This is a genomic window from Paenibacillus sp. EB106-05-06-XG162, assembly GCF_058791655.1.
The window spans coordinates 228,993-286,663 of the sequence record NZ_JBYTDT010000003.1 but is presented as its reverse complement, the minus strand read 5'-3'; the positions used below and the strand labels follow the sequence as shown (position 1 = coordinate 286,663).

56 protein-coding genes and 1 other annotated feature (2 of these 57 cut by a window edge) are annotated in these 57,671 nt (G+C 47.1%); of the genes, 48 read left to right on the top strand and 8 right to left on the bottom strand.

Annotated features, from left to right (window positions below):
• From AC3WU2_RS10090 to AC3WU2_RS10060, 7 genes are all read left to right on the top strand, one after another.
• Positions 1-506, top strand: partial view of a precorrin-2 dehydrogenase/sirohydrochlorin ferrochelatase family protein gene (locus AC3WU2_RS10090; protein WP_492453723.1) — the 3' portion only. It extends 163 nt beyond the left edge of the window; only the last 506 of its 669 coding nucleotides appear in the window; its start codon lies beyond the left edge, outside the window; its stop codon occupies positions 504-506.
• Positions 507-558: 52 nt separating this feature from the next.
• Positions 559-1,500 (top strand): hydroxymethylbilane synthase, encoded by a 942-nt coding sequence (gene hemC / locus AC3WU2_RS10085; protein WP_018757012.1) that lies wholly within the window; start codon positions 559-561, stop codon positions 1,498-1,500.
• A gap of 13 nt (positions 1,501-1,513) precedes the next feature.
• Entirely contained in the window at positions 1,514-3,058 is a 1,545-nt protein-coding gene (gene cobA / locus AC3WU2_RS10080) for a uroporphyrinogen-III C-methyltransferase (protein WP_492453721.1), read from the top strand.
• A gap of 58 nt (positions 3,059-3,116) precedes the next feature.
• On the top strand, positions 3,117-4,112 hold the full coding sequence (gene hemB, locus AC3WU2_RS10075; RefSeq protein ID WP_492453719.1) for a porphobilinogen synthase: 996 nt from the start codon (positions 3,117-3,119) through the stop codon (positions 4,110-4,112).
• A 17-nt stretch (positions 4,113-4,129) separates the two neighbouring features.
• Complete coding sequence (gene hemL, locus AC3WU2_RS10070; RefSeq protein WP_492453717.1) at positions 4,130-5,428, top strand: glutamate-1-semialdehyde 2,1-aminomutase; 1,299 nt, start codon at positions 4,130-4,132, stop codon at positions 5,426-5,428.
• A 53-nt stretch (positions 5,429-5,481) separates the two neighbouring features.
• Complete coding sequence (locus AC3WU2_RS10065) at positions 5,482-6,303, top strand: RluA family pseudouridine synthase (RefSeq protein WP_492453715.1); 822 nt, start codon at positions 5,482-5,484, stop codon at positions 6,301-6,303.
• A gap of 399 nt (positions 6,304-6,702) precedes the next feature.
• Positions 6,703-8,025 carry a LysM peptidoglycan-binding domain-containing protein gene (locus tag AC3WU2_RS10060; protein ID WP_492453713.1) on the top strand — a complete coding sequence of 441 codons (1,323 nt, stop codon included), beginning with the start codon at positions 6,703-6,705 and terminating at the stop codon, positions 8,023-8,025.
• A gap of 391 nt (positions 8,026-8,416) precedes the next feature.
• Here the strand turns inward: AC3WU2_RS10060 and AC3WU2_RS10055 are convergent, their stop codons facing one another.
• Positions 8,417-8,581 (bottom strand): YszA family small membrane protein, encoded by a 165-nt coding sequence (locus tag AC3WU2_RS10055; protein WP_169445380.1) that lies wholly within the window; start codon positions 8,579-8,581, stop codon positions 8,417-8,419.
• Between the two features lie 133 nt (positions 8,582-8,714).
• Positions 8,715-8,989: a binding site (T-box leader), on the top strand.
• Between the two features lie 116 nt (positions 8,990-9,105).
• On the opposite strand from AC3WU2_RS10055, the gene AC3WU2_RS10050 reads away from it, so the two are divergent.
• Genes AC3WU2_RS10050 through murC form a run of 3 tightly spaced genes read left to right on the top strand, consistent with a single transcriptional unit; the run spans position 9,106 to position 14,559 of the window.
• Positions 9,106-11,775 carry a valine--tRNA ligase gene (locus tag AC3WU2_RS10050; RefSeq protein ID WP_492453711.1) on the top strand — a complete coding sequence of 890 codons (2,670 nt, stop codon included), beginning with the start codon at positions 9,106-9,108 and terminating at the stop codon, positions 11,773-11,775.
• A gap of 20 nt (positions 11,776-11,795) precedes the next feature.
• Positions 11,796-13,175, top strand: coding sequence for a bifunctional folylpolyglutamate synthase/dihydrofolate synthase (locus tag AC3WU2_RS10045; protein WP_492453709.1), 1,380 nt, complete (start codon positions 11,796-11,798; stop codon positions 13,173-13,175).
• Between the two features lie 7 nt (positions 13,176-13,182).
• A complete protein-coding gene (murC, locus tag AC3WU2_RS10040) occupies positions 13,183-14,559 on the top strand; it encodes a UDP-N-acetylmuramate--L-alanine ligase (protein WP_492453707.1) in 1,377 nt (458 codons plus the stop codon).
• Positions 14,560-14,651: 92 nt separating this feature from the next.
• Here the strand turns inward: murC and AC3WU2_RS10035 are convergent, their stop codons facing one another.
• From AC3WU2_RS10035 to AC3WU2_RS10020, 4 genes are read right to left on the bottom strand one after another with little or no spacing between them, the layout of a single operon-like run.
• Complete coding sequence (locus tag AC3WU2_RS10035) at positions 14,652-15,272, bottom strand: YitT family protein (protein ID WP_492453705.1); 621 nt, start codon at positions 15,270-15,272, stop codon at positions 14,652-14,654.
• 52 nt (positions 15,273-15,324) lie between these two features.
• Positions 15,325-16,344, bottom strand: a complete 1,020-nt coding sequence (spoVAD, locus tag AC3WU2_RS10030) for a stage V sporulation protein AD (RefSeq protein ID WP_018757024.1) — start codon at positions 16,342-16,344, stop codon at positions 15,325-15,327.
• Positions 16,344-16,841 carry a stage V sporulation protein AC gene (gene spoVAC / locus AC3WU2_RS10025; protein ID WP_492453703.1) on the bottom strand — a complete coding sequence of 166 codons (498 nt, stop codon included), beginning with the start codon at positions 16,839-16,841 and terminating at the stop codon, positions 16,344-16,346. The genes spoVAD and spoVAC overlap by 1 nt, the downstream gene beginning before the upstream one ends.
• Before the next feature lie 32 nt (positions 16,842-16,873).
• Complete coding sequence (locus AC3WU2_RS10020) at positions 16,874-17,734, bottom strand: DUF421 domain-containing protein (protein ID WP_492453701.1); 861 nt, start codon at positions 17,732-17,734, stop codon at positions 16,874-16,876.
• 142 nt (positions 17,735-17,876) lie between these two features.
• On the opposite strand from AC3WU2_RS10020, the gene AC3WU2_RS10015 reads away from it, so the two are divergent.
• The 32 genes from AC3WU2_RS10015 (at position 17,877) to yajC (ending at position 47,273) form a co-directional block, all read left to right on the top strand.
• Entirely contained in the window at positions 17,877-18,083 is a 207-nt protein-coding gene (locus tag AC3WU2_RS10015) for a DUF1657 domain-containing protein (RefSeq protein ID WP_018757027.1), read from the top strand.
• Positions 18,084-18,237: 154 nt separating this feature from the next.
• A complete protein-coding gene (locus AC3WU2_RS10010) occupies positions 18,238-19,491 on the top strand; it encodes an SPOR domain-containing protein (protein ID WP_492453699.1) in 1,254 nt (417 codons plus the stop codon).
• Between the two features lie 124 nt (positions 19,492-19,615).
• Entirely contained in the window at positions 19,616-20,215 is a 600-nt protein-coding gene (locus tag AC3WU2_RS10005) for a Maf family protein (protein WP_018757029.1), read from the top strand.
• A gap of 60 nt (positions 20,216-20,275) precedes the next feature.
• Positions 20,276-20,965, top strand: coding sequence for a RadC family protein (radC, locus tag AC3WU2_RS10000; protein ID WP_018757030.1), 690 nt, complete (start codon positions 20,276-20,278; stop codon positions 20,963-20,965).
• A 71-nt stretch (positions 20,966-21,036) separates the two neighbouring features.
• Positions 21,037-22,071, top strand: coding sequence for a rod shape-determining protein (locus tag AC3WU2_RS09995; RefSeq protein ID WP_018757031.1), 1,035 nt, complete (start codon positions 21,037-21,039; stop codon positions 22,069-22,071).
• Between the two features lie 39 nt (positions 22,072-22,110).
• Positions 22,111-22,938 carry a rod shape-determining protein MreC gene (mreC, locus tag AC3WU2_RS09990; RefSeq protein ID WP_492453695.1) on the top strand — a complete coding sequence of 276 codons (828 nt, stop codon included), beginning with the start codon at positions 22,111-22,113 and terminating at the stop codon, positions 22,936-22,938.
• An 18-nt stretch (positions 22,939-22,956) separates the two neighbouring features.
• Positions 22,957-23,475 (top strand): rod shape-determining protein MreD, encoded by a 519-nt coding sequence (gene mreD, locus AC3WU2_RS09985; protein WP_492453693.1) that lies wholly within the window; start codon positions 22,957-22,959, stop codon positions 23,473-23,475.
• A gap of 61 nt (positions 23,476-23,536) precedes the next feature.
• The gene (minC, locus tag AC3WU2_RS09980) at positions 23,537-24,202 is read left to right on the top strand and encodes a septum site-determining protein MinC (RefSeq protein WP_492453691.1); all 666 of its coding nucleotides are present in this window, start codon (positions 23,537-23,539) and stop codon (positions 24,200-24,202) included.
• 5 nt (positions 24,203-24,207) lie between these two features.
• A complete protein-coding gene (gene minD, locus AC3WU2_RS09975) occupies positions 24,208-25,002 on the top strand; it encodes a septum site-determining protein MinD (protein WP_492453689.1) in 795 nt (264 codons plus the stop codon).
• Between the two features lie 5 nt (positions 25,003-25,007).
• On the top strand, positions 25,008-26,156 hold the full coding sequence (locus AC3WU2_RS09970) for an FtsW/RodA/SpoVE family cell cycle protein (protein WP_492453687.1): 1,149 nt from the start codon (positions 25,008-25,010) through the stop codon (positions 26,154-26,156).
• A gap of 247 nt (positions 26,157-26,403) precedes the next feature.
• Entirely contained in the window at positions 26,404-27,309 is a 906-nt protein-coding gene (locus tag AC3WU2_RS09965) for a peptidoglycan DD-metalloendopeptidase family protein (RefSeq protein WP_492453685.1), read from the top strand.
• Entirely contained in the window at positions 27,302-28,156 is an 855-nt protein-coding gene (locus AC3WU2_RS09960; protein WP_492453683.1) for a M50 family metallopeptidase, read from the top strand. The genes AC3WU2_RS09965 and AC3WU2_RS09960 overlap by 8 nt, the downstream gene beginning before the upstream one ends.
• Before the next feature lie 34 nt (positions 28,157-28,190).
• Positions 28,191-29,429 carry an Rne/Rng family ribonuclease gene (locus AC3WU2_RS09955; protein ID WP_492453681.1) on the top strand — a complete coding sequence of 413 codons (1,239 nt, stop codon included), beginning with the start codon at positions 28,191-28,193 and terminating at the stop codon, positions 29,427-29,429.
• Positions 29,430-29,628: 199 nt separating this feature from the next.
• Complete coding sequence (rplU, locus tag AC3WU2_RS09950; RefSeq protein ID WP_018757040.1) at positions 29,629-29,940, top strand: 50S ribosomal protein L21; 312 nt, start codon at positions 29,629-29,631, stop codon at positions 29,938-29,940.
• 11 nt (positions 29,941-29,951) lie between these two features.
• Positions 29,952-30,284: a ribosomal-processing cysteine protease Prp gene (locus AC3WU2_RS09945; protein ID WP_492453678.1), complete on the top strand. Its 333-nt coding sequence runs from the start codon at positions 29,952-29,954 to the stop codon at positions 30,282-30,284.
• 22 nt (positions 30,285-30,306) lie between these two features.
• Positions 30,307-30,618, top strand: coding sequence for a 50S ribosomal protein L27 (rpmA, locus tag AC3WU2_RS09940; protein ID WP_018757042.1), 312 nt, complete (start codon positions 30,307-30,309; stop codon positions 30,616-30,618).
• 180 nt (positions 30,619-30,798) lie between these two features.
• On the top strand, positions 30,799-31,524 hold the full coding sequence (locus AC3WU2_RS09935; protein WP_492453676.1) for a Spo0B domain-containing protein: 726 nt from the start codon (positions 30,799-30,801) through the stop codon (positions 31,522-31,524).
• A 12-nt stretch (positions 31,525-31,536) separates the two neighbouring features.
• Positions 31,537-32,850 carry a GTPase ObgE gene (obgE, locus tag AC3WU2_RS09930; RefSeq protein WP_492453674.1) on the top strand — a complete coding sequence of 438 codons (1,314 nt, stop codon included), beginning with the start codon at positions 31,537-31,539 and terminating at the stop codon, positions 32,848-32,850.
• 198 nt (positions 32,851-33,048) lie between these two features.
• Positions 33,049-33,486 carry an ACT domain-containing protein gene (locus AC3WU2_RS09925; protein WP_492453672.1) on the top strand — a complete coding sequence of 146 codons (438 nt, stop codon included), beginning with the start codon at positions 33,049-33,051 and terminating at the stop codon, positions 33,484-33,486.
• Positions 33,487-33,513: 27 nt separating this feature from the next.
• The gene (locus tag AC3WU2_RS09920) at positions 33,514-34,800 is read left to right on the top strand and encodes a homoserine dehydrogenase (RefSeq protein WP_492453670.1); all 1,287 of its coding nucleotides are present in this window, start codon (positions 33,514-33,516) and stop codon (positions 34,798-34,800) included.
• Between the two features lie 36 nt (positions 34,801-34,836).
• A complete protein-coding gene (gene thrB, locus AC3WU2_RS09915) occupies positions 34,837-35,799 on the top strand; it encodes a homoserine kinase (RefSeq protein ID WP_492453668.1) in 963 nt (320 codons plus the stop codon).
• 2 nt (positions 35,800-35,801) lie between these two features.
• Entirely contained in the window at positions 35,802-36,683 is an 882-nt protein-coding gene (gene pheA, locus AC3WU2_RS09910; protein WP_492453666.1) for a prephenate dehydratase, read from the top strand.
• Positions 36,684-36,904: 221 nt separating this feature from the next.
• Entirely contained in the window at positions 36,905-38,236 is a 1,332-nt protein-coding gene (locus AC3WU2_RS09905; protein ID WP_492453664.1) for a LysM peptidoglycan-binding domain-containing protein, read from the top strand.
• A gap of 137 nt (positions 38,237-38,373) precedes the next feature.
• Positions 38,374-38,976, top strand: a complete 603-nt coding sequence (locus AC3WU2_RS09900; RefSeq protein WP_492454037.1) for a BofC C-terminal domain-containing protein — start codon at positions 38,374-38,376, stop codon at positions 38,974-38,976.
• Between the two features lie 110 nt (positions 38,977-39,086).
• Positions 39,087-40,229 carry a cation:proton antiporter gene (locus AC3WU2_RS09895; RefSeq protein WP_492453662.1) on the top strand — a complete coding sequence of 381 codons (1,143 nt, stop codon included), beginning with the start codon at positions 39,087-39,089 and terminating at the stop codon, positions 40,227-40,229.
• A gap of 118 nt (positions 40,230-40,347) precedes the next feature.
• On the top strand, positions 40,348-40,854 hold the full coding sequence (gene ruvC, locus AC3WU2_RS09890) for a crossover junction endodeoxyribonuclease RuvC (protein ID WP_379345744.1): 507 nt from the start codon (positions 40,348-40,350) through the stop codon (positions 40,852-40,854).
• A complete protein-coding gene (gene ruvA / locus AC3WU2_RS09885; protein WP_314587155.1) occupies positions 40,847-41,470 on the top strand; it encodes a Holliday junction branch migration protein RuvA in 624 nt (207 codons plus the stop codon). Before ruvC ends, ruvA begins: the two co-directional genes overlap by 8 nt.
• Positions 41,471-41,547: 77 nt before the next feature.
• Positions 41,548-42,558 carry a Holliday junction branch migration DNA helicase RuvB gene (gene ruvB / locus AC3WU2_RS09880; RefSeq protein WP_492453659.1) on the top strand — a complete coding sequence of 337 codons (1,011 nt, stop codon included), beginning with the start codon at positions 41,548-41,550 and terminating at the stop codon, positions 42,556-42,558.
• A gap of 18 nt (positions 42,559-42,576) precedes the next feature.
• Complete coding sequence (locus AC3WU2_RS09875; RefSeq protein ID WP_492453657.1) at positions 42,577-44,706, top strand: SpoIID/LytB domain-containing protein; 2,130 nt, start codon at positions 42,577-42,579, stop codon at positions 44,704-44,706.
• A gap of 10 nt (positions 44,707-44,716) precedes the next feature.
• Positions 44,717-45,745: a tRNA preQ1(34) S-adenosylmethionine ribosyltransferase-isomerase QueA gene (gene queA / locus AC3WU2_RS09870; RefSeq protein ID WP_492453655.1), complete on the top strand. Its 1,029-nt coding sequence runs from the start codon at positions 44,717-44,719 to the stop codon at positions 45,743-45,745.
• 22 nt (positions 45,746-45,767) lie between these two features.
• Positions 45,768-46,904: a tRNA guanosine(34) transglycosylase Tgt gene (gene tgt / locus AC3WU2_RS09865; protein WP_379345751.1), complete on the top strand. Its 1,137-nt coding sequence runs from the start codon at positions 45,768-45,770 to the stop codon at positions 46,902-46,904.
• Between the two features lie 48 nt (positions 46,905-46,952).
• Complete coding sequence (gene yajC, locus AC3WU2_RS09860; RefSeq protein WP_492453653.1) at positions 46,953-47,273, top strand: preprotein translocase subunit YajC; 321 nt, start codon at positions 46,953-46,955, stop codon at positions 47,271-47,273.
• Between the two features lie 89 nt (positions 47,274-47,362).
• Here yajC and AC3WU2_RS09855 read toward each other — a convergent pair whose 3' ends face one another.
• Positions 47,363-48,202, bottom strand: a complete 840-nt coding sequence (locus tag AC3WU2_RS09855) for a phosphatase PAP2 family protein (RefSeq protein ID WP_018757059.1) — start codon at positions 48,200-48,202, stop codon at positions 47,363-47,365.
• 74 nt (positions 48,203-48,276) lie between these two features.
• A complete protein-coding gene (locus AC3WU2_RS09850; RefSeq protein ID WP_018757060.1) occupies positions 48,277-48,669 on the bottom strand; it encodes a TIGR04086 family membrane protein in 393 nt (130 codons plus the stop codon).
• Positions 48,670-49,052: 383 nt separating this feature from the next.
• On the opposite strand from AC3WU2_RS09850, the gene AC3WU2_RS09845 reads away from it, so the two are divergent.
• Positions 49,053-49,781, top strand: coding sequence for a DUF421 domain-containing protein (locus AC3WU2_RS09845; protein ID WP_492453650.1), 729 nt, complete (start codon positions 49,053-49,055; stop codon positions 49,779-49,781).
• A gap of 8 nt (positions 49,782-49,789) precedes the next feature.
• On the opposite strand, the gene spoVB is transcribed toward AC3WU2_RS09845, so the two are convergent.
• Positions 49,790-51,418, bottom strand: coding sequence for a stage V sporulation protein B (gene spoVB, locus AC3WU2_RS09840; RefSeq protein ID WP_492453648.1), 1,629 nt, complete (start codon positions 51,416-51,418; stop codon positions 49,790-49,792).
• Between the two features lie 185 nt (positions 51,419-51,603).
• Between spoVB and AC3WU2_RS09835 the strand changes: the two genes are divergently transcribed.
• The 5 genes from AC3WU2_RS09835 to recJ all read left to right on the top strand — a co-directional run.
• Positions 51,604-51,861: a post-transcriptional regulator gene (locus AC3WU2_RS09835; RefSeq protein WP_018757063.1), complete on the top strand. Its 258-nt coding sequence runs from the start codon at positions 51,604-51,606 to the stop codon at positions 51,859-51,861.
• Positions 51,862-52,132: 271 nt separating this feature from the next.
• Positions 52,133-53,398 carry a protein translocase subunit SecD gene (secD, locus tag AC3WU2_RS09830; protein WP_492453646.1) on the top strand — a complete coding sequence of 422 codons (1,266 nt, stop codon included), beginning with the start codon at positions 52,133-52,135 and terminating at the stop codon, positions 53,396-53,398.
• On the top strand, positions 53,388-54,332 hold the full coding sequence (secF, locus tag AC3WU2_RS09825) for a protein translocase subunit SecF (RefSeq protein WP_492453644.1): 945 nt from the start codon (positions 53,388-53,390) through the stop codon (positions 54,330-54,332). Before secD ends, secF begins: the two co-directional genes overlap by 11 nt.
• A 94-nt stretch (positions 54,333-54,426) precedes the next feature.
• Positions 54,427-55,380: a cation diffusion facilitator family transporter gene (locus AC3WU2_RS09820; RefSeq protein WP_492453642.1), complete on the top strand. Its 954-nt coding sequence runs from the start codon at positions 54,427-54,429 to the stop codon at positions 55,378-55,380.
• Positions 55,381-55,418: 38 nt separating this feature from the next.
• Positions 55,419-57,671, top strand: the 5' portion of a protein-coding gene (recJ, locus tag AC3WU2_RS09815) for a single-stranded-DNA-specific exonuclease RecJ (RefSeq protein WP_492453640.1). Its footprint extends 177 nt past the window's final position; 2,253 of the gene's 2,430 nt are visible here — the first part of the coding sequence; the start codon lies at positions 55,419-55,421; the stop codon falls past the right edge of the window.

Sequence of the window (57,671 nt, the reverse complement as noted above, 5' to 3'; positions counted from 1 at the left end):
TCGACCAATGGATCGCAGAAGGGCGAATAACGGATAGGAATCGAACCTATCAACCTGGGGACCTCAAAGGGGCTCAAATCGTGTTCGCTGCGACCGATTCGGAGGTAGTGAATGAGCGTGTCTCAATCGATGCGCATGCTCTAGGCATTCTGGTTAATGTCGCGAGTTCCTCACGCAGCTCCAACTTTGTGAATGCGAGCACGATGCGGCGAGGGAAATTGATTATTTCGGTATCGACCTCCGGGGCGAGCCCAGAGGTTGCGAAGCGGATTGTGTCAGAGATTGATGCGCAGTATGGTGAGGCATATGAGGTATATTTGGATGTACTAGCTGATCTACGTCACATGATACAACGCAGCATTCCTGATGCTGGCGTTCGAAGACAATTGATGAAGCAGATGCTTGAGATGAACTGGTTAGAGCAGATCGAGCAAGGTGTCTTTCCTCCAGCGGATTCAGGGTGGATGGAGAAATGGATAAAGGAACAGATTGCTGTGATCGAATAAAAGCTAAATCTAATATTGCTATATTTGCAAGTCAGGACGAGGAGGCAACACGATGCGTAAGATAATCGTAGGAACAAGGCAGAGCGCACTTGCGTTGACACAAACAGGACAAGTCATAGCGCAGTTGGAACAAATCTGTAAGAAGCATGGACTGCCCTATCAATTCGAGATCCATAAAATTGTAACAAAGGGCGATAAGATTCTAGATGTTACCTTGTCAAAGGTCGGGGGCAAAGGGCTGTTCGTGAAGGAAATTGAACAGGCCCTTATCGATGGAGTGATTGATATGGCTGTTCACAGTATGAAGGATATGCCTTCAGAGCTGCCAGCAGGCCTCATGAATGGTGCTATACCGATGCGCGTAGACCCACGGGACTGCCTTATCTCTCGTGAAGGACTCAAGCTGTCGGAGCTTCCGCTTGGAGCCAAAGTAGGAACGAGCAGTCTGCGTCGTTCTTCGCAATTACAGCATGTACGACCTGACCTGAAATTGGAGTCGATTCGTGGAAATATTGATTCTCGACTGCGGAAGCTGGAGACAGAAGGCTTTGATGCGATTATGCTCGCAACAGCGGGGCTTGTTCGTATGGGATGGGAAGATCGGATAACAGAACATTTGTCACCGGATGTATGTCTGCCGGCGGTTGGACAAGGGGCGCTTGGGATTGAGTGTCGGGAGAATGATCCTGAGGTTCGCGAATTGCTGCAGCTATTCAATGATCACTCGACTGCGTTGACGGTTCGAGCTGAACGTCGTTTCCTTGGACGGTTGAACGGCGGATGCCAGGTGCCGATTGGCGCATTTGCGACGCTCGTGTCGGATGATGAACAGCATCCTGTGATTGAATTGACAGGGATGGTCGGCACAACCGATGGACGTGTTATACTGAAAGAAACGCTTCGCGGGAATAACCCTGAACAGCTAGGGGAACAGGTGGCTAATCAACTTATTGCACAGGGAGCAGACCGAATTTTGGCGGAATTGAATCAGTAGGGAGATGGACGGATTGGGGAAAGGAATCGTTTATCTTGTCGGCGCAGGGCCGGGAGATGCCAAGCTCATTACATTAAAAGGTCTGGAGTGCATTCAGCGGTCAGACGTCATCGTCTATGACCGTCTTGCTTCTCCAAGGTTGCTCAAATATATGAAACCAGGCGCGACGAAGGTCTATGTCGGCAAACTCCCGGATCGGCACACAATGAAGCAAGAAGACATCAATCAATTGCTTGTTGATCTTGCCTTGGAGGGTAAGGTGGTTACACGTCTTAAGGGCGGAGATCCAACGGTATTCGGACGTGTCGGGGAAGAAGCCGAATTGTTACGGCAGCATGATATTGGTTATGAGATCGTGCCGGGCATTACCTCTGCGATTGCGGTCCCAGCATATGCGGGAATCCCAGTTACACATCGTGATCTTGCCTCTTCGTTCTCCGTCATCACAGGGCATGAAAGTCCAGATAAGCTGGATAAATCTATTTATTGGGACAAGGTAACGAATGCGACAGGTACACTTGTATTTCTGATGGGTGTAGCGAAGATCGATTACATAAGTGAGCAATTGATGAAGCACGGCAGGTCGCCGGAGACACCCGTTGCCCTCATTCGTTGGGGGACACGGCCCGAGCAAGAGACGCTCGTCGGAACACTTGCAACGATTGCGGAGCAAGTCAGAGTCACGAATTTCCAATCTCCCGCGGTTATCGTGGTCGGCGATGTGGTCTTGCAGCGTGAGAAATTAAAATGGGTGGAGCATCAGCCTCTGTTCGGAAGACGGGTGCTCGTAACACGCGCCAGATCGCAAGCAAGTGACCTTGTGCAGCACATCGATGACCTTGGCGGGGAACCAGTCGAATTTCCTGTCATTGAGACAAGGCGTACCTCATCGCCGGATCAGCTTGCTGTTATCCGTGAGACGATGCAGCAGCTGGAGTCGTATGACTGGGCTATTTTTACGAGTGTGAATGGGGTAGAGTGTTTCTTCGAACATCTGCGTGAGAATCGGATGGATATCCGGCGGTTAACGCGAGCACGTGTGGTAGCGGTGGGTCCGAAGACGGCAGAAGCTCTTGAATCTCGTGGGATCATGACAGAATGCTTGCCGGAAGAGTATCGGGCAGAGGGTATTCTGGAAGCAATTCGTACGGAGTTGAATCCAGGGCAGCGCGTGCTGCTTCCTCGAGGAGATCTTGCACGCAAATGGTTGCCAGAGCAGCTTTATAGCCTGGGTCTTGACGTTACGGACCTAAAGGTATACGAGACAGTTCCAGTGAACGATGATGAAGAAGGACGAGAGTTGCTGGAACAGCTTGAGGCCCGTGACATTCATATGATTACATTTACGAGCTCCTCGACGGTTACGAATTTCATTCGAGCATTTCAACGACTAGGCGTTACCAATTTAGCTGACATGCTAAGTGGTGTTGAGATCGCTTGTATTGGGCCGCTTACAGCGGAGACCGCCGTAGCAGCAGGGCTGACCGTGTCAGCCATTTCGGAAGAAGCAACGATTGAATCGCTTGTACATGCGCTTTGCGTTTTAGCGAAAAGATAAACATGTTTGTGTTCTCATTTCAACGATATATTGATTTCACTTCTAGGAGGGTACCTTAATGAGTTTTCCAATCGTGAGACATCGCCGTCTGCGCCGTACGGCAGGCATTCGCAACATGGTGCGTGAGACGGTACTAACGGTAAATGATTTGATTGCGCCGATTTTTGTTACATACGGAACGAATGTCCGTGAAGAGATTCCTTCGATGCCTGGTGTGTATCATTTGTCTATGGATCAATTGGATGCAGAGATCGATGAGATCGTCAGCTTGAACATTCCTTCGGTACTGCTGTTCGGCGTACCTGAGACCAAGGACGCTGTAGGGTCATCTGCTTATGCGGAGGACGGTATTGTTCAGCAAGCGACGCGGTATATTAAGAAAAGATATCCAGATCTTGTCGTTGTGGCAGATACTTGCTTATGTCAGTTCACTGATCATGGACATTGCGGCATGGTGCATGTGGAAGATCGCTGCGGCGAGCTGCATGGTGAAGTGGATAATGATGCTTCGCTCGAACTGCTCGTGAAAACGGCTGTATCACAAGCTGAGGCAGGTGCGGATATTATTGCGCCATCGAATATGATGGATGGATTCGTGCAAGCGATTCGTACGGGATTGGATGAAGCGGGTTACGCTCATATTGCGATCATGTCTTATTCGGTCAAATACGCATCGGCTTTCTACGGACCGTTCCGTGAAGCTGCACATTCGGCGCCGCAATTCGGGGATCGTAAGACGTACCAAATGGACCCTGCCAATGCACAAGAAGCGCTTCGTGAAGCAGAATCCGACGTGCTCGAAGGTGCGGATATGCTGATGGTGAAGCCTGCGCTTGCCTATATGGATATTATTCGTACGCTCAAAGATCAGTTTGATCTTCCGCTCGTCGCTTATAACGTAAGTGGGGAATATTCGATGGTCAAAGCGGCTGCACAGAATGGATGGATCGATGAGAAGGCCATTGTGCTAGAGACGTTGATCGGTATGAAGCGTGCGGGTGCTGATTTAATCATTACGTATTTTGCCAAAGATGCGGCAAGATGGCTGAAGTAAAGGAGATAGGAATCGAAATGGACAATCTTCAAACACGTAAAGATGACCGTGCTAGAGAAGCTTTTGCAGAGGCAAAAAAATATATTCCGGGTGGCGTAAACAGCCCTGTTCGTGCATTTAAATCGGTAGGTTTAACACCGTTATATATTGATCATGCGGCGGGTTCGCGGATTTATGATATTGATGGCAACAGCTTCATCGATTATATCTGTTCCTGGGGACCGCTCATTATGGGGCATGCCCATCCAGAAGTGATTGAAGCGATTCAGAAGACTGCTGCCAAAGGAACAAGCTTCGGTGCTCCGACTGAAATAGAGACGTTAATGGCGAAGCTTGTGTGCGAACGTGTACCTTCGGTGGATATTGTGCGGATGGTAAATTCGGGGACAGAAGCGACGATGAGTGCGATCCGTCTGGCTCGGGGTTACACGGGACGCAGCAAGGTACTGAAATTTGAAGGATCTTATCACGGCCATGCCGATAGTCTCTTGATCAAAGCGGGTTCTGGTGTTGCGACACTCGGACTTCCAGATAGCCCTGGCGTACCTGAGGGTGTAGCTTCGAATACCATTACGGTGCCCTATAACGATTTGGAGTCGGTGCGTGTTGCTTTTGAACGCTACGGTGAAGAGCTTGCTTGCGTGATCGTTGAGCCGATTGCAGGAAATATGGGTGTGGTTCCGCCATTGCCTGGGTTCTTGCAAGGACTGCGTGATATCACCACACAATACGGTAGCTTGTTGATCTTCGATGAGGTCATGACAGGATTCCGGGTACATATTAACTGTGCACAAGGATTGTATGACATTAAGCCTGACTTGACTTGTATGGGTAAAGTGATCGGTGGCGGTCTGCCTGTAGGCGCATATGGCGGTAAACGTGAGATTATGGAACAGATGGCTCCATCCGGTCCGATCTATCAAGCAGGAACGCTGAGCGGTAATCCTCTGGCGATGATTGCAGGGTATACGACCTTGAAGCTTCTAACGAAAGATGTGTATGAGCAGCTTGAACGGCAAGCGGTGAAATTGCATCTTGGATTTGAGAAGAATGCAAAAGAACTGGGTATTCCAGTGACGATAAACCGCGTGGGATCGATGGTCTGTCCGTTCTTTACAGATCAGTTCGTGATTAACTATGATACGGCGAAGACAGCGAATTTGGATCATTTCCGTCGCTACTTCGGCAATATGCTGAATGCGGGTGTAAGTATCGCTCCATCGCAATTCGAGGGTATGTTCGTCTCTGCGGCGCATAGCGATGCAGATATCGATGCGACGATCGAAGCGAACTACATTGCGCTCAAGCAGCTATGATTCCGGAACGTTATCTATCCCCGGAACAATGGATACGCAAAGGAGAATGGCTCGTGACGACTGCATCGCAGTCGTCTCTTCATTTACCGGAGAAGTTTGCATCGAAGCTGGCTCATAGGGGTGACCTCGTGAAGGCGGGAGATCGCCTGCGGGTCCGATTGTTCCCAGAAGAGACGGATCCGATCCCGGCTTATTGGACAGAACTTGAGGTTCTGTATGAAGATGATTTCTGTATGGTGGTGAACAAGCCAGCGGGGATGCTCGTACATCCCACGGTGCCGGATCAAGTGGAGACGCTTGCGAACGCCGTAGCCAGCTATTATGCATGTTCGGGACAGCAGCATCGCGTCCGGCATATTCATCGGCTGGATGAATATACGACAGGCCCGGTCCTGTACGCGAAAAATGAGTTCAGCCAAATTCGACTGGATGAAGCAATGCGTGAGAAAGCGATTGAACGGGTTTATGTCGCCTTCGTGCAGGGGATCGTTGATCCTAAGCTGCGCAAGATTGATGCACCGATCGGTAAAGATCGTCATCATAAGCAGCGGCGCCGTGTCTCGCCAACAGGAGATCATGCAGTGACCCATGTTGAGCTAATCGAGACATTCCCACATGCAGGAGTGAGCCTAGTACGTCTTCAGCTTGAGACAGGAAGAACCCATCAGATTCGCGTCCATATGAGTCATGCGGGCCATCCACTGCTCGGAGATACCCTCTATGGCGGCAGCGATGAGAATGCAGCGTACCAGGCGTTACATGGCGAATTGCTGCGCTTCCAGCATCCGATGTACGGGGAATGGATGGAAGTCGAAGCTCCATGGACCGTGATGTTCAAGGAGCTGTATGCGAAGTTTAGCGGTTCGAATGCATAAACGTGTTGGATCTGACGATCTAAAAAAAGTAGAAGAGAGCACAAAGTAGAACAAATAGGAAGGGGGTACGGGGTGGAGAAGCGATAGCGTCCGCCTTTGAAATTCGTGTTATAACCGCTAAACTTCATTCAATGAACACGAATTTCAACAGCGTGTGGAACCCCGTACCCCCTCCTTTCACGTGCTCGAACGTAGCAGTTTCATGAAGGACCTGGCCAACGGCCAGGTTCTTTTTTGCTAAGATAGCAAATTTCCACAAAGTTCATAAACTTTGTCCCACTTTTCAAAAATATATGGCATGCTCTTTCCTTCTAGGCATATAGATAAATGTAAGTAGTCATGATATCCATCTGACAATGATGGTCATTTAGGTTTATATGCAGAAGGGAGGACCTCGTTTTGTTTGATCAATCCTATGGTTTGCGATTTGACATTTACGAGCGGGTTCACTTATCAGATGAAGTAGTTGGGATACAAGAATTAGAAGAGATTGAGCTTGTTCCGAATGTTCAAGTCGTTCCGCATGGAGACCACGCAACGCTGCGCGGCAATCTGCTGCTGTCTGGCGTATATAAAGGCGATGATGAGCAGCGTTCAACGCTTACCCTCGCGCACTTTATTCCTGTGGAAATTACATTGCCAATGAATCGAGTACAAAGTCTGGACGATATTTCAGTCGAGATTGAGAATTTCGATGTGGATCTGCTATCGACGCGAACGATTAACATTAATGGCGTACTGTCGCTCAAAGGGATTGAACTTACACAGCCGGAGCAATCGCCTTGGATGGCCGAGCAATTTACCGTTGTTCACCAGACCGAGCCGGTAAAAGTTCAGGCAGCTGCACCGAAGGATTTCCGTTCCCAATCGGAAGAAGACGTACCGGAAGAGGCGTTCCAGGCCTCGAAGAATAATAATGTTGGCGATATTCTCGAATCCGTCAGCTTGTACGAGCGTGAGCAACAGATTGAGCACGAGATTGAGCAGCAGCAGCATCAAGGTATAACGTTTCATCCCGAATTTATTACCATTCAGGCCGAGGGAGCGGATAGTCAGAATCAGATTGAGCAAGAAGATCGTGAATCGACGGAACGCATTGCCGAGGTAACGCTCAGCGATCAGCCACAACAGATTGATTCACTGGAGACGGACAAGGAACCTCATCTGGAATTCACACCTCAAGAACCGATTGAGCAAGAAAAAGAAAGAGTGTTTATTTCAAATTCGGAGCATCCGATCGAAGAGTCGCAGCAGGCCCCTTTCTATGATTACGGGTTAGTAGAGGAGAACACGATCTCCGAAGCGGAGGAACTTTCTCTTGAAGAGCGGATCGAGGAAGAGAAGAAAGCGCTCAAGGTTGCTTTTAACAGTAAGAAAGAGCCAGAACCTGAGAATGCTAATAATATGGGTCTTAGCGCGCTGCTCTATTCGAGTAAGAATATCAAGGAAATTGAGACGCGTCATGCCGTAGAAGAACTGGAGAAGCAAGCGAAGAAGCTGCGTTCTAGTTCGAATGGTGAAGAAGTCGAATGGAAGAGTCTATTCTTGAATCATGAAGATGAGAAGAGAGCCTTCCGCAAGTTAAAGATGTGTATAGTTCAGCGGGAAGAAACCTTGGATATGATCGCCGATCGCTATAACATGAATCCACGTGAACTGCTGTTATATAATCGATTGAATGATCATACGATAGCGGAAGGTCAAGTTTTGTATATCCCATAATTGAATTGAGTGGAGCAAAATGACATTCGATGATCATGATGTTCAGCGTGGATCGGATGAGCGAGCCCCGTAACCAGAGCCACTTCGAGAGAATCTCGACCGGGTCAGGTGAGGGGTTTTTTGCTGTTCTGCGAGTGCCTTGCCTGATATATGTTAAAGAGGCCTTACAGACAGTCGTCTGCAAAGCCTCCCAGGCATGATGTATGCTAATAGAGGTTGTTCAAAAAGTCATCATTTGATCACGAAGTCATTCAAGAAGCATAACCGACATCGAATCTTGCGTTCACCTTCGAAGTCCGGTACTCATTTAGGTTTCGCCTAAACTCCGTTCCTACTTCTTCAGGTTCTCGCAACCTTCTCGGTGCTGAAATGCCGACTTTTTGAACATGAGCTAATAGACGTTAAATATAAATCCTAAGTAGATTAAGAACAGTGCAAAAAGGACGAAGACACCAAAACCCGTAGGCAATATGAGGGTATGGACAAATTGGATGCAGATTAAAGGGAAAATGACGCCTTTGACGGTATAGCGGTTTTTGTACCACCATCGTTCCACGTTGGACCACCACCTTATCGTATTCTATGAGGATTGACGAGCTGGTATGACTAGGAAGCCTAGCTTCTGTACATCTGCTTGCAATGATTGACGATGAGGGATTTAAATGATAAAATATTGGATATTCTATATAGGAAAGACATTGAAAGGGAATAGTAGGCACCGAACCCTTCAGAGAGTGGAGCTGACTGACGCTGTGAGGCTCCGCAGGATGTAGTTGCTGAAGTCGCCCTGGAGTTGTTTGTTCGAATCCTTCTAGATGCAGATGTATCTGCGATGAATGGAAGAGCTAGTGCAAACCGGTAGCAGCCGTTATCTGTTGAGTGTCGCATGCTATAGGTAGATGATGTTTGTTAGCGGTATGCGAAACAAAGGTGGTACCACGGAAGATAACCTTTCGTCCTTTGAGACGAAGGGTTTTTTTATTTGTTCAACTCCCAAGTTTATTGGTTTTACCTATAGACTTATACATGGATTGAACGTGTAGGTGTAGACTCTGAATGTAAATAAATGGAGGGTTTATCATGTCAGAAGCACAGGATAATAAGAACCAGACGTCAATGCCAACGACGTATGATCCAAAAGCGGCCGAGCAGAAGTGGTACGATTTCTGGATGAAAAATGAATTTTTCAAAGCAGGACAACGTCCGGATGCGCCGAAGTATTCCATCGTGATCCCACCGCCGAACGTAACAGGAATGCTTCATATTGGGCATGCGCTCGATTTTACATTGCAAGATATTCTTGTGCGTACGAAGCGGATGCAGGGTTATGATGCGTTGTGGCTGCCAGGTTCTGACCATGCAGGGATTGCGACACAGACGAAGGTTGAGCAGAAGCTGCGTGAAGGCGGCGTAACGCGCCATGATCTGGGACGTGAGAAATTTCTAGAGCAAATATGGGATTGGAAAGAAACTTACGCGAACACGATACGTGAGCAATGGGCGAAAATGGGGTTGTCACTCGACTATTCCCGTGAGCGGTTTACACTCGATGAGGGTCTGTCCAAAGCGGTTCGTGAAGTCTTCGTGAAGCTCTATGAAAAAGGCTTGATCTATCGCGGCAAATATATCATTAACTGGGATCCAGCAGCACGCACAGCATTGTCGGATATTGAAGTAGAGTATAAGGAAATACAAGGCCATTTGTATCATTTGAAATACCCACTTGCAGATGGCAGCGGTTCGATCACAGTGGCAACGACGCGTCCGGAGACGATGCTCGGTGATACAGCGGTTGCAGTTCATCCAAAAGATGAACGTTACAAAGATATGATTGGCAAGATGCTTATCCTTCCAATTGTTGGGCGTGAAATTCCGGTGATTGCGGATGATTATGTTGAGAAAGACTTCGGAAGCGGCGCGGTGAAAATTACGCCAGCACATGATCCGAATGACTTTGAAATGGGTCTTCGTCATGATCTTCCACAAATCACAGTGATGGATGAGTCCGGCGTCATGAACGAGCTTGCTGGTAAGTACCAAGGAATTGATCGTGCGGATTGCCGGAAGCAAATTGTAAATGACTTGAAAGAACTAGGTGTATTGATCAAGATTGAAGATCATGTTCATCAAGTAGGACATAGTGAGCGCAGCGGAGCTGTGGTTGAACCTTATCTCTCCACACAATGGTTCGTACGAATGAAACCATTAGCTGAACGTGCGATTGAAGCGCAGAAGTCAGGCAAAGGCGTTAACTTTGTACCGGATCGGTTCGAGAAAACATACTTGAACTGGATTGAGAATGTTCGGGACTGGTGTATTTCCAGACAGCTCTGGTGGGGACACCGTATTCCAGCTTGGTATTGTAATGATTGCGGTGAGCTTCATGTGGCGCATGAAGATGTAACGGCTTGCTGCAAATGTGGAAGCGCGAACCTAAAACAAGACGAGGATGTACTGGATACGTGGTTTAGTTCAGCACTATGGCCTTTCTCAACACTTGGGTGGCCAGAAGATACAGAAGATTTGAAACGCTACTATCCGGTTGATGTGCTCGTAACAGGTTACGACATCATTTATTTCTGGGTTGCTCGCATGATCTTCACGGCGTTGGAATTCACTGATGAAATTCCGTTCAAAGATGTATTAATGCATGGTCTTGTTCGTGATTCCGAAGGACGCAAAATGTCCAAATCCCTCGGCAATGGTGTTGACCCACTAGAAGTCATTGACCAATATGGTACTGACGCTATGCGCTACATGATCTCCACGAGCAGCACGCCAGGGCAAGACCTGCGTTTCCGCTGGGAGCGGGTTGAACAGGCACGTAACTTTGCCAATAAAATTTGGAATGCCTCCCGTTTTGCCTTGATGAATCTTGAAGGCTTCACGGTTGATCAGATCGATATCAGCGGCAATCTCTCAACGGCGGATCGCTGGATACTACACCGTTTGAACGAAACGGCACGCGATATTACACGTCTGATGGATTCTTACGAATTTGGTGAGACAGGACGCCTCTTGTATAACTTTATCTGGGATGATCTGTGCGACTGGTACATCGAGTTCGCGAAGCTTAGCCTCTATGGTGAGGATGCGGAAGCGAAACGTACGACCCAATCCGTATTGTCCTACGTGCTTGACCGTACACAGCGGATGATCCATCCATTCATGCCTTATATTTCCGAGGAAATATGGCAGCATTTGCCGCATGAAGGCGAGACGATTACACTTGCTGCTTGGCCGACATACGATGAGAAATTGGAAGCTCCGGATGCCGTGAAAGAAATGAACTTGCTGATGGACATTATCCGCGCTGTTCGTAACGTACGTGCAGAAGTGAACGTTCCGATGAGCAAGAAAATCGAACTTGTCATTAAATCGGCTGATGCGCAGAGCGATGCGATTATCCGTAACAATGAAGGCTACATCAAACGTTTCTGTAACACTTCGCAGTTCGAAGCTTCTACAGACATTGTTGTGCCAGAAAAAGCGATGACAGCCATCGTGACGGGCGCCGAGCTGTATCTCCCGCTTGCAGGGTTGATCGATATTGCGCAGGAAATTGAGCGTCTTGAAAAAGAAGTGAAGAATTTAAGAAGCGAAGTTGAACGTGTCGATAAGAAGCTTGCCAATGAAGGTTTTGTTGCCAAAGCACCTGCTAAAGTCATCGAAGAAGAGCGCGCGAAACAGCAGGATTATTCCGATAAGCTTGACAAAGTGCTTGCACGCATTCAAGAGCTGCAAAGCTAAGAGTGAAGGGTGAGATCACCATGGCGGACAATCGCGGGGCTGTAACGACAGCCCCTTTCGACCAATACCAACAAGCAGTAGATTGGATTAACGGACTCATTCCATTCGGGATTCGTCCTGGTATGCAGCGTATTGAGTTGATGATGGAGCGGCTCGGGCATCCGGAGCGCACATTGAAATTCATTCATGTCGCGGGGACGAACGGTAAAGGATCGACGTGCGCGTTTCTTACCTCTGTGCTTCGTCAATCGGGTTATGATGTCGGAACGTTCACATCACCGTATATTACGAAGTTTACAGATCGCTTCCAGTATAATGGCACGAACATTCCTGAAGAGACTTTGCTGGCGATCACGAATACTTTAAGGCCTCTCGTTGAAGAGATAGCCGCGTCTGAAATGGGATCACCAACGATGTTCGAGGTCTCGACGACGATTGCGATTATCTATTATGCGAAGGTTGTGTTCCCTGACTTTGTCGTCTGGGAGACAGGCCTTGGCGGACGTATGGATGTGACCAACATCGTAACACCGATCATCTCGATTATTACGAATGTCGGCCACGATCATATGGATATTCTCGGCGATTCGCTCGAAGCGATTGCCCGGGAAAAGGCAGGGATTATCAAACCAGGCGTGCCGATCGTTAGCTCCGTGGAGCAGCCTGAAGTGATTGAAGTGATTCGTAATACGGCGCAGCACCAGAAGTCAACTTTGTACTTAATGAATGATCAATATCGTCTCACGACGTTATCAAGTGAAGAGAATCAACAAGTTTTTAAGTTCCAAGGACCGTTCCGTACGTTGGATCAGTTAACGATTCAATTGAATGGTGCGCATCAGATTAAGAATGCTGGTGTAACAGTGATGGCGCTGGAAGTACTGAAACAATATTATGCATTGCTGATTGATGATGAAGATTTGCTGGAAGGATTGCGAGCAGCTGCATGGGCTGGACGGCTCGAGATGATCTCAGAGCAGCCGCGCCTATTAGTTGACGGGGCCCATAATCCTGAAGGTGCAGCAACCCTCGCACAAGCACTACGCGAGACGTATACGTACGAGCGTGTACATTTGATGATGGGAATGTTATCAACGAAGAATCATACAGACTATTTACGGCATATACTACCAATAGTGGATACGCTCATTTTGACCGAGCCTGATTTCCGTAAAAAAATGAATGCGGAGGATCTCTACGCCATCGTGCAAAACGTATTGGCAGAGTCGCCGCGTCCTGATCTTCAGATCATCATCGAACCGAACTGGAAGGCGGCGCTTGCGAAGCTAGCGTCTATGGCAGCTCCTGCAGATTTAACCGTTGTCTCCGGTACTTTGTATTTAATCGCAGATGTACGATCTTATATTTTGTATCAAACCGATTCTGAAAAAGGTTGGTGAGGATTTCTTGAATACAACAGAACATGTTCATTTTATCGGTATTGGCGGCTACGGAATGAGCGCGATTGCTCGCGTAATGCTAGAGATGGGTTACACCGTAACGGGCTCAGACGTCGCTGCGCAAGAGTTAACAGAGAAGCTCGCGAAGAAAGGCGCCAAAATATATATTGGCCATACGGCGGATAATGTTGAAGGGGCTGACCTCGTCGTCTATTCAACAGCTTTGTCCAAAGATAATGTGGAACGCGTAAGGGCAGAAACGCTCAATATCCCGGTTCTGCATCGTGCACAGATGTTGGCACGGTTAATGAATACCCGTAAAGGCGTTGCTGTAGCGGGTGCGCATGGCAAGACAACGACCTCGTCGATGATCGCGCTCGTCATGGAGCAATGCGGTACGGACCCGACCTATATCATCGGTGGCGAGATTATGAATATGGGGACCAACGCGAAGGCGGGAAAAGGGGACTATGTTGTCGCGGAAGCCGATGAGAGCGATGGCTCCTTCTTGCAGTATCATCCGCAGCTGGCGATTGTAACGAATATTGAAGCTGATCATCTGGAGAATTATGACGGGGATTATGCGAAGTTGAAACAAGCTTACGTACGTTTCCTCAATCAAGTGAAGCCTGGGGGCAAAGCGATCGTGAGTGCAGATGATGAGATTCTGCAAGCTATGATTCCGAATCTCCAATGTGATGTGCTTACATACGGCATCGGTTCGACTGGAGATTATCGGGCGACAGATATCGTACTTGGCGATCGCAAGAGCTCGTTCACCTTTACCTATCAAGATGTTCCACTCGGGACTATTGAGCTGTCAGTACCTGGACGACACAACATCTCGAATGCGATGGCAACGATTATTACGTGCATGCAAGCGGACATTCCATTCTATGCCATTGCAGAGTCGATTAAGGAATTCCGTGGTGCGAAACGTCGGTTCCAAGTGCTCGGTGAAGTAAATGATATTCTCGTCATTGATGACTATGCGCATCATCCGACAGAAATTCAAGCAACGATCCAAGCGGCGAAGTCCACGGGTAAACGTATTATCGCAGTGTTCCAGCCGCAGCGCTATACACGGACATATTTCCTGCTGGAACAGTTCAGTCAAGCTTTTGGTGACGCTGATGAGGTTATTATTACAGATATCTATTCGCCTGCAGGCGAGAAGCAGATCGAAGGGATTACTTCGTCCAGACTTGTTGATATGATCATTCAGAACAGCAATCCGAACACGAAGTATATTCCAACGAAGGAAGAAGTGTTATCGAAGTTAAGCGAGGATGTGAAACCTGGCGATCTAGTCATTACGATGGGTGCAGGTGATATTTGGAAGGCGGCAGATGGTCTAGCAAAGGCACTGCGTGCACGCGTCTAATCGTTATATTCCCGATTCAGACTTATCTATCGTTCAATAGAAACGTCCAACCTTATGGGTTGGACGTTTTTTGGCGTTGCTATCGATTTGAATTATGTTTTCCATGGTAAAGTGACTTCGCGAGGGGCTCTCCGATAGCAGCAAACGCCTGTCGAGAGGCCTCCGATGGTAATGGTCAGAATGGATAGGAAGAAGGTTCGGGGCGAGAATAATAGACCACCGAGGGTAATAATGAGTCCGTCTAGAATGAAAATGGTGAATCCTACATTGACGGATAATTTATCCGCGATGTATTTGGCGAGCAGATCGGTTCCGCCGGTGCTAATATTGTTTCGAAGCATGATGCCAAATCCGATCCCCATAAAGATCCCTCCAATGAAGGAACTAGTAATGGGATGGATGTGCAACGGAGCAAGGAGGTTATGGCTAATGCCTGAGAATAGGTCAATGAAAAAGGAGGAAATAATCATGCCTGGGAAGCTGCTGAAGAAAAAATGGCGATATTTGAACCACGCGAGCACCAGGATCGGCAAACTACACAGAATAAAGGTGATGCCTATGTTCGCCTTCCACATGTAATTGAGAATTAACGCGATGCCGATAACGCCTCCATCGAGAACATTGTAGGGGATTAGGAATAGATTGATTCCGATCGCGAGTAGCATGCTTCCCGCGATCGTCGCAACAATCTTATTGAATAACTGCACTTTCATCAGCTCCACTTTCGACAACCGAATAAAATCTAGGTCTTCTCTGATGTATATGCTAGTTTGTCCCGTCATATTCAATGGATACGGCATGTGCGATACAAGGAATACTTTCACCTTGCTGATAAGAGATCGGGGATAGAAGCGCACCGGTGGCAACGACGAGAATTCTTTTCCACGTTCCGGCTCGAAGCTGCTTGAGCAAATGCCCGTAAGTGACGGTAGCAGAGCATCCGCACCCACTAGCTCCCGCTTGGACGGATTGGTTCTCATAGTCATAGATCATCATGCCGCAATCCCGGAAATCCGTCTGATTCATAGGGATGTGATGTTTCTTGAGCAGTTCACTTGCGATTTCATATCCGACCTTTGCTAGATCCCCTGTAACGATTAGATCATAATGCCCAGGTTCAATCCGCAAATCTCGGAAATGCGCTTGAATGGTATCTACGGCCGCTGGCGCCATGGCAGCACCCATATTGAATGGGTCTGTAATGCCCATATCTATGACACGCCCAATCGTAGCTGAGGTGATGAGAGGGCCTTCGCCATGTTTGGAGACGACGGCAGCTCCTGCACCCGTGACAGTATATTGAGCGGTTGGCGGTTTCTGGGACCCATATTCCGTCGGATAACGGAACTGCTTCTCAGCGGTTGCATTGTGGCTCCCAGTTACAGCCAAGGCGTAGTGAGCGGAGCCGGAGTTTACGATCAGCGAGGCGAGCGCAAGGCTCTCCATCGAAGTAGAACAAGCGCCAAATACCCCAAGATAAGGAATGCTAAGGGTTCTAGCCGCGAAGCTTGAACTAATAATTTGATTGAGTAAATCGCCTCCGACGTAGAATTGAATTTGCTCTTTCGTTAATCCGGCGCTTTCGATGGCGATTTTGGCTGCCTCTTCGATGAGCTTGTTCTCCGCTTTTTCCCATGTACTCTGACCTAACATGAGGTCGCCATGGATAATATCAAAGTCATTCGCTAATGGGCCCTGTCCCTCAAAAGGACCTACAACCGATGCGCTTCCGAATATACGAGGCTTATTCTCGAATATCCAAGATTGATGTCCTCTTAGTGTCATTAGGACCCGGCCCCCGTTCCGTTGAACTGAAGAATCATATGCACGATCCCGACAATGAAGGCTGCGACGGTACCAAATACAATAACAGGCCCAGCCACTTTGAACATTTGCCCACCCACGCCAAGTACAACGCCCTCACTGCGATGCTCGATTGCTGCTGATGCCATGGAGTTCGCAAATCCTGTAACAGGAACCGCAGTCCCTGCTCCAGCCCATTGCGCGATTTTATCATAGACCCCGAAGCTCGTTAAGATGACTGACAAGAGCACCATGATGGCTACGGTTGGATTCCCTGCTGTTTTCTCTGTAAATCCGCCCCATGTGATAAAGGCCTTGGTAATACATTCACCTATGAGACAAATGAGCCCACCCGACAGAAATGCCCGCACGCAGTTCTTAAAGGTCGTTCGTTTGGGTTCAATTCGTTTCGCAAGGGCTTGGTATTCCTGCTGCACGGGCGTTAACTTCTGTTTCTTCTGCTTTTCCGACAAAACCATAACCTCCTTCAAAATCTAAACAGATCAATGCATTAACGGGTAAGTATAGGTCTCATATCTGCGATGACCTGGTCCATTTGCTCCACACATTGTGTATAAAGCGCCTTGGCAGCTTCATTTTCCGAGGATAACGCGAATAATTCTAAATCGGCCTCGCATTTTTTCAGTGTAGCAAACAGGGTTGCTTTCTTCTGCGGCTCAGGCACTTGGATTTGATCATCATAGAGGTCGACATACAGCTGTCCGTACGAATCCACTTGACCCAAGTATACGTTCTCGATGGCCACGCCAAGGGTCTCTAGCTCTCGATTTAGCCAGTTACGATTGTAACCGAATGCAGCTAAACCCTCATCCATAAGCTTTCCATCCATAATAACAGCCTCTGGTGATTTATCAGGTGAGACCTTAATACCCAAATGCTTAGGCGTAAGCGGTTGATTCTCGCGCTTGAGTAAGATATTGAACTCCCCGTTCGATTCCATAATGGCAAATTCAACGTCCGCCGCATTGAACACGTTTTTTTTGCGTAGCTGGGATAATAGCTCATCGGAGGTAACGCGAACCTTCTTCAAGTTATCTTCAAGAATTTTGCCATCCTTAATGAGGACCTCAGATTTGCTATCTATAAAATCCCGAAGCTTTTTGGTCTTCAACTGCACCATTTCAATGATGAAGGATACACCAACCCACACGGCGAGGGAGATAATACCAAGCCCCCAATGCTTCTCTAAATCCATGGAGATGTATGCAGCAAGGCTACCAATCGTAATCCCCGTAATGTACTCGAACAGAGATAGCTGCGCGACCTGACGTTTTCCTAATACTTTGGTGAAGAAAAACAGAACCAAAACAGCCACCAATGTACGAAGGGCAGCTTCAAACCATTCAGGCATCGTTTTTTCGACTCCTTCCCCTTTAATGTTTTGTCAAAAGTTGTGAACAGGATTCATATGAAATGTTCCCGCAAAGTGAGAAGAATATTCTGGTGATATTCGGACACATTAGAGTGGTATTTGTAAAAAGGAGGTGTGAGAAATGACCGTTGGATCCCAAGTGAAAACCACTTTAGCAAGTTTGAAAAGTGCTCAAGCGAGTCTAGAATCCTTCGCGCTTGAAACGCAAAATCAAGAAGCGAAAAAAATGTTCGAGTCCGCAGCGCAGTCGACACAATCAGTCGTATCGCAAGTTGAAGCCCGCGTACAACAACTCGAAAATGAAGAGCCGCAATTTAAAGGGTTCTAGACAATTCGATAAGAAGGACAGGAGTGGGAAATCTCGATTCTTTGCAGAAGCAGAGGATCGAGATTTTTTTGTCATGCCATGGATAAGCGGTTATAAATCTCTCAACTCTATCATAAGAATGATATTAGAAGATTGGACAAGGGAGAGGGTAAGCATGAGTAAGGCCAAAATGACGTTTCGCTTCGATGATCCGCCGCGTAAATCGGGAGGCACAGAGATCATTCCTAATAATGATTCGGTAGAAGAAACTGTAGAGTCAACGACGGTCGGTCATGGTGTTCCGATCCAGAGGTACAGCTCCGATTATGGTGCATGGGACCCCACATTCGATGAAGAGACGAACCGTATTGAGAAGTTGATTCGCGGCGAGACCTCTTCGATCCAGCCCGAAGTCATCCCTCCAAAGTCACAGCCGCGGATTGTGGATATGATCCAAGATTCAGAGGAACAAGTAGAACGATCCGATGCTGAATTACGCAATCATAGTGAAGAAGGGCATAGTGTACAATGGACGGAGCTGCCAGTCGGTGGATTTTATCGTAAAACAAGAAATCCTTCATGGGTCAAAGTCGTTGCCTCTGTCGCTGGCGCAATTGTGACAGGTGCTGTATTCGGCTTCGTTGTATTATCGTTATTTCAAGGGGAAGTGAGTCTGCCAGGTGTGAAGTCGGGCTCTTTATCGGATAATGTTCGTACAAGCGGTAGTGTTCAGACTTCAGGTAAGGTGACGGAGTCCGGGGTGAAGCAAGAAGCGACCACACCAGGTGAAGCGGTTAACGTAACGATTCAACGTGATGCGAAGACCTATTATATGCTGCAGTATGGTGTTTTCAAAGATCTAGCAGGTGTAAATACTGCGCAGCAGGAGTTGACGGATAAAGGCTTGGCCGCGTTCGGAGATACTACGGATCAGAATCGGGTGTATGCCGGTATGGCGGCATCGCGTGAAGAGGCCCAGTTGATGAAAGCTGAGCTGGCACTGCAAGGAATTGAGCTCTATGTTCGAGATTTGCAGCTGCCGGAGACGACGCAATTGATGTATGCTGGTGATGCGTCACAGATGGAGCAATTTCTGAAACAGAGCGATCAGGTGGTTCAAATTCTATTACAGATGTCAACAGCACAGCTAGAGCGTAAAGACCCTACGGCTTATACACAGGCAGAATTGTTAGCCATTAAGGATGCGCATCAGAAATGGACAGAGCTTGGTACAGTGGCGGTCAAAGGCCTGCCAGAGTCTTCGAAGGAAGCTTGGGGGAAAATGACCCAGTCGATGAACACGGCAATTATCTCGTTAAATGAATACGGTAAGCAGCTGTCGACATCCCATCTATGGAGCATTCAATCCGCATTGATGGCGTTCGTGGTAAGTGAGAAAAATTGGATGGCGTCTATGCAAGCCGTGTGAGATAAAGTATATCTAACCGATAGGACCTGATTTCAATGGCGCCTGTCGGTTTTTGGTTTGTGTTAAACCGTAAATATAAGTATAATGTGTAAAGGTGTAAAATAATGGTGAAGGGGAGTCGAAAATGCTGAATAGGGATCAACGTCGCCTCATCTTAGCGTCTGCATCACCACGAAGACAAGAGCTCATTCGCGTTCTGAATATCCCGTTCGAAATTCGTGTGAGTGATGTCGATGAGACCACGCCGACGTATTGGTCGCCGGCACAGGTCGCAGAGCAATTGGCGCTTCGCAAGGCTGAGGCTGTGCATCAGATGCTGCAGGAGGGCGATCAAGGCATTATCATTGGTGCGGATACCATTGTGGTGCTTGATTATCGTGTCCTTGGCAAACCAAAGGATGCAGAGGATGCGATATCGATGCTGAATCTGCTGGAAGGGAAGACACATCAGGTGTATAGCGGTGTGGCTTGTATTGATGCGCAGACAGGGGAGACCCATGTATCTCACCGTGTTACGTATGTCAAAATGAAGCATTTAACAGAACAGCAAGTGCAGCGGTATGTCGCAAGTGGGGAGCCTATGGATAAAGCGGGTTCGTACGCGATACAAGGATTAGGTTCAACGATTGTAGAGTCGATCGACGGATGTTATTTCAACGTCGTGGGTCTGCCGTTATCCTTGCTTAGTGATATGCTCACTAAATTTGGCATTGAAGTACTTTAAGGAAGCTAACTTATGGAAGATGTATTCTAGGATTATTTCAACAATGAAAGAGGGGAATTCATGGATTCGCAAGGGCTTGTTCTGCGCGATATCCCCCATGAAGAACGTCCAAGAGAACGCATGATACAGAATGGGGCAAGCGCACTTAGTCACGCTGAATTGCTAGCAATTCTTCTTCGCACAGGAACACAGCGAGAATCCGCTGTTCGCGTCGCTGAACGGCTGCTTAAGCAAGTAGGCAACATTCGCCATTTGGTAGATATGACCGTAGAAGAAATGACACAAATCAAAGGCATCGGACCTGCAAAGGCTATTCAATTAAAGGCAGGTATTGAACTTGGTCGTCGCTTGTCAAGAGCGACAATGAATGAGAAGATTACCATTCGAAAGCCGTCGGATGCAGCAGATTTGCTCATGGAACAAATGCGTTATTTGCAGAAAGAACATTTTGTATGTTTGTTTCTCAACACCAAAAATCATGTTCTCCAACAAGAGACACTGTCGATGGGAAGCTTAAATGCTTCAATCGTTCATCCCCGAGAAATTTTCCGAGCTGCCATCAAGTGCAGCAGCGCATCAGTAATATGCGCTCACAACCATCCAAGCGGCGATCCAACGCCCAGTCCAGAAGACATTCAGCTTACGCAGCGCCTCGTCGAGGCCGGCAATATTATTGGCATTGAGGTACTTGATCACCTCGTGATTGGTGATCAACGTTACATAAGTTTGAAGGAACAGGGACTTATGTAATATAATATTTAAATTATCAGCACGATAAGATAAACGATGAAGAGTTACAGGAAAGAAAGGGAGATTACAGCATGTTTGGAAGCTTCACGAAAGATTTAGGAATTGATTTGGGAACTGCAAATACACTTGTATATGTTCGAGGAAAAGGGATCGTTGTTCGCGAGCCATCCGTTGTGGCGATCCGTACAGATACGAAAAAAATAGAAGCTGTTGGTGAGTCGGCTAAGAAAATGATCGGTCGTACACCGGGGAACATTCGCGCGATTCGTCCGATGAAAGACGGCGTTATCGCGGATTTCGATACGACTGCAACAATGATTAAATATTTTATTAGACAAGCTCAGAAGCAGCGCTCTGTATTCCCGCGTCATCCGAACGTGATGGTATGCGTACCTTCAGGGATTACAGCTGTAGAACAACGTGCGGTTGAAGATGCGACGAAGCAAGCAGGTGCGCGTGAAGCTTATACCATTGAAGAGCCATTCGCGGCAGCGATTGGTGCAGATCTTCCGGTATGGGAGCCGACAGGCAGCATGGTTGTTGATATTGGCGGCGGTACGACAGAAGTTGCGGTCATTTCGCTTGGTGGAATTGTAACAAGTCGTTCGGTTCGTGTTGCAGGCGACGAGATGGATGATGCTGTCATTCAATATATCAAACGGATTTATAACCTCATGATCGGTGAACGTACAGCTGAGCAAATTAAGGTCGATATTGCTTCCGCATTGCCGCTTGATCAAGTCGAGACGGTTGAAATTCGTGGACGCGATCTCGTATCTGGACTTCCGAAGACGCTCACGATCACCTCCGATGAGATTACAGAAGCTTTGCAGGATACCGTGAACTCTATCGTTGATGCGGTGAAGGTAACACTTGAGAAATGTCCACCAGAGCTCGCAGCGGATATTATGGACCGCGGGATCGTATTGACAGGTGGCGGCGCATTGCTGCGTAATCTCGATAAATTGCTTGCACGTGAGACAGGTATGCCGGTTATTGTTGCGGAAGATCCTCTTGATTGTGTAGCAAAAGGTACCGGTCGTGCGCTAGAGAACATCCACTTATTTAAATCCAAAAGCAGTACGGCGGTTCGCTCGAAACGATAAGAGGTGTTTAAACTGTTTAAATTATTGGGGAATAAACGATTGTTCATATTATTGCTCGGCATGATTATATTCATCTCGCTTCTCGGCTTTACGCTGAGTAACAAACGAGAGAACTTAACATTTCCTGAGAAGATGATTAACGATACGTTTGGGTTCGCTCAAAGTTTATTCTACAAGCCCGCTGGCTTTATAGCGGGCTTGTTTGAAGATATTCGCGACCTGAACCATATCTATGAAGAGAATGAACAGCTGAAAATCGCAGTTTCGCACTATATTCGCGACAAAGCGATTTATAATTCCATTGCTGCTGATAATGAGAGATACCAGAAAGAACTTCATTTTACAGAAGAACAGAAGAAATTGTATAAATATGATTACCGTATTGCGCAGGTCGTGTCGGTGAATCAGGATCCGTACAATAAGAACATTACGATCAATATCGGTGAGAAGAACGGTGTGAAGCCGAATATGGCTGTCATTTCCGTCGATGGCATGGTCGGCACGATTAGTCATGTATCGCCGCTTACGAGTACGGTGAAGCTGCTTACAGACCTGAACGAAAAGAATCCGAATTCCAATGCGATTGCGGCAACGGCCATCGGTAAAGAGAACCAGTCGTTTGGACTTATTGAGAGTTACGATCCACAGACAGGCACGTATCTCATGACCAAGATTGATGAGAAGGACCCGCTTGCCGTTGGTGATACGATCGTCTCATCGGGGATCGGTGAAGCATTTCCACGCGGACTCATTATGGGAACGGTTATTTCCAGACAAGTCGGAGACTACGGCTTAACTCATACAGCGACGATCAAACCAGCAGCGAATTTCGATAATTGGAAAGAACTGTTCGTCGTGGTACCTTAACGTGGAGGAATCGCTCGGATGAATCGTAAATGGATGATTGTCGTTATGATCTTGTTATTAATTATTGAGGGCACGGTAATGCCGTGGATTATTCCAGTGGAATGGAGAATGCGAGTTATCCCTCATTTTGTCTTTATCATTGTATTATTCTATGCGGTGTATACCACGAGATATCAAGCGCTGGTTATCGGATTAATCTTCGGTCTCCTTCATGATGTGATCCATTATGGGAATATGATAGGTGTGTATTCGTTCAGTATGGGGCTTTGTGGTTATTTAATCGGCAAAGTATTCGGCGAGAAGCGGCTCGGCATCGGATGGATGATCGTGATTTCGATCCTCGGCAGCTGGATGTTCGACTCGATCATATTCTTGATTTACACGATGTTCAAAGTGAACCATATGTCCTACGATTGGGCGTTAGCTTATCAAATTATTCCTAGCTCCTTCCTGCAATTATTATTTGCTCTTATTGTATATGTTCCGGTTCGCAAAGTGCTCGACCAAGAATTTCGACCGAAGCTTGAAGAAGATTAAGGCATAAGCAGGAACTTTCTTACCCTAGGACGAATTGATTAGGGAGGAGGGACAGGCAAATATGGGAACGACAAAACAACATCATGTTACAATCAAAGGAATGAAAGACGGCCTTGTGTTCCTGCTGGACGATACATGTGAATTCACAGCACTGATACAAGATTTGCAATATAAATTAGAGCATTCGCATCAGAATATTTTGACAGGACCGATTATGCATGTTGATATTAAGCTCGGTGCAAGAGCGATATCGGATGCAGAGAAGGAAGAGATTCTGAATATTCTGAAGCAAAAGGGGAATTTGTTGATTCGTTCGATTGAATCGGATGAGCCTGAGATCGCATCTGTGAGTGAGAATGATATGAAGATCATGACCGGGGTGGTGCGTTCAGGGCAAGTGCTGCATCACGTCGGCAATCTTCTGTTTCTAGGGGATGTGAATCCAGGGGGAACGGTGAATTGTACCGGGGATATCTATGTGATGGGTTCACTACGGGGAATGGCGCACGCAGGAATTGAGGGAAATGTCGATGCGATTATTGCCGCGTCTTATTTCTCACCGACACAGCTACGGATTGCCGATGTGATCAGCAGACCTCCGGATGAATGGGAAATCAAAGAGTCCAATATGGAATTTGCATACCTTCAAGAAGGCCATATGCAAATTGATAAAATACAGAACATTGCGCGGTTGCGCAAAGATACCCATATATTTAAAGGAGTGTAGTCCGCATGGGAGAGGCTATCGTCGTCACATCAGGAAAAGGCGGAGTGGGCAAGACAACAACATCCGCGAATTTAGGTACTGCTCTCGCATTACTCGGCCGCAAAGTATGTATGGTGGATACAGATATTGGTCTTCGTAATTTGGATGTCGTCATGGGGCTGGAGAATCGGATTATTTATGATCTGTGTGATGTAGCTGATGGTCGTTGCCGTCTGAACCAAGCTCTTGTGAAGGACAAGCGGTTTGAAGAACTCTATTTACTGCCGGCAGCACAGACGAAAGATAAGAATGCGATATCGCCGGAGCAGGTTAGAGATATTATTTTGGAATTGAAGAAAGAATTTGAATATGTCATTATCGATTGCCCGGCAGGAATAGAGCAAGGCTTCAAGAATGCTATTGCTGGTGCAGATCAGGCGATTGTCGTGACAACACCGGAGAATGCCGCTGTACGTGACGCGGATCGCATTATAGGATTGCTCGAGAACTCGCATATTGAAGCACCGAAGCTGGTCATTAACCGGATACGCCAGAATATGGTGAAATCGGGCGAGATGCTCGATATTGATGAGATTATCCAAGTACTGGCGATTGACTTAATCGGCATTGTACCGGATGATGAGCATGTAATCAAAGCTGCGAATAGCGGGGAGCCTACTGTCATGAACCCGGATTCAAGAGCAGCGATTGCCTATCGGAATATTGCGCGTCGTATTGTTGGGGACACCGTCCCACTTATGCTGCTTGATGGCAAGCCAGGCATGTTCAAGCGCATGAAGAAGTTTTTTGGAATGGGCTGATGTAATTGGTAAATAAATTCAAAAGATTAGACTGGCCGATCATTATCATCTTAGGCATATTTATGGTCATTAGCATATTTGTCATCAAGAGTGCTACGTTCAGCGATCCCAAGTTCGTCGGGTCTCATTTAAAAATGATGTATTTCTATATCGGCGGGTTTGCCATCATGCTGGGGATTTCACTCGTTGATTATCGATTATTGCTAAAAGGCTGGATTTATTTCTACGTTCTAGGGGTTGCGCTTCTTATCGCCGTGTTCTTCCTAGGTGCCAAAATTAACGGTGCTGTCGGCTGGTTTAAGCTGCCGGGCGGGCTGCAGTTCCAACCAGCAGAATTGATGAAGCTTTCGATTATTGTCATGGTTGCATATTTGATGGGCCGAAGATCAGGGGATCCGCTTCGTTTTAGACGTGATGTCATTCCAATCGGTTTCTTAACCTTCATCCCATTCTTACTCGTATTGATTCAACCGGACTTAGGGAATGCGATTATCTACGTCGTGATCCTGCTCGGGATGTTCTGGATCGGCAATGTTCGCTATACGCATGTTGTCATTGGACTCGGGACTGTGCTCGCTGGTGCATTCCTGTTCGTCTTCTTGTTCAATACCTTTAATCAAGATATTAAGGATTATTTGGAAGCCAAAGACAAAATCCATTGGTACCAGCGGATCAATACATTCATGAATCCAGCTTCGGCGACAGAAGATGAGAAGCATCAATCGAATAATGCGATGATTGCGATTGGATCTGGCGGCCTCACAGGCGAAGGCTATATGCAATCGGAATCGATTAAGAAGAAGTTCGTTCCTTATCCGTATTCGGACTCCATCTTCGTTGTGATCGGGGAAGAGTTTGGTTTCCAAGGGGCTTCGGTGCTGCTCCTGCTCTATTTCTTATTGATTTATAGGATGATCTTGATTGCCTTCCAGTGTTATGACCAGCGAGGAGCTTATATTATCATCGGCATTGTCTCGATGTTCGTGTTCCAGATTTTCGAGAATATCGGAATGATGATTGGGCTTATGCCAATTACTGGGATCACGCTGCCATTTATCAGTTATGGTGGTACCTCGCTGTTGCTCAACATGCTTTGTATTGGAATTGTGCTAAGCGTCAAGATTTACCAAGAAAAATATGCACTTGAAGATTAAGCTGTCGCATCTCGCGATGGCTTTTTTGCATGTTTAAGAGGTTTCGTGGATCCCCCGCAAAGCAACTTGTGGGGTTATTTTGAAATATAAGTGTTTATAAGTTTCACTAATAAACTGTTCTTATATTTTTCGAAGATACGCTTATCGTCCGTTCAATGACGATAAGCGTATCTTCTTATTCATATTCATCGTGTGCTTGTCATATTTATGATACTAAGACAACCTCTAAGAAGGGGGACTACTACGGATGGAGATAAAAGATAATGTTCGAAGACGAAGACAAGCCCGTATGAAGGCATTAACAGATGAGAGCTTGCCAGTCACCAAGGCGCAAGAAGCACCGAATCGTATTGTACCTTATGCACCGCCTGCAGATAGGAATCCGACGCCAGTGCCTAATATTTCATCAGATGCGGAAGCAGATCCTGAAATTGCATGGAAGGAACAGAATCGATTGTGGCGCACACAGCTTGCTGGAGAAGCTTCCCCATCGAATGGTTCGAATGGTTCGGATCCACCGGTCAATCGAACATCAAGCGGCTGGTTGCAGTCGTTGCAAATCAAATTCATGCTCTCTGCGTTGATCTTTGCTGCCTTATGGGCGATGTTTCAAGTGAATCAGCCGTGGACCGCTAAGGTAAAGGCGTTTGTCGTAAGCGCTATGAACGAGGAGATGAATTTTGGGGCGATTGCTGTCTGGTATGATGAGACGTTCCACGGTGCGCCTTCCTTCATTCCAATCTTCGGTGCAGCTGAGGATCATGCGACCAAAGTGAACACATCGACCGTGCTCTATCCGCCGCTTCATGGGAAGATTGCGAGTCCCTACACGGTAGCTTTGAAAGGTGTTGACATCGAAGCTGCTGCAGCTGAACCCGGGAATCCGATTGTTGTAAAGGCGATGGATGCAGGTCAGGTGATCGAGGTGACTCCGAGTGAGAACAGTACGTATCGAATCGTCGTCCAGCATGCGAATGATTTAAGCTCGATATATAGTGGCTTACAGGCTGCAGATGTCAGAGTTAATGATTGGGTTCAAGGGGGTCAACCTTTAGGAACGCTATCCGCTGAAGAGCAGGAGAGCCTTTTATATTTTGCGATTAAAAAAGGTGACCGATTTATTGACCCAACGGATGTGATCTCCTTTGATTAAATGGAGAGGAACCTCATTCTCCGTACATCCTTTGTTCATCATGATCATGCTCGGCTCACTATTGACAGGCCATGTCATTGAAATGATTACGTTGTTCGGGATTGTCTTGATTCATGAGTTAGGGCATGCAGCGGCGGCGACGATTTTCGGATGGAAGGTACAAGAGATTAAGCTTCTGCCTTTCGGTGGTGTGGCTGTCACGGATGAAGGAGGCTCGGCTCCTTGTCATGAGGAGATTATCGTAGCTCTAGCGGGCCCGGTTCAAAACCTGCTTATGATTGGCGCTGCTTATGGGCTTCATTTGTTAGGGTTCTGGAGTGAGGCATGGACAGAGTACTTCGTTCAAGCGAATGTGATGATTGCCTTGTTTAACATGCTGCCTGTGCTTCCTTTGGATGGAGGGCGTATCGTACAAGCACTATGCAGCCTATTTGTATCCTATCATCGTACATTGATTTGGTGCGGCCGAATTAGTATGGCTTTTAGCCTATTTATGATTGGCTTCGCTCTGATGCCCCTTTATTACCGAGAACCGATTCATTTGAATCTGCTCATTATCGGTATTTTTCTGATCTATGCGAACTGGACAGACTATCGAAATGTGCCTTACCGCTTTGTGCGATTCATGACGAATCGGGATCGATTATCGCTCCTGCGAATGAAACAGGGAACAATTGCATATCCAATTGTCGTCGGATCAGAGCAACCTTTGGGTGGTGTTGTGCGTCTATTTATGAAGAGTAAGTATCATCTGATTTACGTACTGAATGATCGGGGGAAGATTGTCGCTGTATTACCAGAGCAACGGCTTGTTGATTCTTATTTCGCGAATTTCATGGTAAAATAGATGGAAAAATGGGCTAAAGTCAGGGGTGATCCATGTGAAAAGGATCATTGTTCATTGCGAACAAGAGATCACACAAATGGCATTGATGGAACATGGACAACTCGTTGAATTTACAATTGAGAATTCGCAAGGCAGGCAATTGGTGGGAAATTTGTATAAAGGCCGTGTTGTGAACGTGCTTCCGGGTATGCAGGCGGCATTTGTAGATATCGGATTAAAGAAAAATGCATTCTTGTATATTGATGATGTGCTTCATCCGCATTTGGAGAAGCAGCCGAAAGTTAAGCCATCCATCTCACAATTGCTGCAGGCCGGCCAGGAGATTGTTGTCCAAGTCATGAAAGAGCCGTTAGGTGGCAAAGGAGCTCGCGTCACGACGCATTATTCGCTGCCAGGCAGATGGCTCGTCTATATGCCGCATGCGGACTATATTGGCGTGTCGAAGAAAATTGAGCTCGAAGTCGAGCGGAATCGTCTGAAGCAGATCGGCGATCAAGCACGACTGCCAGGTGAAGGGCTGATCCTGCGCACCGTCGCAGAAGGAGAAAGCAAGGAAGCGATTCAATCGGATATTCAACTGCTTCGCGCATTGTGGATTCAGATTGAAGAACGTGCGGCGGCAATGTCAGCGCCAGCACAGCTCCATCAGGATTTGAGCATTATTGAGCGGTTGGTTCGGGATATGTTCACACCGCAGACCGAACGGGTCATCATTGATGATCTTGTTCAGAAGGAAGAGATCGCTTCCTTCCTCTCGCGCGTGCTGCCTGACTGGGCGAATCGTGTTGAGATCTATAAAGGCAGTGAGCCGATACTAACGCATTTTGGTGTTAAGGAGCAGCTCGACCGCGCCTTCGAACACAAAGTATGGCTCCGTAATGGCGGTTATCTGGTCGTTGATTATACCGAAGCGTTGACGGTCATTGACGTTAATACGGGTAAGTATATCGGATCGAATACGCTGGAAGATACCGTCTACGAGACGAATATGCAAGCTGCCGAAGAAATTGCTAGGTTGCTTCGACTTCGCGATATTGGTGGAATTATATTAATTGATTTTATTGATATGGATATGGAACGGCATCGGCAAGATATTTGGGACAAGCTTGAGCTGTTGATGCGCAGTGATCGAACCAAGCATTTAATCCTGGGATGGACTAAGCTCGGGCTGCTCGAAATGACCCGCAAAAAAGTTCGCGATCATGCGATGAATCCCTTTACGGAACCTTGTTCGGTTTGTAAGGGGACCGGAAGAATCAACAGTCGCCTATAAAAATATGGTTTTCTGCTAGGGATAACCGTTGATTTATGCTGATGAGTATGGTAATATGCTTAGGTATGTGTTTCGTAAATATTGCGACACATGCTGTAACCGCACTGGACGGGTTCCTAAGTACAGCGCATGAATCTTCGGATGAGTGGCGCAGTCACCCTAAATCGGGCGAGTCTGAGACATGAGGAGGTGCACGAATATGTACGCAATTATCGAAACAGGTGGTAAACAATACAAAGTGCAAGAAGGCGATGTATTGTTCATTGAGAAATTGAATGCCGGTGAAGGCGAGAACGTAACTTTTGACCGCGTGTTGGCAGTATCGAAAGGTGAGGGCTTGGTAACAGGAGCTCCTGTCGTTGCTGGTGCAACTGTAACTGCGAAAGTAGAATCGCACGTTAAAGGTAAAAAGATCACTGTTTTCAAATACAAACCGAAAAAGAATTACCACAAAAAACAAGGTCATCGTCAACCTTACACTAAAGTAACAATCGAAAAAATCCAAGCATAAGAAGGTGCGGTATGATACGCATCAAGATTACGCGAAATCCAAGTGATCGTTCGATTGAGAGTTTCTCAATTAACGGACATGCAAACTATGCGAAACATGGTGAAGATATTGTCTGTGCAGGCGTATCGGCCGTGAGCGTAGGGACGGTAAATTCGATTGAAGCTTTAACAGGCGTTGTGCTCGATAGCAAGATGAAGAACGGATTTCTTAGCGGAAGGGTAACTTCTGTAGATTCTCCGGACACAACTGCGAAGGTACAATTGCTGCTCGAGTCGATGGTGGTCATGTTAAATACGATCGCAGGATCATACGGAACGTATATTGAAATACATGACAAAAAATAACTAAGAATAGGAGGTAGACAACATGTTAAAGTTGAATCTTCAATTGTTCGCATCGAAAAAAGGTGTAGGTTCCACAAAGAACGGACGTGACTCAGAGTCCAAACGTCTTGGTACTAAACGTGCTGACGGTCAATTCGTTACTGGAGGAAGCATCTTGGTTCGCCAACGCGGAACAAAAATTCACCCAGGTAACAACGTTGGTATTGGTAAAGACGATACGCTTTTCGCGAAAGTGGAAGGTGTCGTGAAATTCGAACGTTGGGGTCGCGATCGCAAAAAAGTGAGCGTCTACCCAGTTGACGCAGCTCCAGTAGCAGCAGCACTCGAAGTATAATTCGGTATAAGAGCCCTCGGCGCAAGCCGGGGGCTTTTTTGAAATTTCGGGGCCCACGCAAAGTATCTGAATCGGCTTCGTAGTTAAAGCCCCACTGTGTGGGGTTTTCTTAGCTGTGATGAACATGCTATACTGTATAGGGTTTTGTTTGACAATTCATGGAAGAGGAATGTGAAGACGGTGAACTATTGGAGAACGATGCGAATGACGGCGATGGTGTCTTTAGTCATCCCTTTATTCATCGTAGTCATAATCCAGCAATGGCTTGTATGGAGTGTCCTATTGTTGATCCTTTGGCTGATCATCGCAGGCTTAGTCATGGAATGGTCCGTGCGTAAGGAACAAGCGGAAATCATATGTGCTGAACAAGTGAAATCCATCCGTACGATGAATCATCATCGACATGATTGGATGAACGATTTGCAGATTATTTCAGGATATATCCAGCTGAAGAAACATGATAAATTAGTTCGAAGCGTGGAAAGAATAAGAGATCGCATGCACGCCGAGAGTAAGGTTGCGAAGCTGGGCATACCCACCTTGGTATTGTTCTTCCAATCTTTCCGTACGATATGCAATGAGATTCAGCTTGAGATAGATATTGTGGACGAGCTCAATTTAGCGGAGATTCCTTTGACCGTACCTCAAGAGACGTTGTCGAGAGCGGTACAAGAAATGATATGGGCGACGCGTCAATGCGCTGTGCCGACAATTGGGGAGCCGCAAATTTTATATATAATGTTTGAGAAGAATAACAATGAATTATGCATCAGTTTCCGATATCATGGTGAGATAAGGCAAGATCGCGACTGGGGCAGCAAGGTGAAATCGATTATTCAAGGCAGTACGATGCGAGTGGAGCAGGATGAAGCGACCTTGCATTTATTTGTGCCTTGTGAATCCTAATGAGGTGAAACGATGTTTGTAGATAAAGCTAGAATATTGGTTAAGGGCGGCGACGGCGGCGATGGACTCGTCTCTTTTCGTCGGGAGAAGTATGTACCGGAAGGCGGACCTTCGGGTGGTGATGGCGGACGCGGCGGCGATGTCATTTTCCGCGTAGATGAAGGATTACGCACGTTGATGGATTTCCGTTATCAGCGTCATTTCAAGGGAGATCGCGGGATTAAAGGGCGCAACAAGAGTATGCATGGTGCGAATGCAGAGCATACCATCGTTCGAATCCCGCCAGGAACCGTTATTATTGATGAAGATACGGAAGAAGTCATCGGAGACATGACACGTCACGGACAGCAGGTTGTAGTAGCCCGCGGTGGACGCGGTGGTCGAGGCAACACACGATTCGCAACGGTGAATAATCCAGCGCCGGAAATTGCGGAGAATGGGGAAGAAGGTCAAGAGCGATACATCGTACTTGAACTGAAAGTCATGGCGGATGTAGGACTTGTTGGATTCCCAAGTGTAGGGAAATCGACGTTACTCTCGGTTGTGTCAGGTGCAAAGCCAAAAATCGGTGCGTATCATTTCACGACCATTACACCGAACCTCGGCGTTGTTGATGTTGGGGATGGACGCAGCTTCGTCATGGCGGATTTGCCAGGTCTGATCGAAGGAGCGCATGAAGGTGTTGGTCTCGGCCATGAATTTTTGCGTCACGTCGAGCGTACACGTGTTATTATCCATGTCGTCGATATGGCGGGTTTGGAAGGCCGTGATCCATTCGAGGATTGGGTTAAGATTAATGAAGAATTGGACCTCTATAATGCGAAGTTATCCGAGCGGCCACAGATTGTAGCTGCGAATAAGATGGATATGCCGGATTCAGCTGACAATCTGGAGGAATTCCGCAAGAAGGTCGCAGAAGTGCGTCCAGATATCGAAATTTTGCCGATTTCATCCCTTACAAGACAAGGTGTACAAGAGCTCTTGTATCGTGCAGCTACGATTCTGGAAGAGATTCCAGAGGCGGTGCTTGTGGAAGAAGTCGCAGAAGTTGAGGAGCGTAAGGTATATCGCTTCGAGAAGACAGAAGAAGCACAGTTTACGATTCGTCGCGAGAACGAGACGTTCGTCGTTGAGAGTGAAGCTGTAGAACGTATGATGAAACGGATGCAGATGAACTCCCACGATGCGATCCTCCGGTTTGCGCGGACACTTCGCAAGATGGGTATTGACGATGAACTACGTAAACGCGGTGCGGTTGACGGAACAATCATCCGTATCGGCGATTTCGAGTTCGAGTTTGTTGAAGGAAGCAGTTACTATTATTAATATGCAAGCCTCTTCGGTGTTGGACCGAAGGGGCTTTTTTTCGAGTTCACGAACGATGCGATAGAAGTTTGGTTTGGTATTTTTTGTACGAGTCCTCGCATTTTTTTGTATAATGGATTTAACTATTGCTCGGATCACCGATATTCGTTATAATGTCCACTATATACGAACGAAAGTCTTCGATAGGAGGACATTGTAGTGAGCGAACGTTTTTATTTGGTCCGTGAAGATATATTACCTGATGCACTTGTCAAAACCGTGATGGCCAAACAACGATTGGCCGATGGATCTGCACATACGGTGAATGAAGCAGCAGAGCAAGTAGGATTAAGCCGCAGTGCTTTTTACAAGTATAAAGACGGGATATTCATGATGAATCAGTTGGATCGCGAACGGATTGTGACGATATCGGTTGATCTCGAGCATCGATCAGGTGTGCTGTCCAAAGTGCTCGGACTTGTGGCAGGATTTGAAGGGAACGTACTGACCATTCACCAGACGATTCCATTGCAAGGGATGGCGAATGTCGTTATCACTGTGGAGACATCTCGAATGGGGGATCACCTGACAGCGCTGCTCGAAGCATTTCGATCGCATGAAGGTGTGAAGCGAGCCACCATCATAGGTCAAGGTTAATCGAACGAATAGACAGGAGGAATAGACATGAAACCGATCAGAGTAGGGCTATTGGGGCTAGGGACTGTTGGAACAGGTGTAGTCCGTATTGTAGAAGGACATCAGAGCGATTTGCAGAGTCAAGTAGGATCCGAGGTCATTATCGAGAAAGTATTGGTGAAGAATGTAGACAAATCCCGCAGCATCTCGGTGCCGCATCATAAAATGACTGATAACGCATGGGACATTATTCGTGATCCCGATATTGATATTATTGTTGAAGTGATGGGCGGCATTGAGACAACGAAAGAATATTTATTAGAGGCACTTGAGCGCGGCAAACATGTTGTAACGGCGAACAAGGACTTAATGGCGCTTCATGGACCTGAGATCTTGGCGAAGGCCAAAGAACATCAATGCGATGTCTTCTATGAAGCTAGCGTTGCCGGGGGTATTCCGATTATTCGCACGTTGTCTGAGGGCTTCTCCTCGGATCGAATTCTCAAAATTATGGGGATCGTGAACGGTACGACGAACTTTATCCTCACCAAGATGAGTCAAGAGGGTGCATCTTATGCCGATGTGCTTAAGGAAGCGCAAGAGCTTGGTTATGCCGAAGCGGATCCGACTTCCGATGTTGAAGGTCTAGATGCAGCACGTAAAATGGCGATCTTGGGAACGCTTGGCTTCCGTGCCAATGTAGCACTCGAAGATGTGTCAGTACGCGGAATTTCCAGCGTATCCAAAGAGGACATCCTCTACGCGAAACGCCTTGGTTATGAAGTGAAGCTGCTCGGGATCGCTGAGCGTCAGGATGAGCATATCAGCTTAAGCGTTCAACCAACGATGATTCGCAAATCGCATCCGATTGCTTCGGTGAACGGTGTATTCAATGCGGTCTACGTCCATGGTGAAGCGGTAGGCGAGACGATGTTCTATGGTGCTGGTGCAGGCGAGATGCCAACAGCTACATCCGTCGTTGCGGATTTGGTCGCGGTCATTAAGAACTTGAAGCTCGGCGTGAATGGGCAACAAGCTATAGTTACGTACAAAGAGAAGAAGCTTAAGACGGATGAGCAAATTGAGTACAAGAACTTCATTCTCTTGCATGTTCAAGATAAAGCAGGCGTACTCGCGCGTATTACACAAGTATTTGCAGAATATGAAGTTAGCTTGGCATCGGTATTGCAGCAGCCCAATCCAGATAATCCGGAAGCGGAAATCATTATTATTACGCATGATGCGAGCAAGGCGAGCATGGATAAAGTCTTGAAGCATTTCGAGCAGCTCGATGTGATTCGCAAAATTAAGAGTGTATATCGTGTCGAAGGTTAATTAAGAACTTGCAAGCAAGCTAGAAGGAGAAAGAAAATGAACGCTTACGAACGTGTAATTGTCAAAGTGCCTGCCAGTACTGCGAACTTGGGACCGGGGTTCGATACACTGGGGATGGCGTTACAGCTATATTCCTACATCGAAATGTCTGCAGCGGAGGAGACCTCGATTTCCTTATATGGGGAAGAACTCGGCGGGATTCCGACCGACAAACGTAATTTAATCTATAAAGTCGCGCAAATGATATTCGATGATGCTGGGGTCTCGGTTCCTGAGCTGCGAATCTCTATGTACAGCAATATTCCACTGACACGTGGACTCGGGAGCAGTGCATCCGCCATTATCGGTGGGATGTTCGCTGCGAATGCGCTGATCGGCTATGTGCTGCCGCAGGAACGAATCTTCACACTGGCTACAGCGCTGGAGAAGCATCCGGATAATGTTGGGGCATCATTATATGGCGGGATTATTGCAGCGACATGGGACGGAACACAGGCCCATCACATTCGTCTCACACCGAGTCCTCATCTAACCACGCTTGTTGCGATCCCTCAGTTCCAACTTGCGACAGAGAAAGCACGGAACATTCTCCCTCAGCAGTTCTCGATGGGGGATGCGATCTTTAATGTGAGTCATTCTTCGCTGCTTGTCGCAGCGCTCGCAACAGAGAATTTCGGAATGATTCGACATGCGATGCGGGACCGTATCCACCAGCCTTATCGGGCTTCCCTGATCCCGGGTATGAGCGAGATTCTGGACAAGGCAGCCGACTATGGTGCGCTTGGCGTTGCACTTAGTGGTGCTGGACCGACACTTATTGCGCTCGTAGATGAACGCGAGTCACGTGAGGAACAATTAGAGCAATTTTTGATGGATACATTGAACCGTGAACAGATTACAGCTTCGACCCTGTGGTTGAAACCAAGTACTGAAGGTGTTGTTGCGCTTCCAGATATCGAGGGCCGAACGTTCATGGACGTTGTTAAAGGAGACATGTAAGGATGGTTCGTATTGCATTGTTACCCCAGGGATCGGTATCCCATGAAGCTGCAGCCTACATTTTTCGGGGAGAGCCCGTGGAAATGGTGCATCACAGATTGATTTCGGATGTATTCATGTCTACGGTTGATGGTAAGACCGATTATAGTGTGATCCCGATTGAGAATACGATTGAGGGCTCTGTGAGTCTTCATATGGACTGGCTCGTGCATGAAGTCGATCTGCCGATTCAAGCCGAATGGGTCTATCCATCGATTCAGAATTTGATCGGAAGACGGGATGAATTGGAACGAAATGCGGATGGATCACTGAACTACAGTCAAATTCGTAAAGTGATGTCGCACCCGGTTGCCATTGCCCAATGCCGTAATTTCCTTCGCGAATATTTACCACATGCGGAGCTCGAACATCTCAGCAGTACAGCAGAAGCGGTAAAGCAGGTGAAAGAGCATCCGGGCGAGGGAATCGCTGCGATCGGCACAACGCTCGGGGCAGCTAGCCAAGGTCTCGATATACTGGCTCCGCAGGTAACGGACCATCAGAACAATTTCACTCGTTTCTTGCTTGTCGGTCCGAAGACGGCGCCCATCGCACCTTCAGATCAAGTGAAGACGAGTATTCTGATCACGCCACCGCAAGATTATTCTGGTGCCTTGCATCAGATTTTATCAGCATTTGCTTGGCGCCGAATCAATTTGTCACGGATTGAATCACGGCCGACCAAGAAACAGTTAGGCAATTATTATTTCTATATTGATGTTCTGGCTTCGATGGATTCGGTTCTGCTGCCTGCAGCGATTGCTGAAATTGAGGCGATTGGCTCGCAAGTTCGCGTGCTCGGATGCTACCCAAGTTATGCGTTTGACACGACTTATACGTCATAATCAGACTTCTCAATAACCAAAGGACTCTTATAATTCCTCGAATCTTCGCGAGCGGCGAAGACTCGGGGAATTTTTTTGTGTGAGGGGATGTCAAATGCCCAGATATTGCATAGGATGTATTAATTGGTTCCGGGCTCTTGTACTGTGTTAGGAACTTTTGTAATGAAATGCAGACGGTTGGGGCTCATTTTCCGCTAAAAAAATGTAGGAGGTTCTTACGCGTGAAAATTCACATTGTAAAAAAAGGGGATACGCTCTACACCATAGCAACCAAATATGAAGTACCCCTTCAAAAACTGATTGATGCAAACCCCAATTTGAAGGATCCGAATAAGCTTGATGTCGGGATGAAAATCAAAATCCCTGTGGAAGCAAAACCGGTGAAACCAGAATATGAAATGATGCATAAACACGATGTGAAGAAAGGCGATACATTGTGGAAGTTAGCAAAAGCATGGGGGATTCCGCTGCAAGATATGCTAATGGCGAATCCGCAATTAAAGGATCCGAATACGTTATCGGTCGGGGAGGTTGTGTACATTCCAAAGGTAACGGGAGGAATGCCGCCGCTAGACCCGCACATGATGCCACCGATGGACCCGCACATGATGCCACCGATGGACCCGCACATGATGCCGATGCATGACGGGGGTATGAACGTATCTCCTCCCGTTAATAATGCCTTCCCAGGCGTCTCTCAGGCTATGCATGAGGTTCATCACAAACATCATCACGATGGTATGCATCACCATGGTATGCATCACGATGGTATGCATCACCATGGTATGCATCACGATGGTATGCATCATGATGGTATGCATCACCATGGTATGCATATGGGCGGCGAGAATTTACCGCATTACCAGGTGCATCAGACGCATCATCAGCCGGTATATACAATGCCGACGAATAATTGCGGTTGCAATACCTTGTCAACGCATATGCCTTATGACATGTACAAAGGCCACCCAGGTGAAGGCATGTCTGAGGACTTATTCGCTCAATTCCAAGTCCCTGCGACAGAAGCGATATCGCTCTATGACTTGCCGCAAGTGCCACAGGTGAGTACATCTGCGAATTGGGGCGGTATGCCGCAAAGTGGGAGCGATGGTTATCCAATGCCATACGGCATGAATCCTTATGGTATGATGGACCCTTACGGAATGCAGATGGACCCTTACGGTATGCAGATGCATCCATACGGTCATCCAGGAGCGGGGTATGGCATGCCAGGAATGCCATTCAATCCTTACGGTATGCCTTACGGAACCGACATGTATGGTTCACAGTTTCAACCACTAAGCTCGATGGATCATATGTCAGGGCATTGCGGATGTCACCCTCGAGAGGATGAGGTTGCACCTGAGGCAAACTCAGCTGCAGCTCCAGCTCCAGCGAAGACGGAACCTGCGAAGCAGAGCAGTACGAAATCTTCCGAAAGTCGATCCTCGTCCAAAGGGAAGGCACGCACTTCTTCGAAGAAATCGAGCAGCAGCTCACGCCGGCAAGTGAAGCCTAGGAAATCGCGTAGTATGCCTTGGATTAACGGTTAATTCATGCTCATTATGGAGTCACCCTTAGAGTGAATAAGGGTGACTTTTCTATTTTACACCTAGGTGATCGTATAAATCGATGGTTCCATGGCTACACTAGGGGAAAATTAGGATAGAAGGGGATTATCGTGAATTTGATGAATAGTTGGAAACAAATCAAAAAGCGTCTGCGTCGAATCAAACGTCCCTTATTATCGCTCGGTCTGCTCTGTATGCTGATTATGCTGCTTGCTATCGGTTATCATACATCTGCTACGGGATCGTCAGATCCTGTGATCGCGAAACTTCGAGAGGAAGGTCAGGATCGAGAAGTTTATTTGACTCGTACCTATGTATGTGGTCAAGAGCAGTTAAACCTTGGGACGATGAGTGCGAATGCGATTATTGAATTGATGCTGCGTCACCCGGAATGGAGTGGGAAGACGGATGAAGCAGGCAAGATATGGATAACAGAAGAAATTGAGGATTTATCAGCAACATGCAAGAAAAATGGGTACATTAGTGTAGATAAGAATGGGAATTTAACACTCTATGATGGACCTCCAAAAGAAGAAAAAGTGATGAGAACATTTTTTCAGGTCGATATTGATTCCATGGAAAGTTCGCTTCCAAAATCGGTCTTAGACCAACTGCACCAAGGAATTCGCGTAAGCGATGTGGACGAGTACCATAGTGTTCTGTCTACATTTAGCGACTATGCCATGGAGCAATCTGAGAAAGTTATGAAACGAAAATCGTAGTTGTACGTATTAGAAATGAAGATGGGCGTGAATAACGTCCTTCTTTTTTTTGGAATCATATAAACGAAGCAGCATGTTCAGACAGTTAGATTGTGATGGAGGTTGATCGGATGGATTTGGTGTTACAATTGGTAATTATTCTAGTATGTACGAAGCTGGCGGGGGACTTAACTGTGAAGCTGGGCCAGCCTGCCGTGTTGGGAAAATTAATCATTGGTATTATTATTGGGCCTGCACTTCTAGGCTGGATTCAGAACGGGGATTTGATCAAAGAGCTGGCACAGATTGGCGTACTCTTATTGATGTTCATTGCGGGACTTGAGACAGATTTGGTTCAATTGCGTAAAAATTGGAAGTCTGCCTTCGCTGTAGCACTCGGTGGAATTATTTTACCGTTTATCGGAGGGTATAGTGCAAGTTTGTTCTTTGGACTTAGCAATAATTATTCCTTATTTATGGGGTTATTGCTCTGTGCGACTTCGGTGAGTATTTCTGTACAGACATTGAAAGATATGAATCAATTGAGTACACGTGAAGGGACGACCATTCTCGGCGCGGCCGTTGTTGACGATGTCTTGGTTGTGATATTGCTTGCATTTATGATGAGTTTGCTCGGCGGTGGTGCCGACGTAAGCCTTGGCATGGTTATCGGGAAAAAAGTTCTGTTCTTCGCCGGTGCTGCTGTGCTTGGTATCTTTGCTGTACCTTGGATTATGAAAATATTCGCGCCGCTTCGCGTAACGGAAGCGCTCATCAGTGGCGCATTGATTATATGCTTTGGCTTCTCTTATTTGGCGGAATGGCTTGGTGTTGCTGGAATCATCGGTGCATTTGCTGCGGGGATCGCGATCTCACAAACCCCATATAAGCACGATGTCGAACATCGTTTAGAGCCGATTGCATATGCGATTTTTGTCCCTATTTTCTTCGTCAGTGTTGGGCTGGATGTCAACTTTAATGGTGTCGGCAGTCAACTTTGGTTCATTATCGTCTTTACCATTGTTGCGATTATTACCAAATTGATTGGTTCGGGACTTGGGGCGCGTCTTACAGGATTTGATCTCCGCTCATCGATCGGGATCGGTTCGGGGATGGTCTCGCGCGGTGAAGTGGCGCTCATCATTGCGACGACCGGATTGTCATCAGGCTTACTGGCGCAAGAGTATTTTACACCGCTTGTTATTGTTGTGATTCTGACGACATTGGTAACGCCGCCGATGCTTAAATTGTCGTTCCAGTCGAAGTCGAAATAGAGTTCAGATTGGTACGGTATCCATAAGGTCTAAATATTAAAGTTCTCTTCCTCATCAACATTTGTTATAATGAAGTGGATACATATGTTCGCTTCATTGGATGAGGGAGAGATTTTTTTTGCGTATTTTGGGAATTGACCCGGGGATTGCGATCGTCGGTTTTGGCTTTATTGATAAAGAGGGGAGTAAGCTAACCCCTGTTCAGTATGGATGTATTCAGACAGAGGCGCATACACCTACGGAGGAGCGTCTGCTGCAGGTCTATGAAGCAACATTGCAGTTGATTGATAAATATAAACCAGATGCGATGGCACTGGAGAGGTTGTTCTTCAATCGGAACGTTACGACGGCCTTTACTGTAGGGCAGGCAAGAGGGGTTCAGATTCTTGCTGCTGTGCAGCGCGGGATTCCTGTAGCAGAGTACACACCGCTGCAGGTGAAACAAGCTGTGGTCGGATATGGAAAGGCAGAGAAGAAGCAGGTGCAGGAGATGGTTCGCATGTTCCTCAAGTTGAAGGCCATTCCGAAGCCGGATGATGTGGCGGATGCGCTTGCGGTCGCTGTATGCCACGCCCATTCTAGTACATTAAATAATAAAATAGCCGAGGTATTGCGAAATGATTGATTATTTACATGGCAAAGTTGCTCATTTAGAGACAGAATATATTGTGCTGGATGTACAAGGTGTAGGATATCGGGTGTTCTGCCCGAATCCGTATTTTTTTGCGAAGAGTGATCAATCGGTGACAGTCTATATTCACCATCATGTGCGCGAAGATGCCATTCTATTGTTCGGGTTCAGTTCACGCGAAGAACAGAAGCTCTTCCGTCGTCTGCTGGACGTGTCTGGTATTGGACCGAAGGTAGCCTTAGGCGTGCTCGCTGGTGGACGCCCGGAGACGCTCGTGGCAGCGATTCAGCAAGAGAATTTAGCGTTCCTTACGAAGCTGCCGGGTATTGGCAAGAAGACGGCGCAACGGATGGTGCTGGATTTGAAGGACAAGCTGGATCATATCGGACTTGGGCTGGATGTATCGGCAGGCGGTCTTTTGATGGGAACAGCGACCGATACAGCACTTGGCGGCGGCGCATGGCCAGAAGCCAAAGAAGCGCTTAAAGCACTCGGTTACACCGAAGCGGAGCTGGATCGTGTATGGCATACAATGAAGGACAATGCGAGCGACAAGGACGGCGTAGATACGCTCATGAAACGAGCGCTTCAATTGTTGTTCAAGGGTTAATTCGACGTGATATGCAACGTTTCGGATATTGCTGACGTCAGAATAATTAGTGATCGAGGGGAGCGAAAGGAACTGTAATGGATGATCGAATCATATCGGCGAATTTAATGATGGAAGATCAAGCGGTGGAGCTGAGCCTTCGCCCTCGTTATTTATCCGAATATATCGGACAGAACCAAGTGAAAGAGAATTTGAAAGTATTCATTGAAGCCGCGAAGATGCGTAAGGAAGCGCTGGATCATGTGCTGCTGTACGGGCCACCTGGTCTTGGCAAGACGACATTGTCGAACATTATTGCCAATGAGCTGGGCGTCAATCTACGCACAACTTCAGGTCCAGCAATTGAACGTCCTGGCGATCTGGCAGCGCTACTAACGAATCTGCAGGAGAATGACGTGTTGTTCATCGATGAAATCCATCGCCTGCATCGTACGGTCGAAGAAGTCCTCTATCCTGCGATGGAGGATTTCGCGCTTGATATTATGATTGGTAAAGGACCTAGCGCTCGATCCGTACGGTTAGATCTTCCGCCATTCACGCTGATCGGTGCGACGACGCGTGCGGGACTCTTGTCTGCGCCTTTGCGAGACCGCTTCGGTGTTGTAAGCCGTCTAGAGTTCTACACGGTGGATGAATTAACATTTATTGTGTCGCGCGCTTCCGATATTCTTGGTGTTCAAATTGTGGGCAATGCGGCGGAAGAAATCGCGCTTCGATCCCGTGGGACACCGCGGATTGCGAATCGTCTGCTGAAGCGGGTGCGGGATTTCGCGCAAGTGCGTGGGGACGGTATTATTACAGCGACGATCGCGAATGAAGCCTTACGGATGATTCAAGTGGATGAAGCGGGACTCGATCAAATCGACCATAAGATGTTGACGGCGATGATTCGTCACTTCAGAGGAGGCCCAGTAGGGCTTGATACGATTGCAGCGACCATTGGGGAAGAGAGTCAGACGATTGAAGATGTCTACGAACCTTATCTGCTGCAAATCGGGTTCTTGCAACGCTCACCGCGCGGTCGAATGGTTACCGAATTAGGATACAGACATCTTGGCATTCCTATACCTACAGATCACAACAAGTAAATCGCTGAGGAGGAACTCATGTACTTACTAGGGAGAGGTAGAGCACGTTCTTTCATGGGAAAAGTAGGCTTAGCGGCCATACTCACACTATCTGTTGCTACAACACCAATGATGATGAATTCGATATCTGCAAAGGAAGCTACAGCATCGGAGCAAGCGGATCAGATCCGTGTCGTCATCTTTGCCGATCTAGGCAGTCAGTACAAAGCTATTCAATCAACGGTGACACTCACGTCAACAAGTGGATTTCAGATCGGCGTTCAAGGGGATCCTTGGCTTAATGCGAGTGCGAATCAATCGGTGAAATTCGGCCTAGATGCGTATGCCGTGAAGGTACTCGAGACGACGGACACACGGGAAGTAAACGGCGTAGTGAATCGACTGCAAGCGATGAAGGAAGCCCCTTCCGTCATGATGGTGCGCCGCCAAGGCGTGGCAACTTATCAAATCGTTCTCGGGGATTATGTCAGTGCTGCTGAAGCGAGCAAGGTTCGTGACCGTGTGACAACTGATGCGAGCTTGGCTGCTTACTATAAGAAAGATAAGCCCGTCATTACGGGAAATCTGCATCTCGGAGCAGGAAGTTATGGGTCGGAACAACAAGCTGCTGCCGTTCAGCAGAAAATACTCGACGCAGGGATGGATGCTTATATCGCCATCACGAAGACCGGAGGAGGCTTGCAGTTCGCGGTATGGGTCGGACAAGCTGCGGATCAAGCCGAATTGAATGCCCTTCGTAATCAAGCAGCACAAAAGCTGCCAGGCATGTCTCTTCAACCTGTAGATGCTTCGCAAATGGGGCTGCTTGCTCAAGATAACGTAACCGTTGGTTATGCCAATGGCAGCGAGCCAATACCCCAATATTCGATGAGTGGATCTGCAGGAGCGAAATTGTGGATTAACGGCTCGTCTTCGGGAATCAAATTATCGGAACGGAGTAATCGGACGTATCGAGGGAGCTTCGAGATTAGCGCCTATAATAATCGACTAGCTCTTGTGAATGAATTACCGCTGGAGCAGTATCTATATTCCGTCGTCGCGATGGAAGTCTCGCCCTCCTGGCCGGCGGAATCGCTTAAGGCACAGGCCGTAGCGGCTCGTACGTATGCACTCTTCCAAGGCAACAAATTCAAGATTGGCCAAGTAGTCGATACAACCCTGAGTCAAGCCTATTATGGCATGGACAAGGAGCATCCGAATACGAATGCGGCTGTCGAGGCGACGTCAGGGATCGTTATGAAGATTGGCGGCAAACTGATCGAGCCAGTCTATTCCTCGAATAGCGGTGGGAAGACAGCAGATAGCTCCGAAATTTGGGGCAATAAAACTTCCTATCTCGTGAGTGTCGACAGTCCTGATGATGTCGCTGAAAAGGGATTGCCTTATTGGTATCGTGTGATGCTAAGTGATAACACGACAGGTTATGTACGAGAAGACCTCGTGAAGGATTCCGGAAGGAAGACAGATGCAGGCTTACCGATTTATACGATTACAACCGATGGGACGAATCTTCGAGATATCCCGCTTATTCAAGCCGATGTGAAACCGGTGGCAATCGTAAATATCGGTACGGAAGTCGTGATCTTGGACAAAACGATTCAATCGAATACGATGCATTGGATTCGAGGTCCATACACGTCGGACGAATTAGTCAAAGCCATGTCGGGTAAATCAAAGACCCCCGTTGGAAGTTCGATTGCACGGCTTGAAGTATCAGGACGTGGTCCATCTGATCGTGTGACCGAGATCAAGGTCAATGGACAAGTATTCGATGTCAAGAATCCGGACACGCTTCGCAGTGCATTGAATGGCTTGCCAAGTACCCGATTTGATATTGAAGAAACGGGCAGTTATACTATATTAGGTGCGAACGGGGCAACCCGGACCTTGGCAAGCAGCAATGGCAAGGTTCAAGCCGTAACGAGCAAAGGCAATGCTGCGCTGAATCCAGGATCGAACCTCATTATGGGTGGGCATGGACAAGTTCATGTGATCACAGGAGAAGCATTGTACCGGTTCATCGGTACTGGAAATGGACATGGGGTTGGCATGTCTCAATGGGGCGCGAAAGGCCTCGCAGATCAAGGGTATGATTACCAATCGATATTGCAATACTATTATAAAGATATTAATTTGGTTAAGGAATGAAATAGCGATCATGAATGTGGACTTATATGATTTTCATTTACCAGAGCATTTGATAGCTCAGACACCGCTCTTGGATCGCACAGGATCTAAGCTGCTTACTGTACATAAAGAAACAGGCCATATTGAACATCATGTTTTTTCAGAGCTCATCGATTATTTGGAGCCAGGGGATACCTTGGTTTTAAATGATACACGTGTCATCCCTGCACGAATCTTCGGGGAGAAGCTAGATACAGGTGCGAAGATGGAAGTGCTCCTACTCAAGAACCTTGGAGATGACCGCTGGGAAGGGCTAGTCAAGCCGGCGAAACGGGCTAAGATTGGTACCGTCATTCAGTTCAGCGATGAGTTATCAGCAACCGTTGAGACTGAGGGCGAGATGGGCGCGCGCGTGATGCGTTTTCATTACAACGGCATCTTTAATGAAATATTGGATCGATTGGGTCAAATGCCATTGCCGCCATATATTAAAGAGCAGTTGGATGACCGTGAGCGTTATCAGACAGTATATGCGAAGCACGAGGGTTCTGCGGCAGCGCCAACAGCAGGTTTGCATTTTACCGAGGAGCTGCTGGGGCGAATTGAGGCCAAAGGAATTCAGATCGCTTATATTACCCTCCATGTCGGTCTAGGAACTTTCCGTCCGATGTCTGCGGAGCGGGTCGAAGATCATGTTATGCATGAGGAATTCTATTCGATTAGCCCGGAGACGGCTGCGCTTATACAAGCTGCGCGAGATCGTGGGGGACGCATCGTTGCTGTAGGAACAACGTCAGCACGAACATTAGAGACGATTGGTACACGATTTGGTGATCAGCCAATTGAAGCTTGCAGCGGGTGGACGTCGATCTTTATTTACCCAGGATATACGTTCAAACTCGTGAATGCGCTCATAACGAATTTTCATTTACCCAAATCTACGCTTGTCATGCTCGTGAGTGCATTAGCAGGACGAGAAACGATATTAAGAGCATACCAAGAAGCCATTGAACATGAATACCGGTTCTTTAGCTTTGGTGATGCAATGTTTATCTACTAGACGGTACAGAGGAAGCGATAAAATGGCAGCTATTACTTACGAACATATTAAGACTTGTAAACAATCAGGCGCACGTCTCGGCCGTGTACACACGCCTCACGGGGTCATTGAGACACCAACCTTCATGCCTGTAGGTACGCAGGCTTCCGTGAAGACGATGAGCCCTGAAGAACTGAAGCAAATGGATGCTCACATTATTCTGAGCAACACGTATCACCTATTCTTACGTCCAGGTCACGACATCGTTCGTGAAGCAGGCGGTCTGCATAAGTTTATGAATTGGGATCGTCCGATTCTCACAGACAGCGGCGGATTTCAAGTGTTCAGCTTGGCAGAAATGCGGAAGATTACCGAAGAAGGCGTGCATTTCCGTTCCCACTTGAGCGGTGATAAGCTGTTCTTATCACCGGAAGTTGCCATGGAGATTCAGAATGCACTGGGTTCGGATATTATGATGGCATTCGATGAATGTGCTCCATTCCCGGCGGAACATTCCTACGTGAAGAATTCCTTAGAGCGCACGACACGTTGGGCGGAGCGTTGCCTGAAGAGTCATGCACGTCCGCATGATCAAGGGTTGTTCGCTATTGTGCAGGGTGGTATGTTCGAGGATCTGCGCAGACAGAGCGCGGCTGATTTGACTTCGATGGATTTCCCGGGTTATGCTATTGGTGGATTGAGCGTCGGAGAACCGAAGCATTTGATGTATGAAGTGCTCGATTATACGACACCTCTACTCCCTGTGAACAAACCACGTTATTTGATGGGGGTTGGATCACCGGATGCGCTGATCGAAGGTTCCATTCGCGGTGTCGATATGTTCGACTGCGTGCTGCCGACTCGGATTGCACGGAATGGAACGACGATGACAAGCCAAGGTCGACTTGTCGTACGTAATGCGAAGTTTGCTCGCGATTTTGGTCCGCTTGACCCGAATTGTGATTGCTATACGTGTAAGAATTACTCACGTGCTTACTTGAGACATCTGATCAAGGCAGATGAAACATTTGGTCTACGTTTGACAACGTATCATAATCTTCATTTCCTTATCAATTTGATGCGGAATGTGAGACAAGCGATAAGAGATGATCGGTTACTTGATTTCAGAGATGAATTCTTTGAACAATACGGCATGCATGAGAATGAAAGCGGGTTCTAAGAATCCGCTTGTACATAAGATTGATAGTCTTTGAAAGGGGGGATAACGATGCAATATTTAGATTATGTAGCAGCAGATCCAGCAGCAGCTGGCGGCGGTAGCATTTGGGGAATGATTTTACCATTCGTATTGATGTTCGCTGTGTTCTATTTCTTATTGATTCGTCCACAGCAGAAGAAACAAAAGACGCGTAATTCGATGCTTAGCGCAGTGAAAAAAGGCGATAAAATCGTAACAATCGGCGGTCTGCACGGAACAATTCATGAAATTACGGAAGATGTTGTTGTTCTACTTGTGAATGACGCGACGAAGCTTACTTTCGATCGCAGCGCGATTAGTACAATCACTAAAACTTCCGACGCATCCTAGTACATAGGTATGACACCAAAAGAGCTCTCTTCTTAGGAAGAGAGCTCTTTTTCGCATATATTCACATTTCCGCTCCAATCGATCGACTGTTACTGTCCCACATCTCGATTTGGTACACGGAGCCTTGCTGGAGACTGCACAGTACCTCGATGCGCGAACCAATATCCGATGGATGAAGCTGTTACGGCGAGTACTACTCCCCCGAGCATATCCGTCAACCAGTGAATTCCTAGATAGAAAATAGAGAATACAATGATGGCTGCGCTTGCTGTGGTGAAGATGGCCCATCGTCTGTTCCCCGAACGAATCGCCAGAATGGCAAGTGTCACGGAGATCGACGTATGCAGGCTTGGGAAACAATTGTTGAGTCCTGATAATGCTCTGTACTGTTCTTCGAATTTCGGATAGACATCCAGCATTAAGAATTGTACCTGTGCTGGCGCATAGGACCAGACTTCATTGACAGGGAAGAAGAGATAGAAAGGAATGGCGATGACATAGTTGATAATGACCGCGTAGATTGTAGCATAGACCATTTCATCTTTTTTCTCCGCTGTATAGATAGCCAAGGAAGAGAGCAGCAATGTTTGGAAGATAACGACATAAAAAAAGCCGACAACCGTCGTAATCCAGTTATTTGCGAAAAAATGTTGAACCGTTTGAACGAAATTCCCTTCAAGCTGGTGAATCATCGGTGTGAAATCCCATGTCAGATTCATGGCATTTTCGATCTGCAATTCGACATTATTGAGTAGTAGAATCGCAATGAGTGCTATGATATGAAATAAATATTTACGAGAACTGAAAAGCTGACGGACGAAAATTCCGGCAATCTTGATCGGATTCTTCATGGCTCCGAACCATATAAGCAGAATAAAAGCTGCAGCAGTCAGCAAGCTTACCATCTGCATGGAATGAAATAAAACCAACGTACTTTGCCTCCCTATTAAACTGCGATTGTGATACCTGCAACATTATATCACATATCTACCAGGAAGAAACATTACGATCTTTTCATATTAACACCTAGCATGCCGCCGATGGCTGCGATAGAGAATGCAGCGACAAGCATCACAAGGACGGAGACATTGAATCCAGCATCGTAGGCAAGGAAACTAATAAGCATGACAATGAGACAGTAGAGAATGCCGAGCAGCCCGCCATAGTACCAGCCGCGTTTCTCCGAACGGCGTCCAGATGTCATACCACCGATGAAGAGGGCAAAGCCATGGAGAATATAGCTGTATTTCGGGAGATTCTCTTCCTGCATACCGCTTAGCCAGAGCAGCATGGATAGAGCAAGTGCTCCTAACGTCATCCAGATAAAAGCATACGTTAATCCCGAAAGAATCGGACTAGAAATATGGAATTTCGAGACACGGTTAATCGGATTCATGCGTAAATCCCTCCTCTATTTTTGTTAAAGCTTAAAAAGTGTTCAAAAAGTCGACTTATTAGCACCGAGAAGGTTGGATGAAACTGAAGAAGGAGGAGCGGAGTTTAGGCAAAACCTAAATGAGCACCGGAGTTCGAAGTTGAATGCAAGATTCGATGTCGAATCCGCTTCTCGATTGCACATCGTGATCATAAGATGACTTTTTGAACTTCCTCTATTACCAACAGTGTATGGTCAGGCTGTATAAATTAGTACAAGGATGCAATCCATTTCCATTTATTTAAACTGGCGATCGGAGTATGAGTCGAGCCAGCGGCGGTCAGAATACCAGATACATGAAGCCAGGGTAATCACAACAATTCACCTAGGAGGTATAGGGCGGAATGGAAAATCTGACCGTTATTTTTCGTACAGTGCTCGTATACTTCATTGTATTTCTGGTGCTGCGTCTGATGGGAAAACGCGAAATCGGTAAGCTATCGGTATTCGATCTGGTGATCTCCATTATGATTGCCGAGAGTGCCGTTTTCGTCTTGGATGATGTGAAGCGTCCGCTATGGGACGGGATTTTGCCGATTCTGACGTTATTGGTGATTCAAGTGAGCATCGCCTACATTTCACTCAAGAATCGGACGGTTCGTCTTCTCTTCGACGGCCGGCCGAGCATGATTGTGAACAATGGGAAGCTCGATGCGGATGAAATGCGTAGACAGCGCTATACACTTGATGATCTGATGCAGCAGCTAAGGGATCAGCAGGTGGAGAATTTAAATGATGTGCAATTCGCGATGCTGGAGACGACAGGGAAGCTAAGTGTTATTTTGAAGAAAGAGCAAGAGTCATCAGACGACGATAATTCATCCAATCCGACTGATTCTCATAAACATACGAACGCGATTCCTCATGCGGATCAAATCAAGTATGCGTCACTTCCGCTGCCTTTGATTATGGATGGGAAAGTGCAGGATGAGAACCTAGAGAAAATTGAGAAGACGCGGTTCTGGCTCAAAAATAAAATTCAAGAAAAAGGCGTTCAAGATTTCAAAGAGGTGTTCTTCTGCACGATTGACCATAAAGGACAACTATTCATTGATACAAGGCAGAAGGGGTAGATAATCAATCAGGAGGCGCGGTTCTGAAAAAATTTGCCGATAATCGGGATCCGAATGATATCATGTCGGTCCACTAATTTGACGAGGAACATCATGACCAAATAAATGATAAGGCCGGCAGTACAAGCGATCAGCATGCGAGCCCAGTTATCCAGACTCAAGCTAGGCTGCCGGAAAATAAATTGAACGACTGCGCCCATAATGATCATCGATGCACCGACTTTGATCAGATCTAACCACGACATCCGGAAGTGAAGGACACGGATAACGCTCTGAAGATGCAGGATCGTGACGACGAGAATATTCACCATGATGGCAATAAGAGCACCATAGATGCCTAAATCCGGATTGGAAGCGAGCTGGACGATCAGGATCAATTTAATCGCCGCACCAATGAATGTATTGAGCAGGGCCTTACCAGGTTCATTCAAAGCTTGGAGCGCAGCTTGTAAAGGTGCCTGAATGTAAATGAACAGCGCGACAGGTGCCATCCATTTGAGCATGTTCGCGACTTCGCCGTTATTATAGAGCAAGAGGCACAGTGGTTCTGCTAGGACGAACATAATGATCGCGAAAGGAGCCCCGGAGACCAGCGCGAGTCGAATGGCCTGATGAAGTCGTTTGTGGATCGTCTTTGAATCCTTCCGTGCAGCTGCCTCGGATAGCGAAGGAACGAGAGATACGGCCAGCGAGTAAGTTAGTGCGCCAGGCAGCATGATGATCGGGATGATCATCCCTTGCAGTGCTCCGTATTGAGCCGTTGCGATACCGGTGGCGACGCCTGCAATGGCAAGGCTCTGCATCGTTAAGATGGATTCAAAAAGATACGATAGCGATCCGACGAGTCGACCTGCGGTGACGGGGATTGAGATACCCATAATACGTTTCAGAACGCCGGTATGTTTATCTGTGACTGCATCTGTTTGAGGTGCATTCGACGTATCGTTTTGGAAGGATTTAGCTGCTGATCTTTTGTTCATCCAATAGTGCCAGAACAAAGTGAAAAATCCGCAGAATTCACCGGCCACGACACCTAACATAGCACCTGCCGCTGCGTACTCGATACCCATTGGCAGGAATAGATAAGACAGAGTGAGCATCGCAACGATACGGACCAACGTCTCGATAATCCCAGAAGCTGCGGTAGGAATCATATTTTGTTTGCCTTGGAAATAGCCACGGAAGACAGACGAGACCGCAATTACCGGAATCATCGGCGCCATACTGAGGAAGGTGAGATAGACGCGAGAATCCGTGAGCACATGTGTCGTAATCCAAGGGGCAAATAGAATACATAACAAAGTGAATAGCAAACTGATCCCAATGGTGAAAATGAGGGATACGGTCAGGATCTTACGAACCTTTGTATTATCTTCTTGCGAATCGGCTTCGGCAACGAGTTTGGCAATCGCAAGTGGAATGCCTCCCGTAATGATGGTTACAATGACGATGAGGAATGGGTAGCTTAACTGATACAGGCCGACGCCCTCAGCTCCAATGACACGTGGTAGCGTAATGCGAGGGATAAACCCGAGTATTCGATTAATAATACCGGCAGCGAGTAAGATCATGGTTCCTTTAATAAAAGATTGCTTGCGCAATAGGGATCCCTCTTCCTTCTTCATTTTTATGCGCATGAGTCAAGCTCCAGGCTGTCCATTCATATCTATGCATGAAAGATGCTTGACATGCAGAGGGTGATCGAACTATATTTTTCACGAGGACCGATCGTGGGCAGGATAACCCTGATGAAGGATCGAATACTACATCACAAGGGTTGATTGGACAAGCTTGTTCCCGAAAGGTTAGGAGGGACGCATCAATGAGCAATGATTGGGAATCAGACCAAAATTTAGATGAGGTATTTGCACAGCTATGCCAGAGCAAGGCCGAGGAGTTTCATTTAATTGGATATGAACATGTCACGGCAGAAGAAATCTGGGAATGTGTGAGTAATAAATATGTTAAGAAAGGCATGCCACAGCTCCATCAAGTGGTAAATGATATTCTATCGTTAAAAGCGACAAGCTTTATGAATTATATGACGATGGCGGCATTTAAGGGCTCTCCTTTTGGATAAAAGGAGGGCTTTTCTCAACGCGAGGCAAGTGCAGTTTGATGAAGTGCTGGTACTGTTGCATAACTTTACTATTGGAGATAAAAACTACCTCTAAACGCGGTCGCACAGCCCTGTGAATTGACTTCGATAAAGGTTTTTCTTACATTATAAGGAAATGAAAAGGCTTCGATACGAGTTTGGCAAATGTGCCATATTACGTCATAAATTGACTCGATTTTAGAGCGTCGCTATAATAGGAATATTGAGTATTGAAAGGGGAACAGGGGACGGTATGAAAAGAGTTGTAGCTTTTTGGCTTATCGTGGTAGTGTCCGCTGGTGTTATGGCATGGACTACCCCAGGATTGTTGAAAGACATCCGGCTGGGATTAGACCTCAAGGGAGGATTTGAGATTCTCTATCAGGCCCAGCCACTAGATGCGAACGGGAAAGTAACGAAAGAAGCACTTCTCCAGACGGCAAAGAGTCTCGAGAAACGTGCGAATGCACTCGGTACGAGTGAACCGGAGATCTACCCAGAAGGGACAGATCGGATCCGTGTCAAAATTGCAGGGATAAAGAACGAAGAAGAAGTTCGTGAAATCATGAAGAAGCCTGCAGATCTAACGTTCCGCAGCGCAGAAGGTGGAAAAGCGGACGCGAAGACCGATTTGGAGAAGTATCCGAAGATTGAACTTCGCGGTGATGATTTCGTGGAGAATGGAGCGGAATTGACTTACAGCCAGCTTCGTGAACCACAAATCGCCATCAAAATTAAAGACAAGAAAAAATTTCAAGAGATTTCTCAGCGTTTGTTAGGCAAAAACCTAGCGATTTTCTTGGATGATCGCCTATTGTCTGACCCGGTTGTTAATGGCGTCTTCACAGATGGAACAGCTGTTATCTCGGGTAATTACACGGTTGAAGAAGCAAAAGAAATGCGTGATACGATCAACTTGGGTGCACTTCCACTCAAATTGAATGAGAAATATTCGAACAGCGTAGAAGCGACGCTCGGACAGAAATCGCTTAATGCGACAATGATCGCAAGTCTTATCGGTTGTGGCATTATTTTGTTATTCATGCTCGTATTCTACCGCCTTCCAGGCGCGATTGCTTGCTTCACGCTGATTTCCTTCACATGGCTGTTATTGCTCGTCTTTAAGCTGGCGAATATTACTTTAACGTTGCCGGGTATTGCAGCATTTGTACTCGGGATCGGGATGGCCGTCGATGCGAATATCATAACCTACGAGCGGGTGAAGGAAGAACTACGCAGCGGGAAGAGCATTCTGTCTTCGTTCAAAGCGGGTTCAAGAACATCCCTTCGTACGATCATTGACTCTCACGTGACGACGATGATCGCGGCTGCGGTATTGTTCGCGCTAGGTACAGGTACGGTTAAAGGGTTCGCGTTAATTCTGATCTTGACGATTATTACAAGTTTGCTCACGAACGTTGTCTTCTCACGGTTCTTGATGGACCTGTTGCTCAAAGATGGCGTTGGACACAAACTTGGATATTTCGGCGTGAAGGAGCGTGAAGTACGTGACCTCTAAGAACAAGAATGCGAACAAGCATTACCTGGATACAGACAAATATAAAGTCGATTTTGTTAAATTAAGCAAGTATTTCTTCACGTTCTCCATCATCATTACATTGCTCGGCGTGATTGTACTTTCTATCTTCGGATTGAATTATGGTGTGGATTTCCGTGAGGGGTCCAGTATTGATGTCACTGTGAACAAGGAAATATCCAAAGCAGAGGTAGAGCAGTTCGTTGTAGGACAAGGCTTTACGAAGGACCATACGGTTCAGACCAGCAGCGACCGTGTAACGGTTCGTCTTGGGGACGTCCTTACACACGATCAAGAAATCAAATTCAAGAAGGATTTCCAAGCAAAATTTGATCCAAAAGCATCTTTCGAGATCAATACCGTTGATGTTGAAATCGCTAGAGAGCTGCAGACCAATGCGCTGTTATCCGTTGCAATTGCAAGTATCGGGATTATTATTTATGTTAGTATCCGTTTTGAGTGGCGTTTCGCAATTGCGGCCATTATCGCCTTGCTTCATACGTCATTTATCGTTATCAGCGTATTCTCGATCTTCCGTCTGGAAGTCAACTTAACGTTTATTCTGGCAATTCTTACGATCATTGGTTATTCGATCAACGATACCGTCGTTATCTTCGACCGGATTCGTGAGAACCTGCGCTTTGCTAAAATCAAGAACACGGATGATTTGATTAGACTAGTGAATCACAGTATTTCGCAGACAATGACACGTTCGATCAACACCGTATTTACGGTATTCATCGCTGCATTCTGCCTACTGCTCTTCGGTAGTGAATCAATCCGTATGTTCTCACTCGCAATGACGATTGGTCTTGTATGTGGTGCATACACGTCCATCTTTATTGCAAGCCCATTGTGGTTAGTGCTGAAGAATAAGGCTAAGAAGCAGAACGAAGCTTCTAAAGCGACAACTTAATTGACGGCGTGAACGAAAAGATTTACGGAAAGCCGCGTCCTCGCGACGCGGCTTTTGTGCGCGAGTGCAGCCGTTTCAACTTGGAGGGGGACATATGAGGAATGAGCGTTCCGCTAAGGCGGAAACGGGGGCATGGGTAGGAATTATTGGGAATTTATTGTTAGCCGTCATGAAAGGAATTGTTGGATGGTATTCTGGCAGTAAAGCCTTACTCGCAGATGCATTTCATTCGGCTTCTGATATCGCGGGATCGCTTGCGGTCCTCGTCGGCATTCGAGCGGCGCGGATCCCGCCGGATAAAGATCATCCTTATGGTCACGGTAAGGCCGAGTCCATCGCTGCGATCGTCGTCTCGTTGCTGCTCGTGTTCGTCGGGTTCGAGATTGCGCGCAGTTCGATTCTCGCGATTTTCTCAGGTGTTCATGAAGCGCCTCATGGCTATGCGGTCCTCGCGATTCTGATATCGATTATCGTGAAGGAAGCGATGTTCCAATATAAATATCGTCTAGGCCGTAAATTAGGGAGTCAGGCGTTAATTGCGAACGCTTGGGAGCATCGGTCCGATGTGTACTCATCCCTTGCAGCATTGGTTGGCGTTGGCGGAGCATTGGTCGGGGAATGGCAGCACTTGCCATGGCTTCTGTATTTGGATCCGCTGGCAGGGCTTGTGGTTGCTGTCCTCGTGCTGCGGATGGGTTACCGACTTGTCATTGAAGCCATTCACAATACGATGGATCATGTGCTGCACGAAGAGGATTCGAAGGAATTGGTTGATGCGGTATTATCCGTAGCGGGTGTTATCGAAGTGGATGAGCTTCGTGCGAGAGAACATGGACATTATGTGATCGTCGATGTCAAGCTAAGTGTGAATCCTCGGATTTCAGTGCTTGAAGGTCATCGAATTGGCAAACGAGTGAAGCAGCATCTCATGAGTCAATTCGCGCATGTATCGGATGTGTTCATTCATGTGAACCCTTACGACCCAGGGTTTCCGTATAAGAGTAACAATCACATGTTGGACGATGATCATCCGACATTGCTTCAATAATCAAGCATGATGGCTTGGATGACGAAGGAGGGGGATCAATGCTTCATTCCAAAATGAAGTGGTTGCTCAAAGAAAATCCACAGCCGGAGCAAGTACGTCGATTGGCAGAGGAGACGGGAGTATCCACTTTCATCGCGCAGATGCTCATTGTTCGAGGAATCGATACCGCCGAACAAGTGGAAATGTTCCTGCATGGGACAATTACAGATTTGCATGATCCATTCCTGCTGAAAGGAATGGATGCTGCTGTTGAGCGAATCGAACGGGCCTTAGAGCAGGGCGAGAAAATTCGCATTTATGGTGATTATGATGCAGATGGCGTTTCCAGTACGTCATTAATGATTGAATTGTTCCGCGAGCTCGGCGCGGATTTCGATACCTATATTCCGCATCGGATGACCGAAGGGTATGGCATGAATAATCCAGCGATCGATCATGCGGCGAAGCATGGTGTCGCTTTGATTGTTACGGTCGATACGGGGATTAGCGCCGTCGATCAGATTGCTTATGCGAATCAATTGGGGATTGATGTCGTCGTAACTGATCACCATGAACCGCCGGACGTATTACCGAATGCAGTTGCGCTTGTGAATCCCAAAATCCATGATTGTCCTTATCCTTTCAAAGGATTAGCAGGCGTCGGCGTTGCCTTCAAATTGGCACACGCCCTATTGGGCAGAGTTCCTGAGGAATTATTGGAGTTCGTCACACTCGGGACGATCGCAGATTTGATGCCATTAACGGGGGAGAACCGGATTCTCGTTCGTTATGGCCTTGAACGTATGCGTCATTCGACCAATTTAGGCGTGCGAGCGCTATTCGAAACAGCGGATATGAAGCTGCCTCAGATTGGTTCAACGCAAGTTGCATTTGCAATGGCGCCTCGGATCAATGCAAGTGGTCGATTGGAGCATGCGATGCAGGCCGTAGAGCTCCTTACGACTAGAGATGCGGTGGAGGCGAAGCAGCTTGCCGAGCATTTGGATGCCCTGAACCGGGCCAGACAAGATATCGTAGAAGAAATTACGGCGGAAGCAGTCGAACAGCTGGAACAGAAAATTGCGGGTTCGCAAGATAGATTGCTGCCTAAAGTGATTGTGCTTGCAGGTGAAGGATGGAATGTTGGGGTAATCGGAATTGTTGCCTCCAAAATTCTCGAGCGTTATTATCGCCCGACGTTGATTCTGGGCATTGATGCGGATACAGGCAAGTGCAAAGGATCGGCTCGTTCGATTGATGGATTTAATTTGTATGATGCTTTAACAGAATGTTCTGAATTATTAGATCATTATGGTGGACATGAGGCTGCCGCAGGCCTTACAATGGAGCGGGATCATCTAGCTGCATTTGAGGCGCGGATGATCTCGCTTGCTGAGTGCTGTCTCACGCCAGAGCATGAAATGGCTTCCGTTGAGATTGATCTTGAATGTAAATTGTCTGATGCGACCGTTGCATTCATTGAATCACTGGAGGAGCTTGCTCCGTTCGGAATGGCGAACCCGGCGCCACGTGTGAAGTTACGCGGGCTTCGGCTCAAGGAGTCTAGACAAATCGGTCAAGAGAAACAGCATCTGAAATTGACGCTCGCTGAGGGGCGGATGGAGCTGGATGCTATATCCTTCCGCAATGGCCCACTCGCGAATCTCATGAATGATGAAGCTGTACTCGATCTTGTTGGAGAACTTCAGATCAATGAATGGAACGGCCGCAGAAAAGCGCAGCTGCTCGTACAAGACTTAGCGGTTCCGCATGTGCAATGTTATGACGGACGCGGGATACGGAATCCGCTGCAGTATATCGAGAAGACACATTCAGCTTGGGAACAATCGGGGCGTTCTTCGATCTATGGCCCGAAATTGCAGGGGGTTGTTGCAAGTGATTCCTATTGGATGCAATGGGATGTTCCTCCGTTGAATGCAGAGATATTCACGTGTTTGGTGTACGATCGTGAAGTAGGATTAAGACCGATCTCAGGTATGTCTGATCAGCCGAATATCGAGCTATCGGATCTGCAGACGATTTATCTTATCGATTTGCCAGAGGAAGTCACTGCAGTCGATTTGATTCTCCAGCACGCCGCACAGCTCGAACGCATTTATATCCTCTACGATAACATGCCAACAGAGGATTGTTTGCGTGTTCCTTCGAGAGAGGAATTTAAACGGGTTTATGTGGATATGATGAGAGAACGGTCGTGGTCTGCTGCCGAGAATACATTTATTCAAGGTATGAAGCAGCGTACAGGACTTTCCGAACGGACTTTGCAGCATGTGATGGATGTATTCACGGAA

Coding starts and splice junctions, on each gene's coding strand:
- hemC (WP_018757012.1), top strand. CDS start 559: ATGCGTAAGATAATCGTAGGAACAAGGCAGAGCGCACTTGCGTTGACA.
- hemB (WP_492453719.1), top strand. CDS start 3,117: ATGAGTTTTCCAATCGTGAGACATCGCCGTCTGCGCCGTACGGCAGGC.
- hemL (WP_492453717.1), top strand. CDS start 4,130: ATGGACAATCTTCAAACACGTAAAGATGACCGTGCTAGAGAAGCTTTT.
- AC3WU2_RS10050 (WP_492453711.1), top strand. CDS start 9,106: ATGTCAGAAGCACAGGATAATAAGAACCAGACGTCAATGCCAACGACG.
- AC3WU2_RS10045 (WP_492453709.1), top strand. CDS start 11,796: ATGGCGGACAATCGCGGGGCTGTAACGACAGCCCCTTTCGACCAATAC.
- AC3WU2_RS10035 (WP_492453705.1), bottom strand. CDS start 15,272: ATGAAAGTGCAGTTATTCAATAAGATTGTTGCGACGATCGCGGGAAGC.
- spoVAD (WP_018757024.1), bottom strand. CDS start 16,344: ATGACACTAAGAGGACATCAATCTTGGATATTCGAGAATAAGCCTCGT.
- spoVAC (WP_492453703.1), bottom strand. CDS start 16,841: ATGGTTTTGTCGGAAAAGCAGAAGAAACAGAAGTTAACGCCCGTGCAG.
- AC3WU2_RS10020 (WP_492453701.1), bottom strand. CDS start 17,734: ATGCCTGAATGGTTTGAAGCTGCCCTTCGTACATTGGTGGCTGTTTTG.
- AC3WU2_RS10015 (WP_018757027.1), top strand. CDS start 17,877: ATGACCGTTGGATCCCAAGTGAAAACCACTTTAGCAAGTTTGAAAAGT.
- AC3WU2_RS10010 (WP_492453699.1), top strand. CDS start 18,238: ATGAGTAAGGCCAAAATGACGTTTCGCTTCGATGATCCGCCGCGTAAA.
- AC3WU2_RS10005 (WP_018757029.1), top strand. CDS start 19,616: ATGCTGAATAGGGATCAACGTCGCCTCATCTTAGCGTCTGCATCACCA.
- radC (WP_018757030.1), top strand. CDS start 20,276: ATGGATTCGCAAGGGCTTGTTCTGCGCGATATCCCCCATGAAGAACGT.
- AC3WU2_RS09995 (WP_018757031.1), top strand. CDS start 21,037: ATGTTTGGAAGCTTCACGAAAGATTTAGGAATTGATTTGGGAACTGCA.
- mreD (WP_492453693.1), top strand. CDS start 22,957: ATGAATCGTAAATGGATGATTGTCGTTATGATCTTGTTATTAATTATT.
- minC (WP_492453691.1), top strand. CDS start 23,537: ATGGGAACGACAAAACAACATCATGTTACAATCAAAGGAATGAAAGAC.
- minD (WP_492453689.1), top strand. CDS start 24,208: ATGGGAGAGGCTATCGTCGTCACATCAGGAAAAGGCGGAGTGGGCAAG.
- AC3WU2_RS09965 (WP_492453685.1), top strand. CDS start 26,404: ATGGAGATAAAAGATAATGTTCGAAGACGAAGACAAGCCCGTATGAAG.
- rplU (WP_018757040.1), top strand. CDS start 29,629: ATGTACGCAATTATCGAAACAGGTGGTAAACAATACAAAGTGCAAGAA.
- AC3WU2_RS09945 (WP_492453678.1), top strand. CDS start 29,952: ATGATACGCATCAAGATTACGCGAAATCCAAGTGATCGTTCGATTGAG.
- rpmA (WP_018757042.1), top strand. CDS start 30,307: ATGTTAAAGTTGAATCTTCAATTGTTCGCATCGAAAAAAGGTGTAGGT.
- obgE (WP_492453674.1), top strand. CDS start 31,537: ATGTTTGTAGATAAAGCTAGAATATTGGTTAAGGGCGGCGACGGCGGC.
- AC3WU2_RS09920 (WP_492453670.1), top strand. CDS start 33,514: ATGAAACCGATCAGAGTAGGGCTATTGGGGCTAGGGACTGTTGGAACA.
- thrB (WP_492453668.1), top strand. CDS start 34,837: ATGAACGCTTACGAACGTGTAATTGTCAAAGTGCCTGCCAGTACTGCG.
- pheA (WP_492453666.1), top strand. CDS start 35,802: ATGGTTCGTATTGCATTGTTACCCCAGGGATCGGTATCCCATGAAGCT.
- AC3WU2_RS09900 (WP_492454037.1), top strand. CDS start 38,374: ATGAATAGTTGGAAACAAATCAAAAAGCGTCTGCGTCGAATCAAACGT.
- AC3WU2_RS09895 (WP_492453662.1), top strand. CDS start 39,087: ATGGATTTGGTGTTACAATTGGTAATTATTCTAGTATGTACGAAGCTG.
- ruvA (WP_314587155.1), top strand. CDS start 40,847: ATGATTGATTATTTACATGGCAAAGTTGCTCATTTAGAGACAGAATAT.
- ruvB (WP_492453659.1), top strand. CDS start 41,548: ATGGATGATCGAATCATATCGGCGAATTTAATGATGGAAGATCAAGCG.
- AC3WU2_RS09875 (WP_492453657.1), top strand. CDS start 42,577: ATGTACTTACTAGGGAGAGGTAGAGCACGTTCTTTCATGGGAAAAGTA.
- queA (WP_492453655.1), top strand. CDS start 44,717: ATGAATGTGGACTTATATGATTTTCATTTACCAGAGCATTTGATAGCT.
- tgt (WP_379345751.1), top strand. CDS start 45,768: ATGGCAGCTATTACTTACGAACATATTAAGACTTGTAAACAATCAGGC.
- yajC (WP_492453653.1), top strand. CDS start 46,953: ATGCAATATTTAGATTATGTAGCAGCAGATCCAGCAGCAGCTGGCGGC.
- AC3WU2_RS09850 (WP_018757060.1), bottom strand. CDS start 48,669: ATGAATCCGATTAACCGTGTCTCGAAATTCCATATTTCTAGTCCGATT.
- AC3WU2_RS09845 (WP_492453650.1), top strand. CDS start 49,053: ATGGAAAATCTGACCGTTATTTTTCGTACAGTGCTCGTATACTTCATT.
- spoVB (WP_492453648.1), bottom strand. CDS start 51,418: ATGCGCATAAAAATGAAGAAGGAAGAGGGATCCCTATTGCGCAAGCAA.
- AC3WU2_RS09835 (WP_018757063.1), top strand. CDS start 51,604: ATGAGCAATGATTGGGAATCAGACCAAAATTTAGATGAGGTATTTGCA.
- secD (WP_492453646.1), top strand. CDS start 52,133: ATGAAAAGAGTTGTAGCTTTTTGGCTTATCGTGGTAGTGTCCGCTGGT.
- AC3WU2_RS09820 (WP_492453642.1), top strand. CDS start 54,427: ATGAGGAATGAGCGTTCCGCTAAGGCGGAAACGGGGGCATGGGTAGGA.